Source organism: Flavobacterium salmonis (assembly GCF_903819435.1).
GTDB lineage: Bacteria > Bacteroidota > Bacteroidia > Flavobacteriales > Flavobacteriaceae > Flavobacterium > Flavobacterium chungangense.
Genome location: NZ_CAIJDP010000090.1, coordinates 115,185 through 171,361, shown reverse-complemented (window position 1 = coordinate 171,361; position 56,177 = coordinate 115,185). Strand labels below are relative to the sequence as shown.

58 protein-coding genes (2 of these 58 cut by a window edge) are annotated in these 56,177 nt (G+C 32.1%); 24 read left to right on the top strand and 34 right to left on the bottom strand.

The features are described 5' to 3' along the window. On the bottom strand, positions 1–1,579 hold the 5' portion of the coding sequence (locus FLACHUCJ7_RS24440) for a TonB-dependent receptor (RefSeq protein ID WP_180910873.1). It extends 1,157 nt beyond the left edge of the window; the window shows 1,579 of its 2,736 coding nt (coding positions 1–1,579); its start codon is at positions 1,577–1,579; its stop codon lies off the left edge, out of view. 295 nt (positions 1,580–1,874) lie between these two features. On the opposite strand from FLACHUCJ7_RS24440, the gene ychF reads away from it, so the two are divergent. The 4 genes from ychF to FLACHUCJ7_RS24420 all read left to right on the top strand — a co-directional run bounded on the left by ychF (position 1,875) and on the right by FLACHUCJ7_RS24420 (position 5,749). Further along, positions 1,875–2,969 carry a redox-regulated ATPase YchF gene (ychF, locus tag FLACHUCJ7_RS24435; protein WP_180910872.1) on the top strand — a complete coding sequence of 365 codons (1,095 nt, stop codon included), beginning with the start codon at positions 1,875–1,877 and terminating at the stop codon, positions 2,967–2,969. A gap of 403 nt (positions 2,970–3,372) precedes the next feature. Next, positions 3,373–4,050, top strand: a complete 678-nt coding sequence (locus FLACHUCJ7_RS24430; RefSeq protein ID WP_180910871.1) for a TIGR02117 family protein — start codon at positions 3,373–3,375, stop codon at positions 4,048–4,050. 8 nt (positions 4,051–4,058) lie between these two features. Next, entirely contained in the window at positions 4,059–4,733 is a 675-nt protein-coding gene (locus tag FLACHUCJ7_RS24425; RefSeq protein WP_180910870.1) for a hypothetical protein, read from the top strand. A 101-nt stretch (positions 4,734–4,834) separates the two neighbouring features. Continuing rightward, a complete protein-coding gene (locus FLACHUCJ7_RS24420; RefSeq protein ID WP_078229631.1) occupies positions 4,835–5,749 on the top strand; it encodes a YihY/virulence factor BrkB family protein in 915 nt (304 codons plus the stop codon). A 42-nt stretch (positions 5,750–5,791) separates the two neighbouring features. Here the strand turns inward: FLACHUCJ7_RS24420 and FLACHUCJ7_RS24415 are convergent, their stop codons facing one another. The 12 genes from FLACHUCJ7_RS24415 to murQ form a co-directional block, all read right to left on the bottom strand. After that, positions 5,792–7,603, bottom strand: a complete 1,812-nt coding sequence (locus FLACHUCJ7_RS24415; RefSeq protein WP_180910869.1) for a cytochrome-c peroxidase — start codon at positions 7,601–7,603, stop codon at positions 5,792–5,794. A gap of 74 nt (positions 7,604–7,677) precedes the next feature. Beyond that, positions 7,678–9,156, bottom strand: a complete 1,479-nt coding sequence (locus FLACHUCJ7_RS24410) for a PhoX family protein (RefSeq protein WP_180910868.1) — start codon at positions 9,154–9,156, stop codon at positions 7,678–7,680. A 162-nt stretch (positions 9,157–9,318) separates the two neighbouring features. Continuing rightward, complete coding sequence (locus FLACHUCJ7_RS24405; RefSeq protein WP_078229628.1) at positions 9,319–9,948, bottom strand: 3'-5' exonuclease; 630 nt, start codon at positions 9,946–9,948, stop codon at positions 9,319–9,321. A 2-nt stretch (positions 9,949–9,950) separates the two neighbouring features. Next, positions 9,951–11,864 carry a DUF294 nucleotidyltransferase-like domain-containing protein gene (locus FLACHUCJ7_RS24400; RefSeq protein WP_180910867.1) on the bottom strand — a complete coding sequence of 638 codons (1,914 nt, stop codon included), beginning with the start codon at positions 11,862–11,864 and terminating at the stop codon, positions 9,951–9,953. A 142-nt stretch (positions 11,865–12,006) separates the two neighbouring features. Further along, positions 12,007–12,780, bottom strand: coding sequence for a TerC family protein (locus FLACHUCJ7_RS24395; RefSeq protein ID WP_180910866.1), 774 nt, complete (start codon positions 12,778–12,780; stop codon positions 12,007–12,009). Positions 12,781–12,813: 33 nt separating this feature from the next. Further along, positions 12,814–13,185 carry a hypothetical protein gene (locus tag FLACHUCJ7_RS24390; RefSeq protein WP_031454869.1) on the bottom strand — a complete coding sequence of 124 codons (372 nt, stop codon included), beginning with the start codon at positions 13,183–13,185 and terminating at the stop codon, positions 12,814–12,816. Between the two features lie 142 nt (positions 13,186–13,327). Then, positions 13,328–13,903, bottom strand: a complete 576-nt coding sequence (locus tag FLACHUCJ7_RS24385; protein ID WP_180910865.1) for a DUF1572 family protein — start codon at positions 13,901–13,903, stop codon at positions 13,328–13,330. 2 nt (positions 13,904–13,905) lie between these two features. After that, a complete protein-coding gene (locus FLACHUCJ7_RS24380; protein ID WP_180910864.1) occupies positions 13,906–14,478 on the bottom strand; it encodes a pentapeptide repeat-containing protein in 573 nt (190 codons plus the stop codon). After that, a complete protein-coding gene (locus tag FLACHUCJ7_RS24375; RefSeq protein ID WP_180910863.1) occupies positions 14,466–14,780 on the bottom strand; it encodes a type II toxin-antitoxin system RelE/ParE family toxin in 315 nt (104 codons plus the stop codon). The genes FLACHUCJ7_RS24380 and FLACHUCJ7_RS24375 overlap by 13 nt, the downstream gene beginning before the upstream one ends. Further along, on the bottom strand, positions 14,765–14,995 hold the full coding sequence (locus FLACHUCJ7_RS24370; RefSeq protein ID WP_180910862.1) for a hypothetical protein: 231 nt from the start codon (positions 14,993–14,995) through the stop codon (positions 14,765–14,767). Before FLACHUCJ7_RS24370 ends, FLACHUCJ7_RS24375 begins: the two co-directional genes overlap by 16 nt. 27 nt (positions 14,996–15,022) lie before the next feature. Continuing rightward, a complete protein-coding gene (locus tag FLACHUCJ7_RS24365; RefSeq protein ID WP_110348270.1) occupies positions 15,023–15,244 on the bottom strand; it encodes a DUF6095 family protein in 222 nt (73 codons plus the stop codon). A 198-nt stretch (positions 15,245–15,442) separates the two neighbouring features. After that, the gene (gene murQ / locus FLACHUCJ7_RS24360; protein ID WP_180910861.1) at positions 15,443–16,255 is read right to left on the bottom strand and encodes an N-acetylmuramic acid 6-phosphate etherase; all 813 of its coding nucleotides are present in this window, start codon (positions 16,253–16,255) and stop codon (positions 15,443–15,445) included. Positions 16,256–16,433: 178 nt separating this feature from the next. On the opposite strand from murQ, the gene FLACHUCJ7_RS24355 reads away from it, so the two are divergent. After that, positions 16,434–17,582 (top strand): helix-turn-helix domain-containing protein, encoded by a 1,149-nt coding sequence (locus tag FLACHUCJ7_RS24355; RefSeq protein ID WP_180910860.1) that lies wholly within the window; start codon positions 16,434–16,436, stop codon positions 17,580–17,582. 156 nt (positions 17,583–17,738) lie between these two features. Next, the gene (locus tag FLACHUCJ7_RS24350; RefSeq protein WP_180910859.1) at positions 17,739–20,126 is read left to right on the top strand and encodes a TonB-dependent receptor domain-containing protein; all 2,388 of its coding nucleotides are present in this window, start codon (positions 17,739–17,741) and stop codon (positions 20,124–20,126) included. 71 nt (positions 20,127–20,197) lie between these two features. Here the strand turns inward: FLACHUCJ7_RS24350 and FLACHUCJ7_RS24345 are convergent, their stop codons facing one another. After that, positions 20,198–20,866: a ZIP family metal transporter gene (locus FLACHUCJ7_RS24345; protein WP_078229621.1), complete on the bottom strand. Its 669-nt coding sequence runs from the start codon at positions 20,864–20,866 to the stop codon at positions 20,198–20,200. A 90-nt stretch (positions 20,867–20,956) separates the two neighbouring features. Continuing rightward, the gene (locus FLACHUCJ7_RS24340; RefSeq protein WP_078229620.1) at positions 20,957–21,721 is read right to left on the bottom strand and encodes a class I SAM-dependent methyltransferase; all 765 of its coding nucleotides are present in this window, start codon (positions 21,719–21,721) and stop codon (positions 20,957–20,959) included. A 131-nt stretch (positions 21,722–21,852) separates the two neighbouring features. Between FLACHUCJ7_RS24340 and FLACHUCJ7_RS24335 the strand changes: the two genes are divergently transcribed. From FLACHUCJ7_RS24335 to FLACHUCJ7_RS24325, 3 genes are all read left to right on the top strand, one after another. Beyond that, on the top strand, positions 21,853–23,016 hold the full coding sequence (locus tag FLACHUCJ7_RS24335; RefSeq protein WP_180910858.1) for a THUMP domain-containing class I SAM-dependent RNA methyltransferase: 1,164 nt from the start codon (positions 21,853–21,855) through the stop codon (positions 23,014–23,016). A gap of 91 nt (positions 23,017–23,107) precedes the next feature. Then, positions 23,108–23,344: a hypothetical protein gene (locus FLACHUCJ7_RS24330; RefSeq protein WP_078229618.1), complete on the top strand. Its 237-nt coding sequence runs from the start codon at positions 23,108–23,110 to the stop codon at positions 23,342–23,344. 16 nt (positions 23,345–23,360) lie between these two features. Continuing rightward, entirely contained in the window at positions 23,361–24,053 is a 693-nt protein-coding gene (locus FLACHUCJ7_RS24325; protein ID WP_180910857.1) for an aspartate/glutamate racemase family protein, read from the top strand. 70 nt (positions 24,054–24,123) lie between these two features. Here the strand turns inward: FLACHUCJ7_RS24325 and FLACHUCJ7_RS24320 are convergent, their stop codons facing one another. The 3 genes from FLACHUCJ7_RS24320 to rlmD are packed head-to-tail and all read right to left on the bottom strand — an operon-like array spanning position 24,124 to position 26,871. Beyond that, the gene (locus tag FLACHUCJ7_RS24320) at positions 24,124–24,939 is read right to left on the bottom strand and encodes a DUF6048 family protein (protein ID WP_078229616.1); all 816 of its coding nucleotides are present in this window, start codon (positions 24,937–24,939) and stop codon (positions 24,124–24,126) included. Further along, a complete protein-coding gene (locus FLACHUCJ7_RS24315; protein WP_078229615.1) occupies positions 24,911–25,447 on the bottom strand; it encodes a DUF6452 family protein in 537 nt (178 codons plus the stop codon). The genes FLACHUCJ7_RS24320 and FLACHUCJ7_RS24315 overlap by 29 nt, the downstream gene beginning before the upstream one ends. 11 nt (positions 25,448–25,458) lie before the next feature. After that, complete coding sequence (gene rlmD / locus FLACHUCJ7_RS24310) at positions 25,459–26,871, bottom strand: 23S rRNA (uracil(1939)-C(5))-methyltransferase RlmD (RefSeq protein ID WP_078229614.1); 1,413 nt, start codon at positions 26,869–26,871, stop codon at positions 25,459–25,461. 157 nt (positions 26,872–27,028) lie between these two features. Between rlmD and FLACHUCJ7_RS24305 the strand changes: the two genes are divergently transcribed. Beyond that, complete coding sequence (locus FLACHUCJ7_RS24305) at positions 27,029–28,081, top strand: sensor histidine kinase (protein ID WP_180910856.1); 1,053 nt, start codon at positions 27,029–27,031, stop codon at positions 28,079–28,081. On the opposite strand, the gene FLACHUCJ7_RS24300 is transcribed toward FLACHUCJ7_RS24305, so the two are convergent. The 5 genes from FLACHUCJ7_RS24300 to epsC form a co-directional block, all read right to left on the bottom strand. Further along, the gene (locus FLACHUCJ7_RS24300; RefSeq protein WP_078229612.1) at positions 28,082–28,522 is read right to left on the bottom strand and encodes a hypothetical protein; all 441 of its coding nucleotides are present in this window, start codon (positions 28,520–28,522) and stop codon (positions 28,082–28,084) included. 326 nt (positions 28,523–28,848) lie between these two features. Further along, positions 28,849–29,016, bottom strand: coding sequence for a hypothetical protein (locus FLACHUCJ7_RS24295; RefSeq protein WP_180910855.1), 168 nt, complete (start codon positions 29,014–29,016; stop codon positions 28,849–28,851). Positions 29,017–29,158: 142 nt separating this feature from the next. Further along, on the bottom strand, positions 29,159–30,145 hold the full coding sequence (locus FLACHUCJ7_RS24290) for an aldo/keto reductase (RefSeq protein ID WP_180910854.1): 987 nt from the start codon (positions 30,143–30,145) through the stop codon (positions 29,159–29,161). A 112-nt stretch (positions 30,146–30,257) separates the two neighbouring features. Beyond that, the gene (cysM, locus tag FLACHUCJ7_RS24285) at positions 30,258–31,145 is read right to left on the bottom strand and encodes a cysteine synthase CysM (protein ID WP_180910853.1); all 888 of its coding nucleotides are present in this window, start codon (positions 31,143–31,145) and stop codon (positions 30,258–30,260) included. Between the two features lies 1 nt (position 31,146). Beyond that, positions 31,147–31,938 (bottom strand): serine O-acetyltransferase EpsC, encoded by a 792-nt coding sequence (gene epsC / locus FLACHUCJ7_RS24280; protein WP_031454849.1) that lies wholly within the window; start codon positions 31,936–31,938, stop codon positions 31,147–31,149. 190 nt (positions 31,939–32,128) lie between these two features. Here epsC and FLACHUCJ7_RS24275 point away from each other — a divergent pair, with 190 nt between their 5' ends. Further along, positions 32,129–32,830, top strand: coding sequence for a DUF1003 domain-containing protein (locus FLACHUCJ7_RS24275; protein WP_078229609.1), 702 nt, complete (start codon positions 32,129–32,131; stop codon positions 32,828–32,830). Positions 32,831–32,845: 15 nt separating this feature from the next. On the opposite strand, the gene FLACHUCJ7_RS24270 is transcribed toward FLACHUCJ7_RS24275, so the two are convergent. Then, a complete protein-coding gene (locus FLACHUCJ7_RS24270; protein ID WP_180910852.1) occupies positions 32,846–33,130 on the bottom strand; it encodes a DUF2752 domain-containing protein in 285 nt (94 codons plus the stop codon). 101 nt (positions 33,131–33,231) lie between these two features. Between FLACHUCJ7_RS24270 and FLACHUCJ7_RS24265 the strand changes: the two genes are divergently transcribed. Next, positions 33,232–33,414 (top strand): hypothetical protein, encoded by a 183-nt coding sequence (locus tag FLACHUCJ7_RS24265; protein WP_078229607.1) that lies wholly within the window; start codon positions 33,232–33,234, stop codon positions 33,412–33,414. Further along, positions 33,404–33,952 (top strand): Smr/MutS family protein, encoded by a 549-nt coding sequence (locus FLACHUCJ7_RS24260; RefSeq protein ID WP_031454845.1) that lies wholly within the window; start codon positions 33,404–33,406, stop codon positions 33,950–33,952. Before FLACHUCJ7_RS24265 ends, FLACHUCJ7_RS24260 begins: the two co-directional genes overlap by 11 nt. 125 nt (positions 33,953–34,077) lie before the next feature. Here the strand turns inward: FLACHUCJ7_RS24260 and FLACHUCJ7_RS24255 are convergent, their stop codons facing one another. After that, positions 34,078–35,043, bottom strand: coding sequence for a hypothetical protein (locus FLACHUCJ7_RS24255; RefSeq protein WP_180910851.1), 966 nt, complete (start codon positions 35,041–35,043; stop codon positions 34,078–34,080). Between the two features lie 80 nt (positions 35,044–35,123). Here FLACHUCJ7_RS24255 and FLACHUCJ7_RS24250 point away from each other — a divergent pair, with 80 nt between their 5' ends. Next, positions 35,124–36,248 (top strand): cysteine desulfurase family protein, encoded by a 1,125-nt coding sequence (locus FLACHUCJ7_RS24250; protein ID WP_180910850.1) that lies wholly within the window; start codon positions 35,124–35,126, stop codon positions 36,246–36,248. 36 nt (positions 36,249–36,284) lie between these two features. On the opposite strand, the gene FLACHUCJ7_RS24245 is transcribed toward FLACHUCJ7_RS24250, so the two are convergent. After that, the gene (locus tag FLACHUCJ7_RS24245) at positions 36,285–36,854 is read right to left on the bottom strand and encodes an L-threonylcarbamoyladenylate synthase (protein ID WP_031454842.1); all 570 of its coding nucleotides are present in this window, start codon (positions 36,852–36,854) and stop codon (positions 36,285–36,287) included. Between the two features lie 376 nt (positions 36,855–37,230). On the opposite strand from FLACHUCJ7_RS24245, the gene FLACHUCJ7_RS24240 reads away from it, so the two are divergent. Together FLACHUCJ7_RS24240 and FLACHUCJ7_RS24235 are read left to right on the top strand one after the other, a co-directional pair. Beyond that, positions 37,231–38,382 carry a glycosyltransferase family 4 protein gene (locus FLACHUCJ7_RS24240; protein ID WP_078229603.1) on the top strand — a complete coding sequence of 384 codons (1,152 nt, stop codon included), beginning with the start codon at positions 37,231–37,233 and terminating at the stop codon, positions 38,380–38,382. Next, positions 38,348–39,229 carry an ATP-grasp fold amidoligase family protein gene (locus FLACHUCJ7_RS24235; protein WP_180910849.1) on the top strand — a complete coding sequence of 294 codons (882 nt, stop codon included), beginning with the start codon at positions 38,348–38,350 and terminating at the stop codon, positions 39,227–39,229. Before FLACHUCJ7_RS24240 ends, FLACHUCJ7_RS24235 begins: the two co-directional genes overlap by 35 nt. Here FLACHUCJ7_RS24235 and FLACHUCJ7_RS24230 read toward each other — a convergent pair. Beyond that, positions 39,213–39,932, bottom strand: coding sequence for an adenine nucleotide alpha hydrolase family protein (locus FLACHUCJ7_RS24230; protein ID WP_180910848.1), 720 nt, complete (start codon positions 39,930–39,932; stop codon positions 39,213–39,215). The two genes, FLACHUCJ7_RS24235 and FLACHUCJ7_RS24230, sit on opposite strands and share 17 nt — an antisense overlap. A 341-nt stretch (positions 39,933–40,273) precedes the next feature. Here FLACHUCJ7_RS24230 and FLACHUCJ7_RS24225 point away from each other — a divergent pair, with 341 nt between their 5' ends. After that, positions 40,274–41,488, top strand: a complete 1,215-nt coding sequence (locus FLACHUCJ7_RS24225) for a glycosyltransferase (RefSeq protein ID WP_078229600.1) — start codon at positions 40,274–40,276, stop codon at positions 41,486–41,488. Here the strand turns inward: FLACHUCJ7_RS24225 and FLACHUCJ7_RS24220 are convergent, their stop codons facing one another. The 4 genes from FLACHUCJ7_RS24220 to FLACHUCJ7_RS24205 all read right to left on the bottom strand — a co-directional run bounded on the left by FLACHUCJ7_RS24220 (position 41,489) and on the right by FLACHUCJ7_RS24205 (position 45,520). Then, complete coding sequence (locus FLACHUCJ7_RS24220) at positions 41,489–42,439, bottom strand: CgeB family protein (protein WP_180910847.1); 951 nt, start codon at positions 42,437–42,439, stop codon at positions 41,489–41,491. A gap of 16 nt (positions 42,440–42,455) precedes the next feature. Continuing rightward, positions 42,456–43,421 (bottom strand): hypothetical protein, encoded by a 966-nt coding sequence (locus FLACHUCJ7_RS24215; protein ID WP_180910846.1) that lies wholly within the window; start codon positions 43,419–43,421, stop codon positions 42,456–42,458. 3 nt (positions 43,422–43,424) lie between these two features. Further along, the gene (locus FLACHUCJ7_RS24210; RefSeq protein WP_123922080.1) at positions 43,425–44,384 is read right to left on the bottom strand and encodes a hypothetical protein; all 960 of its coding nucleotides are present in this window, start codon (positions 44,382–44,384) and stop codon (positions 43,425–43,427) included. Between the two features lie 293 nt (positions 44,385–44,677). Next, on the bottom strand, positions 44,678–45,520 hold the full coding sequence (locus FLACHUCJ7_RS24205) for a glycosyltransferase (protein ID WP_180910845.1): 843 nt from the start codon (positions 45,518–45,520) through the stop codon (positions 44,678–44,680). A 108-nt stretch (positions 45,521–45,628) separates the two neighbouring features. Between FLACHUCJ7_RS24205 and FLACHUCJ7_RS24200 the strand changes: the two genes are divergently transcribed. The 3 genes from FLACHUCJ7_RS24200 to FLACHUCJ7_RS24190 all read left to right on the top strand — a co-directional run bounded on the left by FLACHUCJ7_RS24200 (position 45,629) and on the right by FLACHUCJ7_RS24190 (position 48,304). Beyond that, positions 45,629–46,390 carry a hypothetical protein gene (locus tag FLACHUCJ7_RS24200; RefSeq protein WP_031454833.1) on the top strand — a complete coding sequence of 254 codons (762 nt, stop codon included), beginning with the start codon at positions 45,629–45,631 and terminating at the stop codon, positions 46,388–46,390. Positions 46,391–46,539: 149 nt separating this feature from the next. Next, positions 46,540–47,349 (top strand): glycosyltransferase family 2 protein, encoded by an 810-nt coding sequence (locus FLACHUCJ7_RS24195; protein ID WP_031454832.1) that lies wholly within the window; start codon positions 46,540–46,542, stop codon positions 47,347–47,349. A 10-nt stretch (positions 47,350–47,359) separates the two neighbouring features. Then, on the top strand, positions 47,360–48,304 hold the full coding sequence (locus tag FLACHUCJ7_RS24190; RefSeq protein ID WP_180910844.1) for an NAD-dependent epimerase/dehydratase family protein: 945 nt from the start codon (positions 47,360–47,362) through the stop codon (positions 48,302–48,304). Here FLACHUCJ7_RS24190 and FLACHUCJ7_RS24185 read toward each other — a convergent pair. Both FLACHUCJ7_RS24185 and FLACHUCJ7_RS24180 read right to left on the bottom strand, forming a co-directional pair. Beyond that, complete coding sequence (locus tag FLACHUCJ7_RS24185) at positions 48,294–49,343, bottom strand: glycosyltransferase family 9 protein (protein WP_180910843.1); 1,050 nt, start codon at positions 49,341–49,343, stop codon at positions 48,294–48,296. The two genes, FLACHUCJ7_RS24190 and FLACHUCJ7_RS24185, sit on opposite strands and share 11 nt — an antisense overlap. A gap of 121 nt (positions 49,344–49,464) precedes the next feature. After that, on the bottom strand, positions 49,465–50,280 hold the full coding sequence (locus FLACHUCJ7_RS24180) for a 2,3,4,5-tetrahydropyridine-2,6-dicarboxylate N-succinyltransferase (protein ID WP_180910842.1): 816 nt from the start codon (positions 50,278–50,280) through the stop codon (positions 49,465–49,467). A gap of 264 nt (positions 50,281–50,544) precedes the next feature. On the opposite strand from FLACHUCJ7_RS24180, the gene FLACHUCJ7_RS24175 reads away from it, so the two are divergent. The 4 genes from FLACHUCJ7_RS24175 (at position 50,545) to FLACHUCJ7_RS24160 (ending at position 54,670) form a co-directional block, all read left to right on the top strand. Continuing rightward, positions 50,545–51,171 (top strand): PAS domain-containing protein, encoded by a 627-nt coding sequence (locus FLACHUCJ7_RS24175; protein WP_180910841.1) that lies wholly within the window; start codon positions 50,545–50,547, stop codon positions 51,169–51,171. Positions 51,172–51,324: 153 nt separating this feature from the next. Continuing rightward, positions 51,325–52,068 (top strand): class I SAM-dependent methyltransferase, encoded by a 744-nt coding sequence (locus FLACHUCJ7_RS24170; protein ID WP_078229590.1) that lies wholly within the window; start codon positions 51,325–51,327, stop codon positions 52,066–52,068. 566 nt (positions 52,069–52,634) lie between these two features. Then, positions 52,635–53,051 (top strand): Holliday junction resolvase RuvX, encoded by a 417-nt coding sequence (ruvX, locus tag FLACHUCJ7_RS24165; RefSeq protein WP_031454824.1) that lies wholly within the window; start codon positions 52,635–52,637, stop codon positions 53,049–53,051. 125 nt (positions 53,052–53,176) lie between these two features. Further along, positions 53,177–54,670 carry a malate:quinone oxidoreductase gene (locus FLACHUCJ7_RS24160; protein WP_180910840.1) on the top strand — a complete coding sequence of 498 codons (1,494 nt, stop codon included), beginning with the start codon at positions 53,177–53,179 and terminating at the stop codon, positions 54,668–54,670. A gap of 47 nt (positions 54,671–54,717) precedes the next feature. Here FLACHUCJ7_RS24160 and FLACHUCJ7_RS24155 read toward each other — a convergent pair whose 3' ends face one another. After that, positions 54,718–56,177 carry the 3' portion of an FUSC family protein gene (locus FLACHUCJ7_RS24155; protein ID WP_078229587.1) on the bottom strand. It continues 763 nt past the right edge of the window, so 1,460 of the gene's 2,223 nt are visible here — the last part of the coding sequence; its start codon lies off the right edge, out of view — the gene reads right to left on this strand; its stop codon occupies positions 54,718–54,720.

Below are 56,177 nucleotides of genomic sequence, written 5' to 3'. Positions count from 1 at the left end.
CATATTCTGGATTTGGAATAGTAGGAGCACTTTGATTCGCAGGGTCTGTAATAGGACTTCCGTCAGTATCATAAGTTGCATAAGAACCTTCCTCTCCAGCAAAAATATTGAATTTTTCTGTTCTGAATTCTGCTCCAAAAGCAAGATTTAATCCATCAAGAACACTTTCATAATTCTTTGAAATGTCAAAATTGGTGGTGTTTTGTGTTAAGCTGTGCCCACCGGCATCAAACTCAGTTGGAGAAGCTTCAAGTAAAGAAGCATTGATAGTTCCTTTAACGTAGTAATGAAATAAATTTTTTCCAAATGTATTGCTAAAGTCAATTTTCCATCCGCTGGCAGTTTGCGTCCTGATTCCTGCTGCAAATGAATTATCTATTATATTAGAGGTGATTCTTGGTGTGTAGCCACCAGGATATACTTCTTCTACAACTCGTTCTCCATCATTTCGGGTAAAGGCATAAGCATCTGTATCTCTGTGATTTTTTCCGCCAAAGGCATAAAATTCAGTTTTATCGGAGATTGGGAAAGCTAAATTTCCAAATAAGTTAAAACTCTGAATTGCAGCTTCTCCAAAACCTTTTCTAAAATCAAAGCCCGGACGCAAAGTTTTATTCTTATTCAAATACTCAGTAGAAAAATTTGCATAACCGCCTTTATCTCCTATAGAAACACCATAATTAGCAGTTACTTTTACCGATCCTCCATCAAATGCCTGATCTTTTCCGAAAGTATTTCCATTGCCGTTTTGATCTAATCGGTAACCATCAGTATTTGCAGTACCTTCAGGAAAATCTCCTTTTGCATTAGTATTGTAAACGCCATAAGTTACAGATCCTGTAAATTCATCAACAGTATCATTCAATACAATATTAATAACTCCTGCAATCGCATCAGAGCCATATTGTGCGGCAGCACCATCTCTTAAAATTTCAATTCTTTTAATTGAAGAAGCCGGAATTGCATTTAAATCGGTTCCTGTATTCCCACGTCCTCTTGTTCCGAATAAATTTATAAGAGACGACTGATGTCTTCTTTTTCCGTTAATCAAAACCAAAGTCTGGTCTGGTCCCAGACCTCTTAAAGAAGCCGGATCAACATGGTCAGCTCCATCTGATCCTGATTGTTTATTGGCATTAAATGAAGGAGCTACATATTGTAATAATTCATTGATTTCAAGTTTTCCGCTCTGTGTTGTAACATCTTTTACATTAATAACATCAATAGGAACAGCTGAATTCACAACAGTTCTTTTAGTATTTCTGGAGCCTACAACTACAACATCATTTAAAATCTGTCCACCGTTTTCATCCAGAACAATATTGAGATTATCACCCGAAACTGCTTTTTCTACTGTCAAGAAACCGACGTAACTAAAAATTAAAGTTGCGTCTTCTTTTACTTTAATACTATATTTTCCTTCGAAATCAGAAGAAACGCCGTTGGAAGTTCCTTTTTCAATAATATTCACTCCCGGCAAAGGATTGCCTGTTTTGTCTTTTACAATACCCGTGACTTCTTTTTGGGCAAAGAGAAAAGCTGTATTCAGAAATAATAAAAATAATGCAATCTTTTTCATGGTTGATGGTTTTTTTTGGTTTGTTTTTCATTGTTTGTTTTTATAAAAATACAATTATTTAACAAAACATTAATAAAAAGTTTAAAAATTTTCTGACACCACTTTAAAATTGTATTAAAGCACATTTTTACTTCACTCCCGAGGTATTAAATCTTATATTTGCAAAATTTTAAAGCCAAAAAATATCATTTTGGCAGAAACCAAAAGAATCAAGTAGTTCATAAAATATTAAATTACAAGGATTAATGTTGAACATAAACATTAAAAGGCCGAATAAATAAATAGAAACAAACAGATGAAAGCAGGAATTGTAGGATTACCAAATGTTGGAAAATCAACATTATTTAATTGTTTATCTAATGCAAAAGCGCAGAGTGCCAACTTTCCGTTTTGTACAATTGAACCTAATATTGGTGTTGTAAATGTTCCGGATCCAAGAATCAACAAATTAGAAGAATTGGTAAAACCAGAACGTGTACAAATGGCAACAGTTGATATCGTTGATATTGCAGGTTTGGTAAAAGGGGCAAGTAAAGGGGAAGGTCTTGGAAACCAGTTTTTAGGAAACATCAGAGAGTGTAATGCTATTATTCACGTTTTACGTTGTTTTGACAATGATAATATTGTACACGTTGACGGAAACGTAAACCCAATTCGTGACAAAGAAACAATCGATATCGAGTTGCAGTTAAAAGATTTAGAAACAATAGAAAAACGTTTAGAAAAAGTAAAACGTGCTGCAAAAACCGGAAACAAAGAAGCGCAGACTGAAGAAGCCTTATTGAACAGAATTAGAGAAGCTTTATTACAGGCAAAATCGGCGAGAACAATTATTCCTCAGTCAAATGATGAAGAAGTTCTAATGGAAGGTTTTCAGTTAATTACAGCAAAACCAGTTTTATATGTTTGTAACGTTGACGAAAGTTCTGCTGTAAACGGTAACAAATATGTAGATCAGGTACGTGAATTAGTAAAAGATGAGGATGCAGAAGTTATCATTCTTTCTGTTGGAGCTGAGGCTGATATTACTGAATTAGAAAGCTATGAAGAGCGTCAGGTTTTCCTTGAAGATATGGGATTAACAGAACCGGGAGCATCCGTTTTAATTCGTGCTGCTTACAAGTTATTAAAACAACAAACTTACTTTACAGCAGGTGTAAAAGAAGTTCGTGCCTGGACCATCAATATTGGAGCAACAGCACCACAGGCAGCAGGAGTTATCCACACTGATTTTGAAAAAGGTTTTATTCGTGCGGAAGTTATTTCTTATGACGATTACGTTCAGTACGGTTCTGAGGCAAAAGCTAAAGAAGCAGGAAAGTTCAAAGTAGAAGGAAAAGAATATGTAGTAAAAGATGGAGATGTAATGCATTTCCGTTTTAACGTTTAATCTTTTAGATAAAAGAATCAAGAAGAAGAAGATTTGACTGCTGGAGAAATTCAGCGGTTTTTTTATGTTTTAATTCGTGAAAAGAGAAATCAGTTTTAATCTGCAAAATCTGCGAGGAAATAAATAATAAGCACCTATTTCCAGCTTTCCATTTCAAGATTTTTTCCAAATTTATTTTTTTGCCAGGCAATAAAAAGAGCTTCTTCCAGTCGCTTTTTTATCACCGCAAAAAATATAAATTCAAAAAAAATGCTTTCCATTGCAATCTGGGGTAGTCAGCAAATAGAGGGCTTTTTATTTTAAAAGAAAGAAATGAAAACAAAATTTGAAAACTAAAAAAATTTTGGCTCAAAAATTGGTTACAGAAAAATCAACCAATAACTAAATCTAAAACCAATCAAAAATGCTAAAAAAAACTTTCAAATTTCTCGGCTGGACACTTTTCGGAATTTTCGCTTTCCTTGCGTTGTACATTTCATCAGTTCTTCTAATTTCAAAAATCACTGTGAATTCTGATATCGCTCAGGCAGAAGAACAAAATGCTGTTCCGATTTATATTCTTTCCAACGGTGTTCACACAGATATTGTGGTTCCCGTTAAAAACGAAATTAAAGACTGGCGAAACGAAATCCAGTTCGGTCAGACGAAATCAAAGGATTCTTTGATGAATTATATCGCTTTCGGCTGGGGTGACAAAGGTTTTTATCTTGATACGCCCGAATGGTCAGATTTAAAAGCAAGTACAGCATTAAAAGCCGCATTTGGTGTAAGTTCGTCTGCAATGCATACCACATTTTTTAAACAATTAAAAGAAGGCGATGACTGCAAACGAATCCTGATTTCAAAAGAAAATTATCAAAATCTGGTAACTTATATTTCAGATAGCTTCAGTGATTCTCTTCATCCTCAATGGATTCAAGGTCACAGCTACGGAAAGAAAGATGCTTTTTACGAAGCAAAAGGAAGCTATAGCCTTTTTTATACCTGCAATACCTGGGCAAATAACGCATTAAAATCCGCAAATCAAAAAGCAAGTCTGTGGACAGTTTATGATAAAGGGATTTTTTGCCATTATAAATAAAAGCAGTTATGAAAAAGTCAATTTTAATGCTGATTTTAGTAATTTCTTTTGGTGCTTGTAAAAAATTTAGGATGCGACCATGTCCTGATTGTTTTTTCTTTTATTTTGAGAATCCACAACCTTTTAATGATACTGAACTTGATCATTTTCCATATAAATTTAGAGGATTGTATATTGATAAGGATTCTTCTTTTTTAAGAATTGAAGAAGACAGAATTATAGCTAAATATTTTAGAAAATATAAGATGGATAAAATTGAATTCGATTCAATAAAGCAAGACTTTAAAATCGAAGGTAATTTGGTGATAGAAAAAAAATCTGACAAAAAAATGTATATTCACACTAAGGGAGATTCAATAGAATTTACAGAACCTTATATAGATACTATTTTTAGATTGTCATACTATCAAAAGCTTAAACGTATTGATGGTCAATTGGTGCTAAGTATAAAAGACTCTATTTTTTGGAAAACGCAATTTTTTAGCCTGAAAAATAAAACACTTAAAATAAAAGAAATCTATTTGCCGGATGACTTAAAAAAACTTGATTCTGTAACTGTCGTTAAAGCTGAAAAGGTAGACTCAATATCGTACTTAATAAAACCAACAAGAAGCGAATTCAAAAAGATTTTAAAAATTAAAAAGTTGGGTTTTGATCAGGAATATAAAAAGATTTCAAAATAAGGTTCACATGGTAAAAATGTAAAAATCGATTAAAAATCAGGAATTAAAAAATTTCTAATATTGCTTAAATTTGAGATAATATCAAAAAAAAATTAGCAAAAATGGAAAAGCAGAATATTTTCTCAAAATCATGGTATTTACTAAAAAAGACTTTTTTTGCTTTTTTGGATGATGATGCAATAAAATTAAGTGCTGCATTATCATATTACACCATCTTTGCATTACCACCATTATTAATCATTATTATAACCATTTGTGGTTTCTTTTTTGGAGAAGAAGCAGTAACAGGTCAGCTGTATGGTCAGATAAATGAGCTGGTAGGAAACGAAGCTGCCAAACAAATTCAGGAAGCCATAAAGAATGTACAGCTTTCAGACAGTAATGTTTTTGTGACGATTTTTGGTGTTATTATGCTGCTTATAGGAGCATCCGGAGTTTTTGCTGAAATTCAGAGTTCCATTAATTATATCTGGGGATTGCGTGTAAAACCCAATAAAGGTTTTAAAAAATTTGTACAAAACAGACTAATGTCTTTTTCGATGATAGTTTCAGTAGGTTTTTTGATGCTGGTTAGTTTAATACTCAATGCTACTTTAGATGTTTTGAATGCAAGATTAAAAATTTACTTCCCGGAAAGTACTGTATATCTGTTTTATGTGACTAACATCTTAATCGTTTTAGGAAGTATTGCGCTTCTTTTTGCTATTATTTTCAGAACACTGCCTGATGGAAATATAAAATGGAAAGATGCTTTTATTGGAGCCGGTTTTACATCAGTGCTGTTTATGATTGGTAAGTTCGCTATAGGTTTTTATTTGGGAAGCTCTACTATTGCTAATGTGTACGGCGCTGCAGGTTCTGTTATTATAATTTTGGTATGGGTTTATTATTCGGCTATCATTTTATATTTTGGAGCTGAGTTTACAAAAATCTATGCAAAAACTTTTGGAGGTAATATTTCTCCAAATGATTATTCTGTCGAAATTAAGAAGGAGATTTTTGAAATTCGTAAATAAAAAACTGGGTGCATTTTTAACACCCAGTATATTCATTGTAAGTTATTGGTATCTTTTGTCAGTCAGGGTTTTCATAAACGCTACCAAAGCAGATTCTTCTTTTTTGGTTAGTTTAAGCTGGTCAAAAGGTAAGGTTTGGTTCTCTACTGCGTAACCTAAACCTTTTCCGCCTCCCTTATTATAAAAATCTACAACTTCTTCTAATGTTGTAAATACACCATTATGCATATAAGGAGCTGTTTTGGCAACGTTTCGGATAGAAGGTGTCTTAAAGGCATTTTTAAGCTGATCCATTTTAAACTGATTGTACTTTCCTAAATCCGGACTTATTTCTTTTGCGGTTTTATCTTTTGGAGTTCCAATTACTTCCTGTTCAGTTTTACTGTAATTAGGAGGTACAGTTCCGTTAAATAAAGGAATAAAATGACAGGTAGCGCATTTTGCTTTTCCTGCAAAAAGATTAAATCCGAGTTTTTCTTCCTCACTAAAATCATTTGATTCACCTCGCATGTATAAATCAAATTTGGAATCAAAATCATTCAAAGAGCGAATGTAAGAGGCAATTGCATTTTGTAATTGCCATTCTTCGATTTTATCAGTTTCAGGATAAGCTTTTTTAACTAAGGCTTTGTATTTTTTGTCATTATTGATAAAAGGAATAATTTGGCTGAATGAACCATGCATTTCCTGTTCATTTTGTACAACATCAACGCTTTGTTTTTCTAAATCAATTTGTCTTAAATCCCAAAATAATGCATTTTGTAAACCCGCATAAGTAAGGGTAGGAGTATTTCTCGGCAAATCGAAACCATCTAAGGAAAGATTTGTTTTTCGTCCGTCTGTAAATGCTTTTTCAGGAACATGGCAAGTTGCACAGCTTCTTTTTTGATCTTTTGAGATTGATGTATCGAAAAATAATTGATTGCCTAAAGCAACTTTGTCTACAGAATAAGCATATTCTGTAGAGGGAATAAAAGCATTAACATTGAAAGCATTTTTTTCAAAAAGAGTAGCAGCATTTGGGTTGACTGCACTGTTTTTATTGATATTTGTAATGTGGTTTTGCTTTTGCAATTCAAAAATTGTTTTCGAAATTACATTCAGATAATCTTTAATGAATGTTGCTCTGTCAAAAGTATTAAAGACTTTGTTTTTGGAACAATATGAAATGCTGTTTGCAATTGTCTTTTTTAATTGTGACTTTAAATCTGAGGATTCCTTAGAGTTATTTTTGCAGGTTTTTAAAACGATTGTTTGAATTGAGACAAGAACAGGAGCAACTTCATTTATTGATTCCTGTGCTACAGGAGAATCAAAACCGGTGATTCCTAATGTTAAAATTCGGTAAACCTCAAATCGGGCGGCATCGATAACATGTTTTTCTCCAATACTTATAGCGTCTAAATGTTGTTTTACTTGTACAATATTTGCACGCATTATTGCTATTTCACGAATCAGATCTGTTTTATTAGTGATGTCGTATTTAGGAAAAATCAGTTCTTCGATAACCTGAAAGCCATTTGGAGGCAAAAATTTATTCTCTTCAACTTCAAGCTCATCTAAAGCAGGACCATTAATAAATCTTGCTGTTTCGGGCACAAAATATTCAACTGCCCATTCTGTTTTTTTATATAAAGTTCTGGTTTCTTTAAAACAATCCTGAATTTTTTTGGAATCTTTTTCGTTTTCAGCAAGCTTTTTGAAAAGCACTATTTTGTTTTCAAGTTTTTCCAGGTCAATCAAAAGATCCTGTTTAACAGAAGTTTCAGTTTTTTCTTTTGTACAGCTTGTAAAAAAAGTCAGAAAAGAGAAAAGAATAGGAAAAAATATGTTTTTGATAAAATCAATTTTCATTGTAGGATACTTTAATAAATAGCAAAAACAACCCAGTAGAAAACTAGATTGTTTTTGTTGTAATTGTGGTAAAATTATCTTTGTACGTTACGAATAATTACAGTTTGGCCTCCTTCTTTATTTGTGCTCACTCCTGAACCATCTGCATTTTTGAATGCATCATTTTGCCATGTATGAGGATGAATATTTAACGTGAAAGTATCCGGGATACCAATAACATCAGATATATCTTCCATTGCACCATATTCCCAGCTTCCAAATCTCATTTCACCAGATTGATTGTATGTGCTATTCCAGTAAGTATCATTTCTTTTGTGGTTCATGTTTAACCAAGGTTTATTGGTTTTTTTAGCAATATTATATTGCCAGATATAAGAATCATGTTTTGCATTACCATAATAACTGTCCCCATCTTCCTGAATATAAACGTAGTTTTCTGTTACACAAAGGTTATCAGGATTGATAACACCAATTCCAGGTGTAGAATCTCCTTCAACAACTAATTCAAGTTTTCCTTTTAATGGATCTTTTGCATCCAATACTAATTTATATACTCTTCCCCACATTGTGTAACCTTCTACAGGATCAGTGCCATTTGAAGATTGTCCCGTAGCGGTAAAATAAACTTCTCTGTTGTTTTTTGCTGATCCTTTTCTGTAATCAATGTCTTCAACTCTTGAGAAACGTATTGCTTTTAAATTATTTACCGTTGTATTAATTTCAGCTCCTGTAATGTTTTTGGCATTCGGAATTTCAACAAATGATACATCGAAAGAATTTCCGATAGTCATAGTAGTTTCTACCTGAATGTTATCATTTCTTTTTAAGGCGTATAATTTTCCGTTATTTAAATCTCCTACAGTAGAAACATACATAATTACCTGACCGGCACTTGCATGAGAAGTAGCGTAAGATTGATCTTCTCCCATTATAATGACAGTTTTACCTGGATATGCTTTTTTGGTTAGCGGAACAGCGTTTTCCATACTTGCTTTTCCTAAGGCAGCTAAAACCCTGTCTTTTCTGTTTTTATCTGTTGCTGGTGCAAGTGGGTTGATACCGTGAACCATACTTTCCTGTCCGCTTTCTCCTGCGGTTAAAAATATAGGGCCAAAACCATGAATTTCAGGTGTAGCCAAAGTTGCAGAACAAAGTCTCGTTTGTCCTCCAACAGCATCAACGATATAATCTCCTTTTACAGGTTTTAAAGTTTTGTCAAAATAAACTCTTGATACCGATTGTATGATTTCATGGTTAGTAATCATTATAAAACCATCACCGCTCGGATCTTTCATAAAACCGGCTCCATCGGGCTGCCCAGCATAAATAAATGAAGGACTCTCCGGTAATGCGTCTGTTGTTGAGATTAAAGTTGAAATTTCTAAATTTTCGAAGCCTGGCTGGGCAAATACAAAAGCGGGAATATTTGATTTAGTAGTAAAATCAATTTCTTCATTTATTTTATTGCTGTCATTATCATCATTCTGACAACTAATTACAGAAAACCCTGTAATTCCAAGTAATGCAATGGATCTTAAAAATTTAAATTTCATAACTGTTTTTTTGTTTTTTTGATTGAAGCAAAGCTATCTCCGAAAAACAAAATGTATGTTATGTTAAATTTTTCTTATTGCTAATAAATGATAAGAGATGTATTATGAAATAGTTAAAATGTACAAATAAATGTAAATTTAAGTTTCATAAAAATATCTTAATTATTTAAAAAGCTGATTTAGAGAAACCTCTTTTTTCTCTCTCAGTTTTTTTATAATTTTTAAAAAAGCGATGGCTGTAATATAAGCGTCGCCCAGTGCAGTATGACGGTCTTTTTTTGAAATATCAAATTTATCAGCCAAATCATCTAATGTGTAATGATCTTTTCGCTCAAATAAATGTGATTTTATTAAGGTTTTTTTATACAAAATCCCTGTATCAAGGGATTTGTTTTTTAATTCAGGAAGACCATTTCTTTCCAAAGCTTTATTGATCATAGTTATATCAAAATAAGCATGATGTGCAATAATAATTGCACTTCCTAAATAGTGTAGAAATTGTTCTAATGCTTCAGCCTCAGAAGGGCGTTTTACAATAAAATCTTTCAGGATACCATGAATCTGGGCAGTCGACTCATCATAATGATCCTGTTCTATATAAACTTCAAAACTGTCCTGAACTGAAATAGTGCCATTTTGCAATACGAGTGCTCCAATACATAAAATGCGGTCGTTTGTAAAATCAAAACCAGTTGTTTCAGTATCGAGAACGACAAAACGTGTTTCTTCAATAGTTACGTTTTCATCGAAAAAATTTTCTTCTTCCTTCTGCCAAAAATTAAATAGACTCATTTTTATACAATATTAGAAACATTAAAACGTACCGAAATTAATTCCTGAAGTTCTTTGATGGTTTTAAAAGTTCTTTTCAGTTTTATTTTCTCCATTTTCGAAAGGGATTCCAAAGCAATAAACTGCCCTGAATCATGATGTAAAAGCCCTTGTTTGGTTCTGAATTTCAATAAGGCTTTAAACGAATACGAACACGATAAATAAAGTTCACGATTTTGAGGTTCAAGTTCTGCCAGTTTTTCAAAACGTTCCGCTGTGTTGCTGATAGATTTTACCGAATGCGATAAAATTAAAACCCTTGCAGCATCTGTCAGAGGCATTAAGGCTCTTCTTTTAATATCGAACTGATCTTTATTGGCGCCATCCTGTTCAACTAAAAATTGCCTGAAAAATCCGGTTGGGGAAGGACTCTGCAAAGCGCCGCTCACCAAATGAACATAAAAAATAGGATTCGCCTTTACATTCTCAAATATCGAATCTGATAACTGGTCTACAATTTCACGGTTTCCGTATTTTACACTGTAATCAAAAAAGATAAAAGATAACAGAACTTCATTTTTACCCGGATTTTTAATCCAGTATGCTACCTGATCCTTCCATTCGTTCAGACTCATGCACCATTTTGGATTAGAGGCCATCATTTCGGCAGGGCAATATTCGTAACCAATAGTAAAAAGTCCTTTGTTGATGTAGGTTGCTAATTTTAGAAAATAGGCTTTGGTTTCATCCTTAAAAACTTCGGAAACGTTTTCATATACAATCGCATTATCCTGATCGGTATGCAGCATCTGCTCATCACGACCCTGACTGCCCAATGCTAGCCAGGTAAATTTTACAGGAGGCGGTGTATTCATTTTTTCCAGCGAAATATCAATAACACGGGTTACACAGGCATCATTTAATTCGGTTATGATTTTTGTAATCAGTGTCATCGGGATATTTTGGTCAAGATATCCCTGAAGCAATTGCATGATTCGGGCTCTTATAGGTTTAATCTCCTTAACTTTTGTCGTCCTTTTTAAAGCTTTGATCAAAACTGCCGGATTATTTCCCAGCGAGACCATAAGGTCGTGTTTAGACAAAATACCAACCGCTTTTGTATTAACAGTTCCGTCTTTGGTTAGGCACAAATAGCTTATATTACTTTTAATCATCGCCATTTGAGCCTCGGTAACCGTCATTTTTTTGGAATACGTAATGACAGGAGACGTCATAATTGTTTCGGCTGTTGTCGTAATAGGGTAGTCGCCTGAAACAATTTTGTTACGCAAATCTTTATCCGTAATAATTCCGATTGGGAGCATCTCATCTACAATTAATATCGCTCCGACTTTTTTCTTGGTCAGTATTTTAGCAATTTCTTTTGCCGTGGTTGATGGTCCGCAGGTAACAATCTTTTTTGAAAATTTTATCGGCTGTAAGTCAAATATTTCTTTGTCGGTATTCTGTTCATGCTGCGCAATCACTTCACCGTATAAATTGTTTTTATGGACTTCTGAATAAGGATTTTTAGTATTCGAAGCATAACTTTCGATCAGGAAATTTCCAATCGCCTTATTTTCTAAAGCATAGGGCTTAAAAACGGCAATAGGTATGGCATACAGAATACTTTCTTCATAAGTACTGGCTTCCATAACATAATTTTCCTGTGCCAAAAGCGGTCTTAATCCAAAAATATCACCTTCATCACACATGTCCAGGGTTTTTTGATTCTTTTTAAGGGCAACAGCTCCTTTGTGGACTACATAAAAGGAATCATGGGTCTTTTCGTTTTCAGAAAAAATCACTAAATCCTTTTCTTTATATATGATTGAAATCTGTTCAGATAATTTTTCAAGATCTTTTTGATTCAAAAGATTAAAAGGAGGGAAGCTCTTTAAAAAATCAGCAACTCTATGCGAAATGGTATTTTTCATGTTGGATTACGTTCTGAATTTAGAATTAGAAAACAGTATTGTAAAAGAAACAAATTTCAGTATCTATTCAAACTATATTTTTTGAAAAATCAGGTTTATTTGTGAAACAAAAAAGTTCCTCAAGGGAACTTTAAAATTTAAGCTATAATTTTTTCTTTCGTATTCGCATATTGATAAATTCGACAGCCAGAGAAAATGTAATGGCAAAATACAAATAGCCTTTCGGAATAGCTCCAATGTGTTCGCCAATCAGCTCGGCATTAGATAAATGCATGCTTTCAGTAATCAGCATAAACCCAATCAGGATTAGGAATGAAAGTCCCAATATTTGGATCGAAGGGTTTTTATTAACGAAATTTCCAACCGGAACGGCAAAAAGCATCATAACGACAACGGAAATAATAACTGCTGTAATCATGATAGTCAGTGCACCTTCAACACCATTCGTCATACCAACAGCGGTTAAAATAGAATCAACAGAGAAAATTAAATCGATTAACAGAATTTGTACAATAACATTCGAAAAAGATTTCTTTGCAGCAGATTGGATGTTCTGTTTTTCTTCTCCTTTATGGTCTACTTTTTCACTGATTTCTTTGGTACTTTTATATATCAGGAACAATCCTCCTAAAAATAAGATAATTGCCTGTCCGGTAAAATCAGCTTCAAACCAGCCCCAGTGAATACTGAATACTGTAGCTTTCATAGCAATCAAATACGAGATTCCCAATAGCAACACAATTCGCATAAACATAGCCAGAAACAAACCAATCCGGGTTGCTTTTTTCCGGTCCTGCTCAGGTAGTTTTCCTGTAACGATCGAAATAAAAATGATGTTGTCAATTCCCAGAACAATTTCCAGAAATGTCAGGGTTAGTAATGCAATTAAAGCATCAGGGTTTAAAAATACTTCCATGTAAATTTTAATTTACATTCAAATTACTATTTTTTATTCGATTTTAAAAACTTTTCCGTGCTGTTTTTCCTCAGAACCAACCATTCCAAATTCAAAAGTATACGAATCTTTCGAAGTCGTTAATATTTTCATGCTGATTGCTTTTTCTTCTGCCATGTTTTTCGGATGTTTTTTCTGCAAAACATATTCGCAGTCACTTACCCAGCGTATGGTTGAAGTGTCTGTTTTGCCCTCAAAAGTTTCAATTTCAATACTGTCTTTGCGTTCAAAAATCGTTGTTTTTTTTACGCCGTTTACTTCAAATTCAAATTTAAATTTACCGTTTTTGAAATCTTTGCAGTTGTGTTCTGCATTATAACACGATACCAAAGCAAGTATTGGGAATAAGAATATAATTTTTTTCATTTTAATAAGTTGTTTTTTTAGGAGCTGATTCCTGCTTTCCACTGCAATCTTTTTATTTTTAAAGAAAAACAAAAAGGATTTTCGTTGCAATCAGGGCTAGGGCAGTCGTTTTTATCAGGTAGAATTTTAAAAGAGAGAAGAATTATTTCAGTCTGTTTAATTCATCATCGGTAAAGTTCTTTATTTCTTTTTCTTTGGCAAACTTTTCGGCATTGTAATTCCCGGATTTGTTTTTCGGAATCGATAAGCTGTTCCAGGAGCTGTTTTTCAATTGTTTCGCATAAAAAACAATCTGCCCGATATGATACGGATAATGCGCCAATTGTCGATTAATAGCTTCAATAACCGTATGGCCTTCATTCCGAATATAAATGATATCAGAAAGCTGTTCGGGTTTCAAATTGTTTAAAGCGTCAAAAAAGGTATTCCAGCCTTTACTCCAGATTTCCAGCACTTCTTCTTTTGACTGCAAATCATTTTCGAACTCGGCATCCCGATTGCGCCATTCTTTTTCACCGTCAGAAGTTAAAAAGTCTGTCCATCGTGACAGCATATTTCCTGAAATATGTTTGATTATAGTTGCAATACTATTGGTGTCTTCGTTTAAAGTAATAAAAAGCTGTTGAGGTTCGAGCTGATCGATAGCTTTTTCGCCCAGCATTTTATAATACAAAAACTGCTTTTTAACGCTTTCCAGATAAGATTCGTTCGTTTCCATCATTATACAATTTTAATGTCGTATTTATCTAAAAGTCCCACGATTCCCTGAGTAGAAAACTGTGCTTTTTTCATCGGGTTAAATTCGGGATCGATTTTATAATTGTAAGCTGTTCTAAAATCAACTGCAGCCAGTTGGGTTTCATTAAAAATAGCACCATCCAGATCACAATTATCAAAAACCGAACTGTTTAAATTGGTTCCTATAAAAGTAACTTCCCTTACAGAACAATTGATAAACTTGGTTTTGGCCATTTTCTTATTCGAAAAAATAGCGTAATCTAAAGCAGTTTCTTCAAAATAAACCTGAAATAAAAAGTCGTCACATTCGTTAAAAGCAATTCCTAAGAGCTTACAGTTTTTAAAAGTCACATTCTTTAAACTCGTTCCTGCAAGGTTTGTCATCGACAAATTACAGTCGATAAACTCGCAGTCCAAAAAGGTATTGTAAGCAAAATTACTGTTGGAAAAATCACAGTTTTTAAAAACGCAATCCTCAAATTCACGGTTATTTATTCTTTTGTCAATGTAAATGACTTTTTCAAATGTTTTCTGAATGTGGATTAGGCTTTCCATGAATGTTTTTGTGGTTTTTGAGCGTTGTGTCGCACTCTAAGAATATAGATAATTTCTTCTGTTATTTGATATGAGATCCCATAATCATAAACAGAATAGACTCTGAAACTACCGTCATTATTTGCTTTTTGTTTGTCGGCTTTATAGATTGTCGGACTAGTTTTTAATATTTCGGTACTTCCAAAAATAGTGTTAATTGCGTTATCAGCAATTGTGAGTGATTTGCTTTCAAAGAAAATATAAAAATGAATGTCTTCTAATTGATTTAAAGCATTGATTGACCAAACTATTTTCTTCCCCATTTTTTTGCAATTTCATTTGCCTGGTCTTCAGTATAGAAATTACCTTTTTTAATGTTTTCTAAGGCATTTTCAATGTCTAAATTGTAAGCCGCATCTGAATCAACAGTAGTATTATTTACCGATTGTAAAAGATGTTTTAATTTTTCGACAAAAGAAGGGTCTTTAACTTTGTCAATTTCCTGATGAATCCAATTTATTTCTGCTTGTAAATCCATGATAAATAGTTTTAGTAAAGATACGAATTAGTCATTAAACAAACCTTTCATAATAATTTTCAATCCGTAAAAAATTAGAAACATAGCACTCAGACAGGCCACAATACCAATTCCTAAAACCAGATAGTGCCAGGCGGTATGCTGATTCATAAAAGCGTTATAAATCAATGAAGGCCCAATAAATAATAAAGGCAACGAACCTGATAAATATTTAATTCCTTTTCCTAATAATTGTTTATTTGTTGCCATTTGTTTTTTGTTTCAAGTTTTGAAAAGTTTAAGGTTTTTATCCCAATCTTGTCATTTCGACGTGAGGAGAAATCACACTTGTAAATCGATAAAGATTGGAGAGATACATTGCGGAGCTTCTTATTTAATTTCTCCTCACGTCGAAATGACAAACTTTATGTTTATAAAAAGTCATCTTACATCTCACAAAAATCCTTTTTACTTTGTATAATTGTCAACAGCATTTCTCACGCTGCCATATTTTTTCAATAAATTACTTGCTTCTTCATACGAAACCGGAATTTCTCCCATAATCATTTTTACACCACGGTCCACCAGTTTGATGTTGCTCAGCTGCATATCGACCATTTTGTTCCCTTTTACTTTTCCAAGCTGAATCATCGAAGCAGTCGAAATCATATTCAGGACCAGTTTCTGTGCAGTTCCTGCTTTCATTCTTGAACTTCCGGTTACAAATTCCGGTCCTACAACAACTTCAATAGGGAATTTTGCTGTTAAAGCTAAAGGGCTTCCCGCATTACAGGTAATACAGCCTGTAGCAATATTATTTTGATTACAGATTTCCAATCCGCCAATAACATACGGAGTTGTTCCCGAAGCCGCAATTCCAATCACGATATCGTTTTGATTGATATTATGTGCCTGCAGGTCAATCCAGGCTTGTGTTGAATTGTCTTCGGCATTTTCTACGGCACGACGAATAGCTGTGTCACCCCCCGCAATGATCCCGTTTACCAAATCAAAAGGAACTCCAAAAGTGGGCGGACACTCAGAGGCATCTACAACTCCCAAACGTCCGGATGTTCCGGCCCCGATGTAAAAAATACGTCCCCCCAATTTTAAATTTGCAACAGTCTGCGCAACTAAAGCTTCGATTTGGGGTAATGCTTTTTCGACAGCATAAGGTACGGTTTTGTCTTCGTTATTAATATTAGTCAGCAGTTCCTGAACTGACATTTTCTCTAAATGTTCGTATTTTGAAGATTGTTCGGTTGTTTTTGTAAACGTCATTTTTGTCGAAATAGTTATTCTCCAAAATTAAACTTTTTTAAGCAAATGAGCGAAAAGTACAAGTCAAACTTATAAAGATTTTAAATCTTTTTTTTATATTTTCTTTTTGACGAAAGCAATTTTAGACGACTCTCTAAAAGAACTAAAATCTTATATTTGTTATATAATTAAGACAAGAATGGATATAATAAGTTTTTTAACCGGCATGGCCAAAATCTCAGTTTTTGTTTCATTATTGCTGGCATTTTTTTTACTTACTGTAAAAACAAAAAATAAATTAGCAAACAGATTATTTGCTTTCTATTTAATATTTTTTGCCATTGATAACAGTGGTATTTTCATTGATGAAGAATTTATAAAAAGCCATTTTAATTTAGAATTTTTCAGATGGTCCGTTTGTACTTTGATACTGCCTGCTTTTTATTTGTACGTACTATCAGTTTGTTTTGCAGATTTTCGTTTAAAAGCGAAGCATTTACTACATTTAATTCCATTCATAATTACAAATATTGTATTTGTATTAAGACTCTACCTTTTAAATACAATAGAAAAGCAATTGTTTTATGATCAACGTGATCAATCGCCTGAGATGTACATTTTGTTTCTTCTTTTGGGAATACAAACGATAGCATATAGTATAGGAATATTTGTGGTGCTAAAAAAGTATAAGGAAATATATCAGGAAAATTATGCAAATCCCCGAACGTCTATTTTTAAATGGTTGTTTCAAATAACAAGCGCCCTCTTTGTTTTATATTATCTGTCTATAATTAAAAATATCGTGAGATATGCTGATTTAGATTTTCTATGGATTTGGTCCAATACCATTTTACAATTTCTGGTTTTAACAGTAACATGCTGGTTTGTATTAAAAGCCTTGAATTATCCGGAACTTTTTCGCGGGATCGATTCTAAATTGCAATTGGCAAGAGACATTCTTCCTGAGCAAAACGAAAATATTACAGAAATAAAATCCAATCAAAACGAGGGGATTGTAACTCAAATTGCTACATTAAAAGACTATATGAAAGAAAAAGAACCATTTCTGGATCCGTCGCTTACCATTCAGGAACTTTCGAACCAAATTAATATTCCGGTTCGGGATTTATCCGTTTTAATTAACCATCATATGAATCAGCACTTTTTTGATTTTGTAAACGAATATCGCATTCAAAAAGCAATGCATATTTTAAAAGATCCTTTAAAAAGAGATTTGACCGTTTTAGAAATTCTGTATGAAGTAGGTTTTAACTCAAAATCGTCATTTAATACTTCCTTTAAAAAATATACTAATCAAACGCCTACAGCTTACAGAAACGCTTTATAATTAGGCTTTTGTAAAAAGTCGTACTTGCGCATTAATAAAGTCGAACTGATTTCTTAGGCAGAAATTGGTTCGACTTTTTTTTGTCGGTCGAATCTGGAAAATTTCTAAGGCAACTTTGCTTCATATTAATTGAAACAAGTCGAAAAATTAGAAATCATGAAAAAAGCAAACCTCCTTATCTTTTTAGTATTGCCATTATTTTGTTTAGCACAATCAACAGTAAAATTAAGAGGTAAAATAACCAGTGAAACAACTTCGCTGGAATGGGCAGATATTTCAGTAACCACTTCAGAAGGAAAAATAATTGCCGGAACAACAAGTTTGCAAGACGGTACTTTTGAAATTGATCTTAAAAAAGGCTCTTATAAAATAGAAGTCAGTCTTTTAGGATTTACAGATTACAAAAATGAAATTATTATTGAAAAAGATACTGATCTGGGAATGATTATATTAATAGAAAATGCAACAAAATTGGGAGAAGTTATGATTCAGTCCAGAAAAAATACGATTGAACAAAAGATAGACCGCCTGGTTTACAATCCTGAGAATAATACAAACACAGTTGGAGGCGATGCCTTGAGCGCAATAAATACAGCACCGGGCGTTGTGGTACAAAATAATGCTATCAATATATTAGGAAAAGGAACTTCCCGGGTCATGATAGACGGAAGAATGATTGAATTAACTGGCGAGGAATTGAATAATTTACTGAAATCTATTTCTGCGAGTGATATTAAGAACATCGAAATTATTAGTAATCCTTCGTCTAAGTATGAAGCGGAAGGAAACGGCGGACTGATTAATATTGTGATGAAAAAAGGCGCTCGTAATTCTTGGAAAAATACAACTACAGCTTCCTATGATCAAAGTAAATACGGAATTTTTTCGCTGAGGGATAATTTCTTTTACAATAAAAATAAATTTAGATTTTCGGCTAGTGTCAATGGGAAAACGGGTTATAAATATATTAATGAAAACCTGGATATGTATTTTACAGAAGGAACTACAAAAATGGATGTAATGACAAAATTAAATGAAGATAACCTTTCCGGAAAAATAGCTTTTGACTATGATTTTTCAGAAAATACAACAATTGGCTTCCAACTTTTAAAGGATAAAAGCAATCCGGATTTTGACTCGGATATTAGGATTGATAAATATAATACTCAAAATGAATTAGAGAGTTATATAATCAATAAGAGCCCTTTAGACAGGAAATCCGGTAATAAGACTTATAATCTGCATTTAATTACAAAATTAGATTCTCTAAATCGAAAATTATCATTTGATGTAGATTATTTTAATTATAATTCAAAATTTGATAGGGATTTTACAGCGAATAATTATGCATCTGACGGAACCTTTGTTGATGTAAATCAGTCAGGACGAAATATTTCGAATCAAAATATTGATAATGTGAGTTTCAAAGCAGATATAGAACATCCGCTTCAATTGCTGAACTTATCGTATGGAGCGAAAGTGAGTTTTACCACCAGTAATAGTGATGTTGTTTTTTTTAATACAATTACAGGAACCCCGGAATTAGATACCAACCAATCCAATCAATTTAAATATACTGAAAATAATCAGGCAGTTTATATCAGCGGTGACAAAAAAATTAATAAAAAATGGAATTTTCAATTAGGTTTACGATTAGAGAATACACAGACAAATGGTTTTTCAAAAACGTTAAATCAGGAAATTGTAAACAATTATTTTAAACTGTTTCCAACTTTTTATGCTTCATATGCGAGGAATGAAGACAATAGTTTTAGTCTGAATTATGGAAGGAGGATCAGAAGACCGGGTTTTTCGCTTTTAAATCCGTTTCGTGTTTATATCAGCAGTAATAGTTATTCTGAGGGGAATCCATTTTTGAAGCCTTCTTTTAGTGATAATTTTGAATTTGCGCATTCGTATAAAAAAATATTGAAAACCAGTGTTTTTTTTAATTCTATTACAGATGGGTATGGCGTAATATTTACTGCAAATCCGGAAACATTGACGCAAGTTGTATCGAGAGAAAATTATTTTAAAGGCATTACTTATGGGGTTGGGGAAATCTATTCAGCCAGCTTTGCGGATTGGTGGCAGAGTGAAAATTCAGTGTATTTTTTAGGCTCAGATATTAAGTTTATAAAAGATATCAATGCAACACCGGTAAACAGCCTTCAGATTGATTTTTCAACAAATAATACCTTTTCATTAGGCAAAACGACTAAATTGCAATTAGATTTCAATTATATAACACCATACAAAAGCGGTTTATACGAAACAGGATATACAGCAAGTTTAAATATTGGTCTTAAGCAGTATTTATTAAACAGAGCACTGCAGGTTTCTTTTTTGATAAATGATATTTTCAATACGTCTTATTTAAAAGATGATGTTTCGAATGTAAATGGTGTAAGACAAGTTTATAGTCAAAATGAAAGCAACAGATATGTTCGTTTATCTGTAGTTTACAATTTTGGAAACAATAAGATAAATGTAAAGGAACGTAATTCTGGAAATGAAGAGGAGAAGAAAAGAACGGGGAATTAGAATTAGATAATCAGGCATTTGATAATTTTAATCGAAATGTGAAATTTAAAATTCCTTTGGTCACGTCCAGATTAGAGAAAGAATGCCAATAAAATTCCTAAAACAATCATCGAAACTTTGGCAATATTAAATTTGTGTCCTTCGCTGCTTTCGAAAATAATAGTTGATGAAATGTGGAATAATATTCCGATTACAATTGCGGTTATTTCGGTGTAATACTCGTTTAATATAGGTAAAAAATCAGAAGCTACAGTTCCAAGCGGAGTCATGGCTGCAAAAGTCAGCATGAAAGCGAAAATGGCTTTTTTGTTGAGGTCGGCATTTATGAAAAATGTCGTTAAAATTACGGCAATTGGCAAATGGTGAATCGCAATTCCGATAGCCAAACCATGATGATGGCTTACCGGAAAACCTTCTAAAAAGGCATGGATACAAAGGCTGATGAAAAGCAGCCACGGAATCTGAGACATTTTTGCATGCCCGTGCACGTGTCCGTGTTCTGCGCCTTTGGAGAAAAATTCGAGAATGATCTGGAATAAAATTCCGACCATGATAAATAAACCGATATTATGATTATGTGATTCATAAACCTCAGGTAAAAGATGCATTACGGTTAGAGACAATAAAAAAGAACCACTAAAAGCGAGCAATAATTTAAGATTGGTCTTGTTTTTTGGTTTTAAAAATAAAGCCACAATATAGCCCAGAAGTACAGAGAATAAGGGTAATAGATAATTCATTTTTTGTTTAATCGTTTTTTGTTTAATTGTTTAATCAGTTGTTGTTAAGCTGTTTAATGATAAAACAAATTAACGGTTAACCGGTTAAACCTATTTAAAAATCATGATTAATCGTTCGCTTTCGGTTTTGTGGAATTTTTTGAGCTTATAATCGCCAAAAATATCTAAGAGATAAATACCGGCTTCATCCATTAAATCCTGAAAATCTTTCAATGTTAGTGCCTTTACTTTTTCTGTAAAATGAAATTTTCTTCCCTGATCTTCAAAATCAATTTCCTTAAAAATATGTCCGTCTTCTACATATCTTTTGATATTGAAATCAATTCCGTCTACTGTTTTTACTTCTTCCGGAACCAAAGTTTCAATAACCTGATTTACGTTCATAAAATCAATTACGGCAAAACCATATTCGGATAAACTTTCTTTGATAGCTTTTAAAGTGGTTAAGTTATCATCATCACTTTCGAAATAACCAAAGCTGGTAAACAGATTGAAAATAGCATCGAATTTGTCTTCAAAGGGCTCACGCATATCGTGTACCTTAAAGTGCAGGGTTTCGTTACTGTTTTTGCTGGCTTCTGCAATACTGTTTTCAGATAAATCTGCTCCTAAGACAGTATAACCCAGCTGATTTAAATAGATAGAATGACGTCCTTTTCCACAGGCTAAATCCAATACTTTTGCTTTTTCAGGCAAGTTTAGGTAATGTGTAAGGTTGTCCATAAAAATCTGAGCTTCTCTGTAATTTCTATCTTTATACAAAATATGATAATACGGAGTATCAAACCATGATGTAAACCAATTTTCGGTGTTACGCTCCTGATTAGGTGTTGATGAGTTAGGTGCTTCAGACATTTATTCTATTTCAATTAATTCAAAGTCCGGCAAATTTAGTGTATTTTTACCGAAAAATAACTATTTCGTGACGATACCTGAATAATCAGATATGCGTATGCGATCGGAGTTTTTTTTAAACAAAAATAAAGATGGAAGAAAATTTTAGAATGATAGCCAAATGTTTTTTTGGTTTCGAAGAAATATTAGAAAAAGAATTGCGGGATCTTGGTGCCCAGGAAGTTGAAAAAGGGGTAAGAATGGTAAGTTTTAAGGGCGATAAAGGGTTTATGTACAAAGCCAATTTGTCACTTAGAACAGCCCTTAAAGTTTTAAAACCAATTTACTCGTTCAGGGCAAACAATGAGCAGGCATTGTACAAAGGAATTTCGGGTATAAACTGGTCGAAATTGCTGAATGCCAATCAGACTTTTGTAATTGATGCTACGGTTCATTCCACTTATTTTAACCATTCTGAGTTTGTTTCTCAAAAGTGTAAAGATGCCATTGTAGATCAGTTTAGGGAAAGAACAGGGCAACGCCCCAGTATTGATAAAGTTTTTCCGGATTTAAGAGTCAATGTTCATATTGACAAAGATCAGGTTTCAGTAGCTTTGGATACTTCAGGAAACTCCCTGCATCAGCGTGGATACAGAACCGCTACGAATATTGCTCCTATTAACGAAGTTTTGGCAGCAGGAATTCTTTTGTTGTCAGGCTGGGATGGGCAAAGTCACTTTTTGGATCCTATGTGCGGTTCGGGAACATTTTTGGCAGAGGCTGCTATGATTGCCTGTAACGTTCCGGCAAATATCAACCGAAAAGAGTTTGCTTTTGAAAAATGGAAAGACTGGGACAATGATTTGTTTGATAAAATCGTCGATAGTCTGATGAAAAAAACAAGAGAATTTCACTATACAATTAAAGGTTTTGATAAGGCGCCAAGCGCAGTGAGCAAAGCCAAAGACAACATCGGAAATGCAAATCTTGAAGATTATGTAACGATTTCTGAGGACAACTTTTTTGATACTGAAAAAGCCGTAGAAGGAAAACTTCATCTTGTATTCAATCCTCCTTACGATGAGCGTCTGGATATTCACATGGAAGAATTTTACAAAAATATAGGTGATACTTTAAAGAAAAGTTATCCGGGGACTAATGCCTGGTTTATTACCGCAAATCTGGAAGCTTTAAAGTTCGTAGGATTAAAACCTTCCCGAAAAATTAAACTTTTTAACGCAAGCCTTGAGGCGCGCTTGGTAAAATACGAAATGTACGAAGGAAGTAAGAGAACGAAGTTTCAGGTTAACGAATAGTAACAAAAGAGCTAAAAGTTTTAAAGATCGACAGACAAAAAACTTTGTAACTTTGAGTCTTTTGTGACTCTGAACCTTAAAAAAGAAAAAAATGACAAAACTACAAGTAAGGGCATTTCTATATCAATTAGGATGTTTCGCAATTTTATTTATTTTAGGAAGATTTATCATTGCAGAATACAGTGGATTAGCCGGAATCTGGATTCCACTGACAGCTTTTATTGTGGCAACTTTAATTGCTCCACAATTTAAAGCAGTGAACACTAAAGATGGTGAAAAACTTTTTGTAAAATGGATTTTTATAAAAGGAATTAAAGAGATTGGATAGTTGAAAAATCATTTTTATGAAGATAATTGGACTTATAGGTGGCATTAGCTGGGTTTCGACAGCAGATTATTACAAACTTATAAATGAAGGGATAAATAAAAAAATGGGAGGGCTTAACTTTTCAGAGTGTTTGATTTATTCGTTCAATTATGCCGAAATAAAAAAGAATAATGATGCTAATGATTGGGATTCTACTTTTGAAATGCTTTTAAAAGCCTGCGAATTTTTAAAATCAGGTGGAGCTGAAGCAATTCTTCTGTGTGCAAATACGATGCATTTTATTGCTGACCGACTCGAGGAAGCGATTGATTTACCAATTATTCATATTGCAACTGTAACTGCTGTTGAAATCCAGAAACAAGAAATTAAAAAAGTAGGTTTATTAGGGACTAAGTTTACAATGGAACTGGATTTTTTTAAAGATAAGCTTGACATGAAAGGAATTGAGGTAATAATCCCGAAAAGTCAGGAAGAAAGGGATTTTATTCACACTACAATTTTCGAAGATTTAGGAAGAGGAATTGTTACTTCGGAAACGAAAAAACGTTATCTGGAAATAGCAAATCAATTAATAAAAGAAGGAGCAGAAGGTATTATTTTGGGCTGTACGGAAATTCCGCTTGTGATTAAACCCGAGGATCTTTCTGTGTCGGTTTTTGATACAGCTTTGATACATTCAAATGCGGCAATAGATTTTCAATTGTCTTAAATATAATTTTTAAAAAGCCCCAAATTCATTATTTGATTAGTGAATTTGGGGCTTTTTTGTTTAAAAGACATTATTTTTTAGAAGCTTTTTTTTCTATTTCCGGAATTGTTACTTTCTTTTTATAAAGAGGAATAAAATAAGAAACCGTATAATTAAACCCTACTCCAAAATTTCCATCATAGGTTCTGTTAAAACCCGGAATATAAAGGTTCTCAAAATTACCAGGTTCTTTATTGGCTAAAAGCATTTTTAACTGAAAACCAAATCCTACGAATACATTATTAAAAACTTTAGCTTTCATTCCAAGGGCAACTTCCGCCCATGCGGCAGTTAAACCAGTATATTTTGTGCCATCAGTAATGGGTGGGATTTGTCCCCAATATTGATCTGAATTGTAAATTTTGTAACTGTTTAACTGCTGGCTAAAAGTACTAAAACCTCCACGCAAACCTATCGTTATAAGGTTTTCCATGTCCAGCCAGTTATTGTATAAATTGTAGTCGAAACCTCCTTTTAAGTAAGTTCCGGTTGCTGTTGAATTCAGTCTGTCATCATCAGTGGTTTTATCCTCTATACCAAGTTCAGCTGCTATGTAATATTTTTTGGTAAGGCGAAAATCACCCACAAATTCTACTCCCTTATAATCCTTATCATAAAAACCACGGGTTAGTTTGTATAAATCTACACCCACACGTAAACCATAACGATCTTTTTTTACAGGAATGCTGTCAGCTATAGATTTTGTAGCAACCTTAGGTGTTTTGGATTTTGGTTTTTCCTGATTGATTTCTTTTTTTATTGTATCCGCAGGTGTTTCCTGTGACTGAACAAAAAACACTGTAAACAATAAACAGATACTAAAAAAATACTTTGACATGTGTTTCATTTTCAAATTCAATGTTAGGATTAAATACTCGAACATCCTGCATCCAAATACCATCATTACCAGAATCAGTTCTTACAAACGGAGTTTGTGTGTCTAATCTGTAAATTGTTTTAAAGCCACAGGCTCTGGAAACATATACATTTTGTCTGGTATAATTAAACGTTATCTCATCAGTATTAGCCAGTCCGGGATTAGATTCGTCTGAATTTAAAATAAAGGAAAAAGTGGTGGCATCTTCATTTGTTTTTAACGGTATAGCAATTGAGTCACCGCTTGTGAGGTATTTCGTTATCTCAGTTCCACTTTCGTTAAAGATAATACCTTCATCTTCACCCTTGCCCATTACTTTTAAAAGTGTTACACTTTTCTTTACTGAAGGAGTTGTAATATCGTAAAAAGAAATGATTAGTCTGGGAGTTGTTGGTGTATTGGCATCACAAATATCATCTTTCTCGCAGCTTGATAATCCAAAAGTAAAGATTAATAAAAAATACAGAATTTTTTTCATTTATAATTGTATTATCTAAGTTCTAAAAGTACAACATTTTCAACATGATGCGTTTGTGGAAACATATCAACGGGGCGAACACGGGTAACTTTATATTTTTCATCCATTAAAGCCAAATCTCTTGCTTGTGTTGCTGAGTTACAGCTTACATAAACTACTTTTTCAGGAGCAATTTTCAAAATTTGATCAATAACGTCCTTATGCATTCCATCTCTTGGCGGATCGGTAATAATAACATCAGGCTTGCCGTGCTGTGCAATAAAGGCTTCGTTAAAAACAACTTTCATGTCCCCAACAAAAAACTCACAATTCGTAATATTATTGCGTTCAGCATTAGCTTTAGCGTCTAAAATTGCTTCCGGCACACTTTCTACACCAATTACTTTTTTAGCTTTTTTAGAAACGAATTGTGCAATAGTTCCGGTTCCGGTATATAAATCATAAACGGTTTCATTACCTGAAAGCCCTGCAAAATCACGTGTTATTTTGTATAATTCATATGCCTGATCAGAGTTGGTCTGGTAAAATGATTTGGCATTAATACTAAATTTTAAGCCTTCCATTTCTTCCAGAATATAATCTCTCCCTTTATATAGCTTAATGTTTTGATCGTAAATAGTATCATTTGCTTTTGAATTAACTACATACTGCAATGATGTAATTTGTGGAAATTTAGCGTAAAGATGATCTAGAAGCAATTCACGACTGGCTTTGTCATTTTCGAAAAACTGAATCAAAACCATAATTTCACCTGTTGAAGCTGTACGAATCATAAACGTTCTTAATAAACCCGAATGTTCTCTGGGATTAAAGAAAGCTAAATTATTTTCGTTTGCAAAAGCTCTAATTTCATTACGAATTGCATTTGAAGGATCTTCCTGTAAATGACATTTATTAATATCCAGTATTTTGTCCCACATTTTTGGAATATGAAAACCTAATGCATTTCTGTTTCCTAAATCTTCAGTGCTTTCAATTTCTTTTTCAGTTAACCAACGGCTGTTTGAAAATGAAAATTCCATTTTATTTCTGTAGAAAAATTGCTTTTCAGAACCCAGAATGTCTTCAAATTCAGGTAAGTCAATTTTACCAATTCTTTGCAGATGGTTTTTTACTTCATTTTGTTTGTAATAAAGTTGCTGGCTATATTTCATGTTTTGCCATTTACATCCGCCACAAACACCAAAATGTTCACAAATTGGATCTATACGGTGCTCTGATAATTCGTGAAATTTAACGGCCTTTCCTTCGTAATAAGCTTTACGTTTTTTAAAAGTCTGCACATCCACTACATCGCCCGGAACTACATTCGGAATAAAGATTACTTTTCCGTCAGGAGCTTTTGCAACTGATACACCTTTTGCGCCTGCATCAAGAACTTGTATTTGATGAAAGACGACTTTGTCTGTATTTTTTCTTCCCATAGCGCAAAAATAAGGGTTTGTAAACTTTTATAAATTTAATTTTTAAAATATTTTATCAAATTCTATATTTTACATCTTTTAATTAGCTTTAAAAGCTAACTTTGTTCTGTCAAATACTTCGATAGCCCCATTTATAATCTAAGTTATTGTTACTTTTATGAAGCTGTATCATAATCTTTCGAAAATTAATTTTTTTAAAAAAAGTTATGCATTCAAATTTCTGTTTGTTGCTTTTATAGGTATTCATATTCCTTTAATCGGGATTTTGTTTTTTGTTCTTTATTTTAACACTTCGATTTCACCCACATCTGTTTTAGTATTTTCCTTAATCATGACTTTGCTGGCAACAGCTATTACACTCTTGGTTTTAAATCAATTGATCAAACCAATTGCCATAGCTTCAAAAGCATTAGACGATTATAGAAACGAAAGAAAATTATCTGTTTTGCCAACAGAATATAATGATGAAGCTGGTTTGTTAATGAGTAATATTCAGGAATCTATTTTCGAATCTGAAACTTTTATTAATGAAAAGCAGGATTTAATTTATATGCTCTCGCACGATTTGAAAAATTTTGCAGGAAATCCTCAGGGTCTGGCAAAGCTTATTTTAGATGAAAAGCCATCTGATTCTATTAAGGATTTGGCTAATTTAATCTGCGAATCAACCGATTTGCAGTTTCGATATATTGAAAATTTTATTAAATTATTGAAAGAGCAGGATCAGGTTGTAAAAATAAATCAGGAAACCAGAATAATTATATTTCCAAATATATTGGCTTTTATCAACGAGCAAGTGGATCAGCGGCTTATTGATAAAAATATAAGCCTTAATGTAAGTATCGAAAAAGAAGAAGCAAAACTTAAAATAGATGAAGGATTGTTAATACAGGTTTTAGTTAACTTAATTAGTAACGCGGTTAAGTTCTCTTATTTTGACAGTGAAATTAAACTTAGGATTTTTACTGAAAATGATAGTCTGATTATAACAGTTTCTGATACAGGTATTGGTTTCAATGACCTTCAAATAGATGAATTGTTTAAAAAATTCACTAAAATGGGCCGATTAGGAACAGCTAATGAATCTTCAACCGGAATTGGTTTGTATTTGTGTAAAAAAATCATCGAAAGAAGTAAAGGCCAATTAACAGCTTCAAGTGAAGGAAAAAATAAAGGCGCAGAATTTAAAATTGTATTTGAAAGCTGTTAACTATTTTCTTTTGATTAATTCATAATTTATGATGGTGAAACAATAGAAACATAGGTCTGCAGAAATTTTTCCAAAAATAATCCCGAAAAAGTAATTCCCACAAAGTATTGGCATCCAATACATACAAAAGGGACGAATTATCAAAAAATCTAAAATTGCTGGGTAACCAAACTCTAAAATTAAGTTTTTTAGGAGATTAAGAATTTCCGAAAAAGAAGTTTTTTTGCCTAAAAGTGTGTTCTGCTTTGCTAGTTTTTTATATGAAGAAAACAGAATCACACTATAAAAAGCCAGGTATTCTGCAGCCGTAATCAAATAAGCTGTAGTTAACCCATTGTAAATTTTACTAAAAAGCGACGTAGTAAGAGCAGCACTTGTACTTGCTAATTCTGCATATTTATATCGATTGAACCATTCTTTAAAATTTGATTTTTGTAACATTTTTAGGAAGTTTCCGGAAAATAAGGTTGTAAGGTACTATGTTTTTTTAAATTTAAAAATCAAATTACATAATACCTTAGAATTTTGTAAAGTTTACTTATTTGGATTGAATAAACAAATTTAGGTTTCCCTTCTGCACATTCTATTCCCGAAGGCGGCAGCATGAGGTCGCAGGTCCCAATTATGTTCCATTTTTCATTATAGGCAGCCTGAGCTTTTAGGTACTCCTTTACTTTTGCAAGGAATTTAGTCTTATCTATTTTTTTAGAATATATTATGTGAGCATTTACCCCGCTACAAGCACTTGTGTTAATTCTTGTAAAATCTCACTCTTCAGGATTTGTGCAGGCTTGAGAAGTAGACAATGAAAGAGCAACAATCTCGTTGTGCATTACTTCTAATTTTTGAGAATCTTCATTTTGTGATTCTTCGTCATTGCTACAGGAGACAGTTATAAAGAAGATGATAAATGCAATAAAACTTAATTTTTTCATGGTTAATGAGTTTAGGTTAATTTTATTGATAAGATGGGTTGATTACTAAAGGGTTGCGCAATCATACAGAAGTTTCTAAGATTTTGCTTTCAAAATCTTAGAAACTTCTGTATCCCAATGTCACTGTGTCTTAAAAAATGAATTACCAGAGATGATGCACAGAAGGTTTTATATATTCTTCGTAAATTTTATTCATTGCTTCAATTTTTTCTGAGGATAATTTAGGTAAATTATAAACAGATAGATTAGATAATACATGACTTTCTTTTGAAGCACCCGGAATAATACAACTGATGTCTTTAAAACTTAAAATCCATTGCAAAGCATATGGAGCCAAATTTGTAGTTTCCGGAAATAATGCTTTTAATTCCTCAACGGCTTTAAGACCTAATTCATAATCAATTCCCGAGAAAGTTTCTCCTTTATCAAATGCATCTCCATTTCTGTTGAAGTTTCTGTGGTCTTGTGGATCAAAGGTTGTTTTTGCATCGAATTTACCTGTTAAAAGTCCGCTTGCCAAAGGAACTCTGGCAATGATACCGATATCTTTTTTTCTGGCTTCAGAAAAGAACAGTTGTGAAGGACGCTGACGAAACAAATTGAAAATAATCTGAACTGTCGTAACATTCGAATATTCTATTGCTTTTAAGGCTTCTTCGACTTTTTCAACGCTAACGCCAAGGTTTAAAATTTTGCCCTGTTCTTTCAGACGATCAAACAGTTCAAAAATCTCAGGTCTGTAAAAAACTTCAGTGGGAGGACAGTGCAGTTGAATTAAATCAAGTGCTTCAAGTCCCAATCTTTTTAAGCTATCTTCAACGTATTTTTGAAGTACTTTGGGCTGGTATCCTTCATTAACATGCGGATTAATATGGCGTCCACATTTTGTAGCTACATAAATTCGTTCAGATCTCGAACGAACAACTCTTCCAACAGCGGTTTCGCTTAAACCATTTTCATAAACATCTGCTGTGTCAATAAAGTTAACACCATTATCAATTGCTGTATTTAAAAGTTCGTCTGCAGTTTTGTTGTCAAAAGCAGATCCCCATTTTCCTCCAACCTGCCAGGTGCCAAGTGATATTTCGGATATATTAAAATTGGTTTTGCCTAATTTACGGTAGTTCATTTTTTTTCTTTTAAGGTTCTAAGTTGCTAAGGTTCTGAGGTGCTAAGATTTTTCAAGCTAAGTAAAAAAAACTTAGAATCTTAGGAACTCAGAACCTTAGGGTCTTTATTTTTTAATCAAATAAATCAGAAGATAAATAACGATCACCACGATCGCAGATAATGGCTACAATAACGCCAGTTTCTAACTGTTCTGCTATTTTCAGGGCTACTGCTACAGAGCCTCCACTGCTCATTCCGGCAAAAATACCTTCTTCAAGTGCTAATCTTTTCGTCATTTCTCTCGCTTCTTCTTCACTTACATCCACAACGGTATCTACTTTTGAAGCATCAAAAATTTTCGGTAAATATTCCTGCGGCCATTTACGGATTCCGGGAATCTGAGATCCGTCGCTAGGCTGAGCACCTATGATCTGAATATTTAAATTTTTTTCTTTAAGATAAGATGATGTGCCGATAATAGTTCCGGTTGTTCCCATGGCCGATACAAAATGGGTTACAGTTCCTTCGGTGTCTTCCCATATTTCAGGACCGGTGGTTTTATAATGTGCTTTCCAGTTGTCATCATTCGCAAACTGATTTAGCATTACGTAACCGCCTTCGGCTACTTTTTTGTCAGCGTAATCACGTGAACCTATAATTCCTTCACTTGCAGGTGTTAAAATTACTGTTGCGCCATAAGCACGCATCGTTTGTGTGCGCTCTTTTGTAGAATCTTCAGGTAAAACCAATTCTATTTCTACCTGAAACAATTGCGCAATCATTGCCAGTGCAATTCCTGTATTCCCACTTGTTGCTTCAATTAACTTGTCGCCTTTTTTGATATCTCCTCTTTCTAAAGCTGATGCAATCATGTTATAAGCGGCCCTGTCTTTTACACTTCCGCCCGGATTGTTGCCTTCGAGTTTTAATAAAAGTTTTACATTTTTATTTTTGACCAGATTAACAGTTTCCATTAGCGGAGTATTGCCAATCAGGTTGATTAATTTCTGTGGTTTCATTCTATTTTTTTTCTTTTATTTTAACTTCGGTTGTAGTGGTATTGAGGACAATGGAATCTGCCGGTATTGATTTGGTAACCCATGCATTTCCTCCTACAATACTATTTTTTCCAATAATAGTTTCACCCCCTAAAATAGTTGCATTAGCATAAATACAGACATTTTTCTCAACAGTTGGATGACGTTTGGCATTTTTCATGTCTTTACTCACGCTAAGGGCACCTAAAGTAACTCCCTGGTAAATTTTTACATGTTTTTCAATTACGGTCGTTTCTCCAATAACAATTCCGGTAGCGTGATCAATAAAAAATGGAGAAGCAATATCTGCACCTGCATGAATGTCTGTTCCTGTAATTCGGTGTGCATATTCGCTCATCAATCTTGAGAATAGTAACAAATCAAGTTTGTATAATTCATGGCTCAACCTGTAAATTGCAATAGCATAAAAGCCAGGATATCCTAAATAAACTTCGTCGATACTGTTTGAAGCCGGATCATTTTCTAAAATATATTCGGCATCCTGATTCAGTTTTTCTAATACATGTGGTAGTTTTTCCAGAAAAAGATCCCACATCGATCCGCATAATTTTTCCGGTTTTTTACAGGCTAAAACAGCAATCTCTTTAAAGCGAAACTCGAGTTCATCAATACTCTGATCTAAGGCTGCATTTGAATCAAAAAGGGTGTAAAAAAGCTTTTCGGTAAAATCTTCCGTTTTAGTTTTAATGCCGTAATTTATATTTGAATGGCTTTTTAAAGCTTTGATGTTTTCTATGATAAGATCTTTTGACACAATTTTAAAATTGAATGGATAATTTGAAAAGTTAAAAGTAAGGTGTTTTTTGTAAATAAAAGCACGAATTCTGTAAAGAAATTTTCTATTGAGAATTCTATTTGTGATAAATAAAAGAAATTTTGAGCACCATAATTTATTGAATTCTTAAGAAGTTAAATGCGTAAATTAGCGAGTAAATATATTAAATATGAAAAACAAGCCCACTTTTAAGAGTGCTATTTCTAACCTGTCTTTTCCTGTAAATGAAAAAGTATCAGGAAAATCAATTCACAATCCTATTTTAGGACTTATTGTCAAAGATCATCCTTCGTTTTGCGATAGTGATTTTATTTCCTTTGAAGAATTAAATGCCTATAGACAGCAATATATTTCTAGCTATTTATCTGCTGAAATAGGAGCTCTTTCTAATCTTGAAGAGAGTGTTATTTCGTCTTTAAAAGAGGATAAATCAATTGTGAGTATTGTTGAAGATGAAGATGAGACTAGAAACTTTGGTCAAAAAATAGCAGATAAAGTAGCTGATTTTGGCGGAAGCTGGACTTTCATAATTTCATTTTTACTCTTTATTGTCATCTGGATTGCCTCTAATGTTTATATTTTAGCTAACAAAGGTTTTGACCCGTATCCATTTATTTTACTGAACCTGATTTTGTCTTGTATTGCGGCTTTACAGGCTCCGGTAATTATGATGAGTCAGAATCGTCAGGAAGAAAAAGATCGTACCCGCGCTAAAAAAGATTATATGATTAACCTCAAATCTGAATTAGAAATTAGAATGATTCATGATAAGATTGATCATCTGATTATGCATCAGCAACAGGAACTGATTGAAATACAAAAAGTACAAATCGAAATGATGAATGATATTTTAGATCAAATTAAAAAGTAATTAACTTTCTGTAAATCATAAATAAAAATGTTTATAATAATAACCGCCAATCATGAAAATGCCATTCACGATTGCGGAACCCCAAAGTAATTTATTGTAATTTTTAGCTTTGTTGAAAAAATGAAGAGTTACAATCGCTAAAAAAACAAGTGTCGTATAAATTGCAGGATACATTTTAAAAGCAGCTAAAAACTCACCCTGACAAAGTAAGAACAGGGATCGTTGAAATCCGCAACCTAAACACTCCACTCCGAAAAGTGTTTTGCTAAAGCAAGGCAGCATATATTTTTCTAAATCCACAGTTTTATTTTTTTACAATTTTACAAAAATAGCATATATGACTGAATTGAATAGAGCTGCTATTTTAAAGTTTCTTACTTTTGAAGTCTTATATTGAAAATATGAAAACTTTTAAAATTTTAATAATGATTCTTGCAATTTCAATCGCATTGTACGAACAGGTTTCAGAAGAAAAAAATATTTACATAACAGTAATTGCAATTGTAGTTTTTATGTTTGGCATGATGCAGTTAAGCGCAAAAACACCAAGTAAAAATCAAGAAAAAGAAGAAGATGCTGACTAAAGGAGATAAGGTTTCTGTTTTGGACGAAGCCATTAACGGAACAGTAGTTTCGGTTAAAAATAACGAGGTTTTAATCGAAAGCGAAGATGGTTTTATGATGACATTTTTTGTCAATGAATTAATTAAAATTCAGGATTCAAGTAATTTAATGAATTCTATAAAAAGAATTGATGTTGATTCTGTTGCAAAACAAAAAGAAGAGCCAAAACCAAGGAGTTTTGTGAAAGAAAAGAAAGATAAGCGTGAAATTTCGGCTCCGGAATTTGATTTACATATCGAAAAATTAGTTCCTAATAAACGCGGAATGTCAAATTATGATATTTTAACCCTGCAGACTGAAACTGCAAAAAGACACATTGAATTTGCGATTAAAAACCGAATTCCTAAGATTGTTTTTATCCATGGAGTTGGCGAAGGAATCCTAAAAGCCGAACTTGATTTTTTATTAGGAAGATATGACGGCATTGATTTTCAGGATGCTAATTATCAAAAATACGGCTTAGGCGCAACCGAAGTTTATTTTAAGCAAAATAAATAAGTAAACATTTTAGAAGTCAATATCTTATTCAGATCTAAAAAAAATATCCTTTTTTAATGATACTTTTTAATAAGTAAGATTAAAAAAGGATATTAAATTTATAAGAAAATAAAACTTTTAGAATTTTAATTAGATTGTGTCTGTAACTCTCCCAGCAGAAAGCTTGTTCCTAATTGAAAGTTTACATTTCCATTATCTAAAATTACATTTTTTAGTACTATAACATGTTTAAAAACTGTTGGTCCAACTGTTGTAGTAGTCACTTCAATGCTACCGCTCAGCCCGGTCCAGGTTTGGGTAATAACAGGAGTCGCAGGTATTGGTGTTTGACAGAAATAATCTGTAGTAAGGAGTCCATTGCTGTAAACATTGTATATTACCCTATTTTGTGTAGCGCTGATTAATCCTGTTCTTGGACTGCCGGAAGGTGTAGCTTGATTTGGAATCAGTGCAGGATCAATATTATTTATTGCTATAGATGTTCCTTCACTAAAATTATATACTACCGTTCCATTTGTAGTAGAAGTACACAAGTGGGCTTTTTCATCACCAAATGTTAAATTTAAATTGTCTTCGTTTGTGACAATTTTTCCAAAAGCCAATTTAGATTGTGTTTGCAATATTCCGGAAGAATTAGGATATGTAACGCCTGTAAAAGAGATATTGTGTGTATAACCCGTTATTTTGGTACTTCCTTCTATTTCACCAGTAATATAATTTGGAAAAGTGTTTATGATAACTGTCCCCCCAGTTGCAAACCACTCATTAGTCACGTTTGGAGTAGCTGGTCTGATGGCATCACAAATGCTGGATTTGGTTACAGTTCCGTCATATCTTCTGTAAACTAATTTGTAATTACCTGTAGTGGAAAGGCTTAAAGTTTGTTCGCCTTTTGTATTTTTAAGTTGGTCTTCGGGTATTTGTAATAATAAACTCTCCTGGCTTTTTAATTTATAGAGTAGTTCATAATTATCTGAACAATGTTCGATATCTGTTATGTCATCAAAATCAAATTGTTCAACAGTTAAATCACCATCATCGCATCCGTTTAGTAAAAGGGCGAATAAAAGCAGGCTTGCATATTTTTTCATTGTATTTTTATTTGCTTCAAAAATAGTGAAAATTTTTGCAAATGATCTTTAGACAATTGATATTTCATAACTTTGTCACAATGAAAAAAGTATACTTAGATAACGCTTCTACAACAGCCATTAGACCTGAAGTTGTTCAGGAAATGATTAAAATTATGAGTGATGATTTAGGAAATCCGTCATCTACACATAGTTTTGGCAGAAATGCAAAAACCATTATTGAACTTTCCAGAAAAAATATTGCCAAATATTTGAATTGTTCTGCCCAGGAAATAATTTTTACTTCAGGTGGTACAGAAGCGAATAACTGGATTCTTCGTTCGGCTGTAGAAGACCTGAAAGTGAATCGGATTATTACTTCTAAAATTGAACATCATGCGGTTTTATATACTGTTTTAGCTTTACAGTCAGATTATAATGTTCAGGTTGATTATGTAAATATTAACCCAGACGGCACTATCGATTTAACCAATCTTTCAAATTTACTGGCTCAGGAAAAAAAGACAATTGTAAGTTTGATGCATGTAAATAATGAAACCGGAACTATTTTAGATTTGGAAAGGGTTGGTGTTATCTGTAAACAATATAATGCTCTGTTTCATTCGGACACCGTACAATCTGTTGGGAAAACCGAAATTGATCTGCAAAAAACTGCTGTTGATTTTATTGTAGCCAGCGCTCATAAATTTCATGGGCCAAAAGGAGCTGGTTTTGCTTATGTACGAAAAAATTCAGGTTTGCAGCCTTTGCTTTTTGGTGGAGAACAGGAAAAAGGATTGCGTGCCGGAACCGAAGCAGTACATCAAATTGCAGGAATGGCTAAAGCTTTGACAATTTCATATGAAAATCTGGATCAGGAAAGAAAATACATTTCTGATTTGAAAATGTATTTGATAAATCAGCTGGAAATTCATTTTCCAGATTTTAGGATAGTGGGCAATAAAGAAGATTTTTATAATATTATTAATATTGTTTTGCCTTTTTCGCCAGATAAAACGGCAATGTTGCTGTTTAGTTTAGATATGAAGGGAATAGCTGTTTCAAGAGGAAGTGCCTGTCAGTCCGGAAGTATAAAGCCTTCACATGTTTTAAAAGAAATGCTTTCGGAGACCGATTTAAAATTACCTAATCTCCGAATTTCATTTAGCCATTATAACACCATAGAAGATGTTGATCTATTGATATCCAGTTTGAAAACTGTTTAGCGGATTAAAACGACAAAGCTTTAAAGTCAATAAAAACTATTTACGGATCACTTTTACCTGTGAATCATTTGTTAATTTGATTATTGTTGAAGGTTTTCCGGCAACTCTGTCATGATATAAATTCACTACATAATCAACGCCTTTTATAATTTCAGGATTAATGTCTTTAAAAGCAATTGGTGTTGGCTGCCCTGAAATATTTGCAGATGTGGAAACTAATGGTTTTTTCATTCTCTCCAATAATTTGAAACAAAAAGGTTCCTTTACCAGCCTAATTCCTAGTGAATTGTCTTTGGCGATGATATTAGGAGCCACATTTCTGGGTTCATCTAAAATTAAAGTTGTTGGTTTTTCTGATAAATCAAGAATTTGCCAGGCTACCTCAGGAATATTTTTAAAAACATTATACATCATTTTTTCGCCATTCATCAACACAATCATGCTTTGTGTTTCAGCACGCTGTTTCAGTTTGTATATTTTGGCAACTGCTTCCGGGTTTGTAGCATCGCAACCAATTCCCCAAACTGTATCGGTAGGATAAAGAATAATACCGCCTTCTTTGATTATTTCGAAAGCTTTATGTATTTCTTCATTAAGATTTTCCATTTTATATATTTAGAATTGAACTTATGATTCGCATGCAAAGAAACGAATAAAAAAAATCAAATTTCAGATGATTTTACTATTGGCAAGGCATTAAAATGTTAAAATAACGTGTAATTAAAAAGAATTCTGAGGTCTTATTGTCTCATTTTTAGATCATTTATAATTACAGTAATACTTTTAGGTTTATTGTTCTATTGTATTATATTTGCAAAAAATAGGGCTTATTTTCTTGTTTAAAGACTGTTAAAATTTAACAAAATAAAGAAGTAGGTTTTTACTGCCAATAAGCAAAGGTCGAATTTTTATAATAAACAAATTGCATTATAATAACTATTGTGGGGAATAATAAATTTAATGATTTTAGTTTAAAGATAAAATGAGGTTAATACAGGTTACTGTTTCAAAAGGCTGGCGAGGGCACGAACAAAAAATCATATATTTATATGAAGCATTTAAAGAGTATGGGTATGTTAAGGAGCAATGGATTATTTGTCCTGAAGACTCTCAAACCTTTAAAGTTGCAACTCAAAAAGGAATGAATGTTATTCCATTAAACAGTAAGTCAGAATATGATTTAAAGTATGCAAAACAGTTTTCAAGAATTGCAAAAGAGTTAAATGCAGATTTAGTTTTTATACACAATAGTCAGGCACATACATTAATGGTGTTTTCATCATTAATCTTTGGATTAAAATTGCCTTTGGTTTTATGCAGAACTTTAATAAAACGTGTTGATACTAATTTTTTTAGAAAATGGAAATATAACTATAGTGGGATTAAAAAAATTATATGCGTTTCTTACCCGGTAGTTAATATTTTAAAATATGCAGTTAAGGATCATAGTAAATTATGTGTAGTTGGAAGTGTAACAGATCTGAAAAAATTTAAGAAAACTCAAAAAACAGGATTTCTACACAAACAATATGCTATTCCGTCAAATTATAAGATTATTGGTAATATTGCAGCTTTTTCAGGCTTTAAAGACCATGTGACATGGGTGAATACTGTTGCTGAATTGGTGAAAAGAGGTATTAAAGCAAAATATATTTTAGTCGGAGAAGGTCCGTTAGAAACACAAATAAAGAATCAAATTTCGGATTTAGGTTTAGAAAATGAAATTATTATGACAGGTTTCAGAAATGATATTCCTGAAATTTTGCCAGAGTTTGATTTGTTTTTATTTACCTCAAATAATGAGCCTACAGGAGGTGTTCTTTTAGAATCGTATGCTTGTAAAATACCTATTGTTGCCGCAAATGCAGGAGGAATTCCAGAAGTTGTTATTGATAATGAAACTGGTTTGCTGGCAGAAGTTGGAAATCCAATATCTTTTGCAGATAAAGTAGAACAAATGTTAAGTGATGAAAACTTACAGCAAAAATGTAGAGTAAATGGAAGGAATTATTTAATTGAAAACTTTACAAAAGAAGTTATTGCAAAAAAAATGATTAATGAACTCAATGAAGTTCTACAAAAAAATAAAAGGATTGAAATTGAAATTAAACGACTTTATACTCAGAAAATATAATCAGACGAGACATACTTTATTAAAGAGATATTCTGATGACGATGCAGAAATAACAAGAGCAAAATATTTTTGTAAAAATAAAAAAGTACTGAATTTAGAAACTCCTAAGGAGTTTATGGAAAAAATTCAATGGCTGAAATTGTATTATTATAAAGAAGAGTATAGTCAATATGTTGATAAATATGCGGTACGCTCTTTTGTTGAAGCAAAAATAGGAAAAGAATATCTAAATGAAATAATTGGAATATTCGAAGCAGTAGAAGAAATTGATTTTGAGAATTTACCGCAACAATATGCTATAAGAGGAACTCACGGTTCAGGATATAATGTCATCGTGAAAAATGCTTCCTCAATCAATAGCAGTGATGTAAAAATTAAAATCGGATCTTTTCTAAAAAGTAATTATTATACTAAATACAGAGAGACAATTTATAAAGGGATAAAACCCAGGATTTTAATTGAAAAATATATTTCAAATTGTGAGAATGAATTAATTGATTATAAATTTTACTGCTTTCATGGTCAGCCAAAATATATTCTGGTAAAAAAGACTGAAAATGGCAAGGAAAAGAAATGTTTTTATGATTTGAATTGGAAAAAGATCATTTCTAATGATGATGTTGATGGGCTAAAATCGGAAGTAGAGAAACCGGCTAATTTTAGCGAAATGCTAAAAATTGCCGGCATCTTATCTGATCAGTTTATTTTTGTTAGAGTAGATTTGTATTCTATAGATGATAAAATTCTGTTTGGTGAACTTACTTTTTTCCCAACAGGAGGTCATAAAAGGTTTACAATAGATTATTTAAATATCGAAATGGGAAATTTGATTAACTTGCCGGTTTAAACTCTCGCGAGAAAAATATTTTTATGTATCCTTTCATTCTGTTAATAGGGGGGATTCTAAAGCCCATTCGCTTTTTTATTACATTTATGCAGGGAGTACATTTACCGCAAGCCTTATTTTTTCTAGGTTTATGACAAAACCAGGTTAAGTACATTATGTTTTCCCATTTGTTTTTTTTTGCGATAACCAGCATGTCTCGTTTTGAAAGAGTGGAAACAGGAAAAGAAAAATATTTAAATATAGTACCTACCTTATTATATTTATCCTGGTCTTTTGTGTTTGTATCGGCTTTTATATAATTTGTCATTAAAAAATTAGTAAGTGAATCGTCCCTTAGGTTTTTATCATTACTTATTTCTACATTATTTAAATTGTGATTGTGACAAAATTGTGCCAGCCAACTGTATTGGCTTCCTAATTTTACAAATGAATTTATGTAATTAGAACTTTCTACTATTTCTTTATTGAGAGTAAGGTCTTCTTCAACATACCAAACAGGCAGTATTCGTTCAAAAGCTTCAGGATGTAATTCTTTTATCTTTTCCTGAATTTTTTTAATTCCTTCCAACTCAACCTTTAATGATCTTCGGGTTTTATCAATTATATATATGGGTTGTACATTTTCTTTTTCGATTAAAATTATTTGAAGAAGTCTAAAAGTAGAATCCCATCCACTGGTCCAGAGTAAATTATGTGTAGACATTTTTAATAGTAATGTTAATTGTATGAATAAAATTTTAAGTTGTAAATGTAATATTTACAATCTAAAATAAAAATTATTAAAAATAGTGATTTGAATGTTATTTGTTTCTTTAGATTAGAATCCCTCTTTAATCCTGCCAATTAATGAGGGATTCTAATCTAAAAATAAGTTTTGAAATATATTACTTTTTTAGGATGAGACACTAAAAAGAATTATTTTTACTACTTAATTTAGGTCATGATGTTTAAAAGAATTTGTTATTAAACGATGAGCTTAAACTATTAATTAACTGATGTTTTAATGAAAATCATATTTCATCAATCAAACGAATTTTTTATAAAATGTATAAAGCCATTAAATTATATTTCAGATTAAAAAAAATAGCTCGTAAATTAAAAAAGGAAGGAAAGAAAATTGATTTTTTGAATCAGTTAAAATATGATTCATACGTTTTAATTGTTGATGTTAAAATACCGGAGTTTAATAAAGATTCTGGTTCACGAAGGTTAACAGAAATTATTAAATTACTTTTAAACAATAATATTGGAGTTTTTTTATTGGCTGATTTTAAAGAATATCGTTATAAATCTGATTATATTGATATTTTTAAAGAAATGGGCGTTGTAGTTTATGAACCGGCTGTTGATCATAACGGAAAATTAATTACGAAAAATGATTTTTTAAAACTAATACTTCCAAAAGTAAGTTTTGCCTGGCTGCATCGACCTGAAATTTTTGAAAAATATTACCCTTTAGTTAAAAGTTACAAACCGGAAACGAAGGTGTTTTTTGATATGGTCGATTTTCATTATTTAAGATTTAAAAGAGAATCTGAATTAATGAACGAGCCTAAAATTATGGAGGTTGCGAATAAGTATTTAAATTTAGAATTGGACAACTGCACTAAAGCGGATAAGATTATTGTAATTTCTGATTTAGAAGGGAAGACCTTAAAAGAATATTATAATGAGGAATCTAAAATAATTACGATTGGAAATATTCATCAGTATATAAAAAATGAAAAATCACCTTCATTTGAAGACCGAAAAGACTTATTGTTTATTGGGGGCTTTGATCACAAACCAAATGTAGATGCAGTAGAATATCTTCATGAGGAAATTATGCCTTTATTGTGGAAATCCAAACCCGAAATTACCATTTCAATAATTGGAAGTAATCCACAGGATTCGATTTTAAAATTACATTCTGATAAATTTAAAATAATTGGTTATGTAAAAGATGTATCTCCTTATTTTTTGAATTCCAGAATTTTTGTAGCTCCGTTGCGTTATGGTGCCGGAATAAAAGGTAAAATAGGACAAAGCATAGAATTTGGTCTTCCGCTGGTTACTACAAATATTGGTGCAGAAGGTTTTGATTTTGGAGAAAACATCCAATATATTGTTGCAAATACAAACAAAGAAATTGTAGATAATATTCTTTTATTATATCAAAATAAGGAAATTTGGAACACTATAAGTTCCGGTTCTGAAAAAGTGATTGAACCTTTTTCATCTCAAACAATTGAACAACGGATATTAAGTTTAGTAAAATAATTATTTAAGCTTAAAAACAGTATCTACCCAGTTTTCAATAGTGTATTTATAGTAAATAGTATCACTTAAGGGTTCGTACAGACTAGTAAGAAAATCTGGATTTACATTTATTTCAGCATTTTCATCAAGTACTAAGATATTGTTGGGGTTATAAAAATCATACTCTTTTATTGATGTATTCGTCGTAATGATTTTTCGCTGCATAGCCAATGCTTCAAAAATCCTGAAACTTAATCCGTTATGGTCTTTGCGTATTAAATCAAGAAATATTTTTGAGTTTTCAAAGTCCTCAAGTAAATCTTCAGGAAGAAGTGTTCTTCTTGAATAGATAATATCTGTATTGCTGTTTTTAGGAAGTTTTTTACCAACAGCAATAAATTTAAAGGGGATGCCGTGATTAGAAAGATAATCAGCCAGTTTATTTAAAAATTCAAAACGCTCATCGATTGAAATTACAATAAAAATGTTATCATTTGTACGGATGATATCCTTTTTCTTCATGTAGATGTAATTAGAGATAAAAGTGAAATTATACTTTTGAACATCAACTAAATCAAATGAAAATATTTCATCAAATAGGCCGTCAAGTAAATGGCCGATAGGAAACCTTCTACAGCTGTCATAAATGTAGGTAAGATATTTATCTGTTTGCTTTTTTATCTCTAAATGAGTTTTTCTGCTTATTTTATCCGGTCTTATGAACAAAATGGCATCCTGATATCCTAATTTTTTGATTTGTTTTAGAATATAGTCTTCTTGTGCTTCGTGTTTTTTGTTTCTTTTGAAAAATAATTTAGTTAAAGTATTTCCAACTCTGTCAAAAACCGATTTGTATTTGTACTTAAACTTTGATACATCGATATGATTTGTTTCTATATTTCTTTTTTTTAATTCAATTACGATATTATGGTCGAAATAAGTAGAATCAAAACTAATCAAACATATTTTCATGGTAGTACGGCTTTAATTATGCTTTTTCAAAAAGCATTTTTGTGTTTTCAATCATACGTGCTTTTTCATTCATAACAAATAATCTGAAATCTGAAAACTCAGTAAAAACTTCTGCATAATTAGTCATTAGATGATTAATAAGTTTTACAACGTTTTCAGGCTGCATTTCATTTTCATGTAATTTGTATTTTTCCGGTATTCCTAAATCTTCTTTAAAAGCAGAAGTTCCATCGCGGCCTGTTAATAAACAAACGCCTGAAACAAGTGCTTCTCTCGGAATTTTGTCACGACCTGGAAAATAACCAAAATCAATATGAAGTTTTGCTTTTCTCAAAGTATCTCTCATTTCTTCTCTGGACATTCCAGATAGGGGCTGCCATTTATATTGAGGCAAAAGCATCATGTATTTTTCAATCTTTTCGAGTCCTTTTTTTGGATTATAAGTAATAATATTTTCTTTTTGAAAAGATTCTGGCAAGTTATCAAAGAAAAGCTCATTGACATAATCACATAAGTAAGCGATTTTGTTACCCAGTTTTTTAGTCAGTAAAAACTCTTTAGTTCTCTGAGACTGATACCAGTGTGTTACATTTTGGTTAGGTTCAAAGCGATATTCTGTATGTTTATAAGGAACAATCAATTTTCTGATCCAGTTTTTTTTCTTCTCCCTGCTGTTCATCAACATTTCATAGAAATCAAGGCTCAGCCACCATATTTTTTTTTGCGATAATGGGTATTTAGCAATAAGGTTTGTCATCGACTCAGGAATAATAATAACGTTATTAATGCTGTCTTTTACTTTCATTACATAAGGAACATTGTAATCTTTATAAAAAGGATGTACAGGATCTTTTTTATACTTTGAGTACAGCATTTTAGCATTATAGCCTAATGAATTTAAAATATAACCTAACTGGTGTAATGCTTCCGGTCCTCCTGTCGCTTTTTTGGGAGGGCAAATAATATATATGTTTTGTGTCATAAACTATCTAAGGGCGCTATAAACCACATTATTGATCCATCCATCCATAGTATATTTGTTAAAAATGGCATCGGGTATTTTTTCATATTCTTTTTCAAAAAATGAAACAGGAACATCAGGATTTTTTTCGTCAATTACTAAAATATTATTCGGATTATAAAAATCATAATTTTTAATATCTGAATTTGTAGTTATGAGCTTTTTGTTGAGACCTAAACTTTCAAAGACTCTAAAAGTTAATCCGTTTTGATTTTTCCGGTTAATATCCAGTAGAACCTGAGAGCGGTTTATATGTTTGTTTATTTCTGTTAAAGGTATCGGATTAGTAATGAATTCCATTGTTGAAATTCGTTTTTTTACTTTCTTGTTGTAAACAAATATTTTATGACTGATTTTTTTTGATTCAAGATCAGTAGCAATTTTAGAAAGAACCGAAAGTCTGTTGTCTTTTGAGATAATATTAAAAACCTTCTGTTCAATAGGACTTTCATTGTTTTCTGGTGCTGAGTTATAAATCCAGTTTGTAGCAAATTTTAGATGATATTTTTCACAATCTTCTTTTTCGAAAGAAAAGACTTCGTCAAAATAAGGAATAACACGTACTATTTTAGGGCATCGAATAGTATTGTCGTTAAAATAAGCAAATGTTTTCTTTGCATATTTTTTTAATTCCATAATGCTTTTAGGGTCAATAAAATCTCCCTTAATCACTAATATCACATCTTGTAGAGAATCATTTTCCCTTAATGTCTCAATGATTTTTTTGCCAAAATGTATTCGTTTTAGATTCTTTTTTAAAAATGTTTTTAAGAATAAATTATATCCTCTGTGAAAAAAATTAGGGTATTTATACGTGAAATCATTAAAGTTAATATGTTGCACATCATGCCCTTTCTCTTCCAGTGCCGTTACGAGGTGTTTGTTGAAACCCCAATTATCAAGGCTTATTATGGTAATACGCATAAATTGTTTTTTTTTGAATCCCTACTTACATAATAAACTGAAACACTTAAAATGACAATTTATTATAAAGATCCTTTTGTTTTGTAAGTTTTTATATGAAAAGAAGCTGTGTTAAGTAATTTTATGATTAACCAGCGCTTTATTTCATAGATGAGTAAAAATTACAATAGTTGCGTATCACGAGTATTAAATTATAGGTATTTATCTACTTAATTGAAGTATAAAAAAAAGCCATCTCTGAAATTTGATGGCTTTGTGTTGAAAATCAGGAATGTATATGTAACAGATGACTTTTATTTTATTTTATAAAGTCCAATTGCTTTTTTTATTTTTTTACTAAATAAAACCATTTTAACATACATCCTATTTTTTAAACTCAAAAAATACCAGTCTTTATAGGGGATGATTTTTTGGGTTATTAAATGATCTAACTCTTGAGACACAATAAACTCATTTTTTATATTCTGCCATTTTACATTATCATAACCATCAAATTCATTTACTTTATTTTTTTCATGAATGATAGACATCCACAGTCTTTTATCTGTTACCTGAATAATTCTGCTTTCTTTTTTCCACTGCGTATGATCGTTAAACCAAACCGTTTTTGGGTTTTCATTTTTTTCAATTAAACTAATAAAAGGATTGAAAATATGTTCTTTTTTTCCTAAAATATAAGTTGGCTTTATTTGAAGTGAATAGCCTTTAATAACATCGATAGCAAGAAAATCCTGAGAAGCAAATTTTTTCTGAACTTCATCAATAAAGATACTGCTAATAACATCGTCATTATCAATTCTGGAAGTGATCAGGTAAAGTTTGTTATTGGTAATAGCTTTTTGAATTTCGGGATAAAATTCATTCATACCATTAATAAAAAACAGTTTGATATTCTCTGTATCCGACGTTAAATCAATTATTTTGGTTTTATATTTTTCTGCTGTTGTAGTATCGAGATAGATCAGCCATGTAAAGTTTTTATTGGTCTGCGATTTTACAGATGGCAGGCAAAAATTTTCAAAAAGCCACATCCTGTCTTCCATCCAGTCGTCAGTAAGGAGCTCTTCGTTGTTTTTGGTTACATCCCAATTAGGATTTTTAAGATTAAATCGGGTAATGAGATAATGTTCGAACATCTGTGATTTTTTATTAAATACTAAATAACTTTTGTGTAAAAATAAATTAATTATTTGAAGAGTAAAATTCAAATCGCTACTTTTGTAAAAAACATAAAACTTGATTAAATGCATGAAGTTTATCATCATAATTTTCTAAGCAAAAAAGCAGAAATAAAAGATGCTGTAGAGAATTATGAAACAAAAGGGACGCTGTTTGTTGATGGAAAGAGAAATAAAATAAAAACGTTTGATTTAGGTGATGTAATACTAAACGTGAAATCTTTTAAAATTCCGAATCTTGTAAACAAAATAGTATATGCTTTTTTCAGACCTTCAAAAGCACGTCGTTCATATGAATTTGCAAATATACTTATCGAAAAAGAAATAGGTACTCCGTTGCCGATTGCGTATTTTGAAAATTTTAAGGGTGTCCTTTTAGATAGTTACTATGTTTGCGAACAAATTTATCCTGATTTGACTTTCAGGGAATTGACTAACGATTTTGATTACCCTGAACATGAAAAAATTTTAAGACAGTTTACAAAATTTACATTTAATCTGCATCAAAACGGTATTGAGTTTTTGGATCATACTCCGGGAAATACTTTGATTAAAAAAAATCCTTCGGGTTCTTATTCCTTTTATTTAGTGGATCTGAACAGAATGAAATTTCATAAAGAAATGAATTTGAATGAGCGAATTCTGAATTTTTCGAAATTAACTCCAAACAGGAAAATTGTTGAAGTAATGAGTGATGAGTATGCAAAACTTTATGGTGCTTCGTACAATGACGTTTTAAAAATAATGGTTGCAGGTACAGAATCTTTCAGAGATAAGTTTCATCGAAAAAGACGCATCAAAAAAACACTGAAATTTTGGAAAAAATAATTTTCAAAATTACCGATAAAGCAAACGAAAGAATTATTCTAAGAATCCGAATTTCTATAATACCTTTGCTGAAAAATAGTAATTAAAAAGAGAAAAGCTTGAATTAAGGTTTTTATTAATGGCTCTCCAAAGTATTTAAAAAATATAAAATGAAAATATCTGTAATAGTTAGTACATATAATGCAGAAGAATGGTTAGAAAAAGTTCTGATTGGTTACAGCGTTCAGACTACAAAAGATTTTGAATTAATTATTGCTGATGATGGCTCACGTCCCTCAACCACTGAATTAATTAATAAATACAAAAGCAATTACCCGGTTCCGATAATGCATCTTTGGCATGAAGATGAAGGCTACAGACGACAAGAAATCCTTAATGTAGCCATTGTTAAGGCAAATTATGATTTTATTTTAATGACCGATGGAGATTGTATCCCGAGAAAAGATTTTGTACAGGTTCATGCAGAATTAGCACAAAAAGGAACATTTCTTTCAGGCGGATACTGCAAACTATCAATGAAAGTTAGTAAGCTAATCACTAAAGAGGATATTGAAAACGGCAATTGTTTTGATGTAAAATGGCTAAAAAAACAAGATAAATTAGGGTTTTCTCAAACATTGAAGTTGTCTGCTGGAAAATTATTAGCATCAATTCTAGATTCAATTACGCCAACAACTCCATCATTTAATAACTGTAATTCATCTGGTTTTAAGGAGGATATGATTGCAATTAATGGTTATGATGAAAGAATGAAATATGGAGGTCCTGACAGAGAATTTGGAGAACGTCTTGAGAATTTTGGTGTAAAAGGAAAACAAATCCGACATAAAGCAATAGTTTTGCACCTGGATCATGCACGTGGTTATAAAACTCCTGAATCTTTAGCCGCAAATTTGGCCATTAGAAAAGAAGTAAGAGATAAAAAAATAGTTTGGACACCTTACGGAATTGTAAAATAATTTATTGTAAATGAAAATATTAGTTACCGGAGCAGCAGGTTTTATAGCTTCACATCTTTGTGAAAAATTAGTTTCAATGGGTCATTTGGTCTTTGGAATTGATAATTTTAATGATTATTATGATGTAAAATTAAAAGAAATCAATGCTTCTGATTTGGTAAACAAAGGCGTTACTATTTTTCGGGAAGATTTAAATTCTGATTTAAAATCGGTTTTCGAAAACCAATATGATTATATTTTTCATTTAGCAGCACAGCCCGGAATTTCTGCTGAAACACCATTGCAGGAATATGTAGATAATAATATTTATGCAACACAAAATTTATTAGATTCTGTTGTAAAGTATAATCCGGATTTAAAATTATTTGTAAATATTGCTACATCATCGGTTTATGGAAAAGAAGCCACAGTAAATGAAATAGCTATCCCAAAACCGGCTTCTTATTATGGGGTTACGAAACTTGCAGCAGAACAATTAGTATTGAGTTTAAAAATTGAAGGCAAGATAAAGGCTTGTTCAGTAAGACTTTATTCTGTTTATGGCCCACGTGAACGTCCTGAGAAATTATATACTAAACTGATTGAAAATTTATATTATGATAAACCTTTTCCACTTTTTGAAGGCAGTATTTACCATGAACGCAGCTTTACCTATGTAGGCGATATCGTTGAAGGACTGGCAGCTATCATTGGGAAAGAAGAGTTGGTAAACGGTGAAATTATAAACCTTGGAACAGACGAAGTAAATACTACACAAGAAGGAATTACAGCTGTTGAGGAAATTATGAATAAAAAATTAATTATTGATCACCACCCACCAAGAAAAGGCGATCAGTTAAAAACGGCTGCAATAATTGATAAAGCAAGGACTTTATTGAATTACAATCCAAAAGTGAGTTTGAAACAAGGTTTACAGGAGCAGGTAAATTGGTATTTTGAGAAATTTATAAACTAATTCGTTTCACAAATTCCTGTAAAGATCCTTTGTATAAATTACTATCAAATTTATTATAAAGTTCTAATGATTTACTCTTAAACTCTTTTGGATGCTTGTTTTCGTATATATCCGGAAAAAAGTCTTTCAGGTGTACTGCGATATGATTTTCTTTATCGCTCAACATGTTCCAGGACGATTTGTTTATCCATGGACTAAAAATAGTAAAGGTTTTGATATTGAGTGCTTTTGCCATGTTTACAGCGCCACCCTCATTTCCAATTAAGGCATCGCATTGTGATAAAACGGCAAGAAATGCGCGTAAACTTTTAGTGTAAAAATCAAATACAATTCTTTGTTGTGTTTGTGTTTTACATAAATCATAAATAATTTTTGCTTCTTCTTCCTGATCAGGCATAAAATTAAAAAGTAGCTGAACGTCTTGCTCTGCAATAATGTCAAGAGTTTCGGCCATTTTTTCAGGAGGCAGGCTTTTGCTTTTCCCACTTCCTAAAACACTTATCATAATGATTTTTAATGCAGGGTTCAATCGTTCCTTAATTGCGGTTTTTGCCTGATTTATTTCGGTATGGGTCAAATAAATTTTAGGAAATATTATTTCAGTTTTAACTTTTAATAAAGCTTCGACTAGTTGTAGTCGATGGTAAACAGCTGAACCTTCGACATTTTTTTTCTGAATTACAGTAATAGTAAACAACAGCGAAGTATACCATTTTTTAAACCCAATTCTAATTTTTGCGCCAGAGAAATATGCCGGTAAGATACTTTCCCATTTTCCGTAAGCATCAATTACTGCGTCATATTTTTCTGGAGCTAAACTGGATCCAAAAGAAATTAGCTTAAATAAACCTTTGTGTTTTTGAGGTTCAAAAAAAACGATTTTATCAATAAATGGATTGTTTTCTACAACCGCTAAAGTATTGGGTTGAATCATGTAATGAATTTTCCAGTCTGGCTGGTGTTTTTTGATAGTTTCACAAATGACAGTACTTGTTAACACGTCACCAATCATTTTATTTTGAATTACAAGCACCTTCATATATTGAATTCTTTTTAGTTAAGTACAAATTGCTGCAAAAATAGAAATAGTTTTTAAAATAAAAATTCCAAACTCCAATCAGCAGTTTGGAATTTGGAATTTAAAATATTTTAGTCTTAAATTATACGGCTACGTCATATTCGCGTAACGCATTATTTAATGAAGTTTTCAAATCTGTAGATGGTTTACGGGTACCAATAATTAAAGCACATGGAACCTGAAAATCACCTGCAGCGAATTTTTTAGTATAACTTCCAGGAATTACAACAGAACGTGCTGGTACAAAACCTTTCATTTCTAGAGGAGTTTCTCCCGTAACATCAATAATTTTAGTAGAAGCAGTCAAACATACATTTGCACCCAAAACAGCTTCTTTTCCTACGTGAACACCTTCTACAACAATACAGCGTGAGCCTACAAAAACACCATCTTCAATGATAACAGGAGCTGCTTGTAATGGCTCTAAAACGCCTCCAATACCAACACCGCCGCTTAAGTGTACATCTTTACCAATTTGTGCACAGCTGCCAACAGTAGCCCATGTGTCAACCATAGTTCCGGCATCAACATAAGCACCAATGTTTACATAACTAGGCATCATAATTACACCGCTTGAAATAAATGAACCGTAACGTGCAGAAGCTCCGGGAACTACACGAACACCTTTTTCAGCGTAATCTCTTTTTAACAACATTTTGTCGTTGTATTCGAAGATTCCAGCTTCTAAGGTTTCCATTTTTTGGATAGGGAAATACATTACAACAGCTTTTTTTACCCATTCGTTAACCTGCCATCCGTCACCTTTTGGTTCAGCAACACGAAGTTTTCCTGAATCTAATAATTCGATAACTTCTCTGATCGCATTAGTAGTTGTTTCTTCTTGTAATAAAGCTCTGTTTTCCCAAGCTTGTTCAATTATAGTTTGTAAAGAATTCATAAATTTAAATTTTTGGCAAAGATAGAGTATTTGTATAAAATCAAAAAGGTAAATCAATTTGAAAGTGTTATAAATATAACTTTTTGTTTTTAATTTGATAAATTCTGTTTTGTCTGAATGAGATCTGAAAATGATAATTATTTAATGTTTATTATATGATAAAAATCAGATTTGGTGATTTTTGTTCTTATTAGTTTTGCAGCACAATTCCTGATAAAAGAAAAGGAATTGAAATAATTTAAACAATCATTATAGTAAGTCAATATGAATCAGGAAAATCAGCTTCAAAACCGAATTGCAGTTATTGATAAAGAAGTCACGTGGGACAAAACACAAGTAATTATGAGTAAAACAAATGCTTTTGGTATTATAGAATATGCCAATGAAGTTTTTGTAGATGTTTCTGGTTATGAAGATTATGAACTAATGGGACAACCGCATAATATTATACGTCATCCCGATATGCCAAGAGTAATTTTCAAAGTGCTTTGGGAAAATCTGAAGCAAGGAAAAAACTTTCATGCAATTGTGAAAAACTTAGCTAAATCAGGAAGATATTACTGGGTAATTACAGATTTTGAAATTGCAAGAGATGAAAATGGAGTGATTGTGAATTATTTTGGAAGAAGACAATCCGTTCCTCAGGAGGTTATTTCTTTGCATATTGAGCCGCTTTATAAAAAGTTACTTCAAATTGAAGCAGCGAGCGGCGTTGAATTTAGTGAAAAATACCTGATTGGCTTTCTTGAAGAAAAAAAGAGAAGTTATGTTGAATATATTAAGGAGTTGATTTATGAACATGAAAAAGCGCAGTCAAAATTTGCCAATTACGAAATGAAATCAGAAGATGAAGAAGAGAAAGGTTTTTTTTCCAGATTATTCGGTAGATAATGCTACTTTATAATAAATTTTTAGTTGTTTTAAATTTGGTTAAAATCCGTTTTGAATTTTTCAGAACGGATTTTTTGCAGTTTAGGCGGTTTTATAAAAAGAGGGCTAAAATAAAAGTTATACCTTTAGGATATTGATTTAAAATTCATATTTATGAAAGATAATTTTTCAAAACAGGCAGTGGATTATTCTAAATTTCGTCCTCAATATCCTGAGGAAATGATTCAATATATAATTTCGTTTGTTGATAATAAATCGACTGCTTTGGATCTGGCTACAGGAAACGGGCAGGTTGCCCATAAACTTTCGGCTTATTTTGATAAAGTATTTGCAACAGATATAAGCCAGAAGCAACTAGACAATGCTACTCTGGCTGATAATATAATGTATAGTAAAGGATCTGCTGAGAAAACTTCTTTCGGAAATCAGCAATTTGATTTGATTGTTGTGGCACAAGCTGTACACTGGTTTGATTTTGATCCATTTTATAAAGAAATTTACAGAATATTAAAACCGGAAGGCGTTTTTGCTGTCATGGGTTACGGATTATTTTCTACCAATCCGGATTCAGATAAAATCCTGAGACATTTTTATTATGATATTGTGGGATCTTATTGGGATGCTGAAAGAAGGTATCTGGATGAAAATTATGAAACGATTCCATTTCCGTTTGAAGAAATTCCGGCACAGAAATTTCAAAATGAATTTACATGGAGTTTAGAAATGCTTATCGGATATCTTCAAACATGGTCTTCTGTACAGCATTATATTTCAAAAAAGAATCAAAATCCAATAGATCTGATTTATGATGAATTGAAACTTTCCTGGAGAAATAATGATAAGAAAGTGAAATTTCCTTTATTGCTAAGAATTGGGAGGCTGAATAAAGAGAAATAAAGTTTGAAAAGTTTTATATTTGTAATTTAAAATAATGTTGAGGAGATAAAATTGCTAAGTATTACTGCTTATAACACGTTTCAAGCTTAATAATATTTTATCTGAAAAACAATTTCTAAATAAATGAGTTTAGGGGAAATTTATTTTTATACTTTAACAGGCTTTGTTTCTGTATTTAGTCTTTTTATTTATTTAGCATTTGAAGATATTAAGTTGTTTTCGATTTTTAAAAAGCTATTTTTAATTGGTCTTATAATTTTAATTATTGGTTTTTTTATAACATTATTTAATTTAAGCTATCTGTCAAAGTCTAAAACAATCTTTACATATGCTTTGCCATTATTTGTATTATTGACAAACAGAATATTATTTTGGATTAACAATGAAATTTTTGGAGAACCATTTATTTATTCTAAAAATGGATTTTTAAATGGTTTTTGGTATCATAATAGGGTAGAAGAAGAAAAGTTGACCTTAATTAAAAAGTTTTATTATACATATTTTACATTTCTGCATTTGTCTCAGATATTTCTTTATTCAACGTTGTTTTATAAAATTAATTAAAAATGCCCAGAATCCTTTCCATAGACTACGGACAAAAACGAACCGGAATCGCTGTTACTGATGAAATGCAGATTATAGCTTCGGGTTTAACCACGATTCCAACGAATACTTTAATAGATTTCCTAAAAGATTATTTTGCAAAAGAGAAGGTAGAAGCGGTTATAATTGGTGAGCCGAAACAAATGAATGGCCAGCCATCTGAAAGTGCATCCATCATAAAAGGTTTCGTAACTCATTTTTCTAATATTTTTCCGGAGATGAAAGTCGTTCGGGTAGATGAGCGTTTTACTTCAAAAATGGCTTTTCAGACAATGATCGATAGTGGACTAAGTAAAAAGCAGCGTCAGAACAAAGGACTGATTGATGAAATTTCCGCAACGATTATGCTTCAGGACTATCTTTCTTCTAATCGTTTTTAACTTTTGAGGCAATAAATTTCACTTTATTTAGAAAAAAATATGATTTTCTAACTTTTATCATGTCGAAAAACCTTTTTTTTTGAGATTATAAAAGGTAACTTTGCATTTTTAAATAAAATAGTGTTATGCCTGACAATACAATACGTTCCAATAGTGAAGTAGTGCTTATTGGAGCTGGAATTATGAGTGCTACTCTTGGGGTAATTTTAAAAGAATTACAACCTGATATAAAGATTGAAATTTACGAAAGATTAGACATCGCAGCAGCTGAAAGCTCTGATGCATGGAATAATGCCGGAACAGGGCATTCTGCTTTTTGTGAATTAAATTATACACCTGAAAAAGCTGATGGTTCTGTAGATCCTAAAAAAGCCATTAGCATTGCTGAAGCTTTTGAGGTTTCACGACAGTTTTGGTCTTATTTAGTAGAGCAAAATAAGGTACCATCACCTGAAAATTTTATCAAAAGTGTACCTCATATGAGTTTCGTTTGGGGTGATAAAAATGTTCAGTACTTAAAAACTCGTTATGAAGCTTTGCAGGCTAATCCATTATTTGCCGAAATGTTGTTTAGTACCGATTTTGAACAGCTAAAACAATGGATGCCTCTTGTAATGGAAGGAAGACAACCTGACGAAAAACTGGCAGCCACTACAATGGCCATTGGTACCGATGTAAATTTTGGTGCGTTGACCAGAAGTATGTTTAATTATTTAGAAAAATTAGACGGTGTGTCTTTGTACTTTAATCATGAGGTTCAAAAATTAAAACAACGTGATGATAAATCATGGAGAATTAAAATAACTGATTTAGGGTCTGGTCAAAAAAGAAAAGCATATACTAAATTTGTATTTATTGGTGCGGGTGGTGGCTCGTTGCCATTACTTGAAAAAGCAAATGTACCTGAAGGAGATGGTTATGGAGGTTTCCCGGTAAGTGGGCAATGGTTAAAATGTACAAATCCGGAAGTTATAGCCAAACATCAGGCAAAAGTATACGGAAAAGCAAGTGTTGGCGCTCCGCCAATGTCGGTTCCTCACATTGATACCCGTGTAATTGATGGTGAAAAAGCATTACTTTTTGGACCTTTCGCAGGATTTTCAACCCGTTTCTTAAAAAATGGATCTTATTTAGATTTACCATTATCTATAAAAGCAAACAACTTAATTCCGATGCTATCAGCGGGATTTAATAATATTCCGCTAACAAAATATTTAATTGAGCAGGTTCGTCAGTCTCCAAAAGACAGAATTAAGGCTTTACGTGAATATTTACCGTCTGCAAGATCTAAAGACTGGGTTCTTGAAAAAGCAGGTCAGCGTGTTCAGGTGATCAAAAAAGGTGAAAACGGAGGTGGGGTTTTAGAGTTTGGAACAGAAGTTATTAATACGCATGACGGAACATTGGCCGTTTTATTAGGAGCGTCTCCAGGAGCTTCTACGGCGGTTTCAATTATGGTTGATTTAATTGGAAGATGTTTTTCAGATCAAATTAAAACTCCGGAATGGGAAGCAAAATTAAAAAACATGATTCCTTCCTACGGGCAAACTTTAAACGATAAGCCAGAGCTTTTAACAGAAATCAGAAAACAAACTTCAGAAGTTTTAAAGTTAAAATAATCAGGTAAATTTTCTGTTTACTAAATATATTAACAAATCCAGATGAATTAATCTGGATTTGTTGCTTTAATCTCTTTTGTGATTTTTAATATTTTTTCGGATAAATTGCTCATCCAGATTAATTGCTCAATAACCAATTGAGCCTCCTGCATTTTTGCCTGCCTTGTTTCTTTGTCCAGTTCTTCATCTGTTGCTAAACGAGTGAAGTTTTTACGTTTCATTTCTTCAAATTGTAGTGTAACATCTTCTTTGTCAAAAAAAGTATCTGTTATAATAGTTTCGTTCCTTAAAATTGAAACGGCATTATCTAAATTTGAAAGAATAGTTTTTATGATATAGTTGAATGATTCTGATGCTGAAGTGGTTTGATGTAATTGAATATAGGTGGATAAAGAAGTTAACGAAGATAATAATGAATGGTTTAAAACGACCAGTTTGTTAACTTTAGGCAGTAATTTTTGTTTTGATTTTGGCTCTTGCATCATTCTCTGAAAAGAAGTCATTAAGTTTCCGATTTCAATAAAAGTGTGTTTTCTCGCTAGTCTGTATGAAGTGGGTACTTCGCCTTTTTTATTATAAAAATCTGCAATTTCCTTAAGATATACACGGTTGGCCCTAATCGAATTTTCAACATGTATCGGAGTATTAATAAATTCCCATGCCGGCCATAAAAATTGATTCGCTAAAAATGCCAAAATTGCTCCGGCCAGGGAATCCAGAATTCGAAACTGAATTACTTCAACTATATTTGGAACGAGAATACCATAAATGAAAACGACATACATCGTAACAAAAGTAGCACTGATCTTATAATTTTTTTGCGCGTACGATAACCCAAGAAGCATACAAACAATAGACAAAAGACTCAAAGCGAAATGATTCTGTATAAGTGAAACGATTCCAAACGCAAGTAATCCCCCTAAGATAGTTCCAAAAATACGATTATAAGAACGCTCTTTTGTAAGGCCATAACCCGGTCTCATAATTACAACGATTGTAAGCAAAATCCAATATACATTTTGAAACGGAAGAAATTTTCCAATAATAAAACCAATCAAAATGGTAATAGTCAGTCGCAGAGAATGTCTGAAAATGGATGAAGAAAAACTTAAATTTTCTGTCAGGGTGCGCAGGGGATAATATTGAGGTGTCAGGAATTTTTCTAATTCTTTATCCTTTTCTTTTAATTTATAAGACTGCATGGCAAGCGAAAATGCACGCTGTATGATTTTAATTTTTCCTACCTGATTTTTTGCATATTTCAGCATGTTGGTCAGCATTAGAACACCTTCTGCAGCATCTTCTTTTCCTAAGGTTTTTTCGTAATCAAAAATGGCAAATTCAAGAGCGTCAAGTTCATTTTTCAAATCATTTTTATCAATATATTTCGTGATGTGATGTACGTTTTTGGAAAGTTTTTTTAAAGTAGAAGCCAGCTTATAGGCCACATTTTGATAAGTTCGTAGAACATTTGGATGCTTGTCAAATTTTTCATGGAGTTTACTAT

What these genes read in the sequence shown, in the direction of transcription:
- ychF (WP_180910872.1), top strand. Translation starts at nt 1,875, where the DNA reads ATGAAAGCAGGAATTGTAGGATTACCAAATGTTGGAAAATCAACATTA.
- FLACHUCJ7_RS24430 (WP_180910871.1), top strand. Translation starts at nt 3,373, where the DNA reads ATGCTAAAAAAAACTTTCAAATTTCTCGGCTGGACACTTTTCGGAATT.
- FLACHUCJ7_RS24425 (WP_180910870.1), top strand. Translation starts at nt 4,059, where the DNA reads ATGAAAAAGTCAATTTTAATGCTGATTTTAGTAATTTCTTTTGGTGCT.
- FLACHUCJ7_RS24420 (WP_078229631.1), top strand. Translation starts at nt 4,835, where the DNA reads ATGGAAAAGCAGAATATTTTCTCAAAATCATGGTATTTACTAAAAAAG.
- FLACHUCJ7_RS24415 (WP_180910869.1), bottom strand. Translation starts at nt 7,603, where the DNA reads ATGAAAATTGATTTTATCAAAAACATATTTTTTCCTATTCTTTTCTCT.
- FLACHUCJ7_RS24410 (WP_180910868.1), bottom strand. Translation starts at nt 9,156, where the DNA reads ATGAAATTTAAATTTTTAAGATCCATTGCATTACTTGGAATTACAGGG.
- FLACHUCJ7_RS24405 (WP_078229628.1), bottom strand. Translation starts at nt 9,948, where the DNA reads ATGAGTCTATTTAATTTTTGGCAGAAGGAAGAAGAAAATTTTTTCGAT.
- FLACHUCJ7_RS24400 (WP_180910867.1), bottom strand. Translation starts at nt 11,864, where the DNA reads ATGAAAAATACCATTTCGCATAGAGTTGCTGATTTTTTAAAGAGCTTC.
- FLACHUCJ7_RS24395 (WP_180910866.1), bottom strand. Translation starts at nt 12,780, where the DNA reads ATGGAAGTATTTTTAAACCCTGATGCTTTAATTGCATTACTAACCCTG.
- FLACHUCJ7_RS24390 (WP_031454869.1), bottom strand. Translation starts at nt 13,185, where the DNA reads ATGAAAAAAATTATATTCTTATTCCCAATACTTGCTTTGGTATCGTGT.
- FLACHUCJ7_RS24385 (WP_180910865.1), bottom strand. Translation starts at nt 13,903, where the DNA reads ATGGAAACGAACGAATCTTATCTGGAAAGCGTTAAAAAGCAGTTTTTG.
- FLACHUCJ7_RS24380 (WP_180910864.1), bottom strand. Translation starts at nt 14,478, where the DNA reads ATGGAAAGCCTAATCCACATTCAGAAAACATTTGAAAAAGTCATTTAC.
- FLACHUCJ7_RS24375 (WP_180910863.1), bottom strand. Translation starts at nt 14,780, where the DNA reads ATGGGGAAGAAAATAGTTTGGTCAATCAATGCTTTAAATCAATTAGAA.
- FLACHUCJ7_RS24370 (WP_180910862.1), bottom strand. Translation starts at nt 14,995, where the DNA reads ATGGATTTACAAGCAGAAATAAATTGGATTCATCAGGAAATTGACAAA.
- FLACHUCJ7_RS24365 (WP_110348270.1), bottom strand. Translation starts at nt 15,244, where the DNA reads ATGGCAACAAATAAACAATTATTAGGAAAAGGAATTAAATATTTATCA.
- murQ (WP_180910861.1), bottom strand. Translation starts at nt 16,255, where the DNA reads ATGACGTTTACAAAAACAACCGAACAATCTTCAAAATACGAACATTTA.
- FLACHUCJ7_RS24355 (WP_180910860.1), top strand. Translation starts at nt 16,434, where the DNA reads ATGGATATAATAAGTTTTTTAACCGGCATGGCCAAAATCTCAGTTTTT.
- FLACHUCJ7_RS24350 (WP_180910859.1), top strand. Translation starts at nt 17,739, where the DNA reads ATGAAAAAAGCAAACCTCCTTATCTTTTTAGTATTGCCATTATTTTGT.
- FLACHUCJ7_RS24345 (WP_078229621.1), bottom strand. Translation starts at nt 20,866, where the DNA reads ATGAATTATCTATTACCCTTATTCTCTGTACTTCTGGGCTATATTGTG.
- FLACHUCJ7_RS24340 (WP_078229620.1), bottom strand. Translation starts at nt 21,721, where the DNA reads ATGTCTGAAGCACCTAACTCATCAACACCTAATCAGGAGCGTAACACC.
- FLACHUCJ7_RS24335 (WP_180910858.1), top strand. Translation starts at nt 21,853, where the DNA reads ATGGAAGAAAATTTTAGAATGATAGCCAAATGTTTTTTTGGTTTCGAA.
- FLACHUCJ7_RS24330 (WP_078229618.1), top strand. Translation starts at nt 23,108, where the DNA reads ATGACAAAACTACAAGTAAGGGCATTTCTATATCAATTAGGATGTTTC.
- FLACHUCJ7_RS24325 (WP_180910857.1), top strand. Translation starts at nt 23,361, where the DNA reads ATGAAGATAATTGGACTTATAGGTGGCATTAGCTGGGTTTCGACAGCA.
- FLACHUCJ7_RS24320 (WP_078229616.1), bottom strand. Translation starts at nt 24,939, where the DNA reads ATGAAACACATGTCAAAGTATTTTTTTAGTATCTGTTTATTGTTTACA.
- FLACHUCJ7_RS24315 (WP_078229615.1), bottom strand. Translation starts at nt 25,447, where the DNA reads ATGAAAAAAATTCTGTATTTTTTATTAATCTTTACTTTTGGATTATCA.
- rlmD (WP_078229614.1), bottom strand. Translation starts at nt 26,871, where the DNA reads ATGGGAAGAAAAAATACAGACAAAGTCGTCTTTCATCAAATACAAGTT.
- FLACHUCJ7_RS24305 (WP_180910856.1), top strand. Translation starts at nt 27,029, where the DNA reads ATGAAGCTGTATCATAATCTTTCGAAAATTAATTTTTTTAAAAAAAGT.
- FLACHUCJ7_RS24300 (WP_078229612.1), bottom strand. Translation starts at nt 28,522, where the DNA reads ATGTTACAAAAATCAAATTTTAAAGAATGGTTCAATCGATATAAATAT.
- FLACHUCJ7_RS24295 (WP_180910855.1), bottom strand. Translation starts at nt 29,016, where the DNA reads ATGAAAAAATTAAGTTTTATTGCATTTATCATCTTCTTTATAACTGTC.
- FLACHUCJ7_RS24290 (WP_180910854.1), bottom strand. Translation starts at nt 30,145, where the DNA reads ATGAACTACCGTAAATTAGGCAAAACCAATTTTAATATATCCGAAATA.
- cysM (WP_180910853.1), bottom strand. Translation starts at nt 31,145, where the DNA reads ATGAAACCACAGAAATTAATCAACCTGATTGGCAATACTCCGCTAATG.
- FLACHUCJ7_RS24275 (WP_078229609.1), top strand. Translation starts at nt 32,129, where the DNA reads ATGAAAAACAAGCCCACTTTTAAGAGTGCTATTTCTAACCTGTCTTTT.
- FLACHUCJ7_RS24265 (WP_078229607.1), top strand. Translation starts at nt 33,232, where the DNA reads ATGAAAACTTTTAAAATTTTAATAATGATTCTTGCAATTTCAATCGCA.
- FLACHUCJ7_RS24260 (WP_031454845.1), top strand. Translation starts at nt 33,404, where the DNA reads ATGCTGACTAAAGGAGATAAGGTTTCTGTTTTGGACGAAGCCATTAAC.
- FLACHUCJ7_RS24255 (WP_180910851.1), bottom strand. Translation starts at nt 35,043, where the DNA reads ATGAAAAAATATGCAAGCCTGCTTTTATTCGCCCTTTTACTAAACGGA.
- FLACHUCJ7_RS24250 (WP_180910850.1), top strand. Translation starts at nt 35,124, where the DNA reads ATGAAAAAAGTATACTTAGATAACGCTTCTACAACAGCCATTAGACCT.
- FLACHUCJ7_RS24245 (WP_031454842.1), bottom strand. Translation starts at nt 36,854, where the DNA reads ATGGAAAATCTTAATGAAGAAATACATAAAGCTTTCGAAATAATCAAA.
- FLACHUCJ7_RS24240 (WP_078229603.1), top strand. Translation starts at nt 37,231, where the DNA reads ATGAGGTTAATACAGGTTACTGTTTCAAAAGGCTGGCGAGGGCACGAA.
- FLACHUCJ7_RS24230 (WP_180910848.1), bottom strand. Translation starts at nt 39,932, where the DNA reads ATGTCTACACATAATTTACTCTGGACCAGTGGATGGGATTCTACTTTT.
- FLACHUCJ7_RS24225 (WP_078229600.1), top strand. Translation starts at nt 40,274, where the DNA reads ATGTATAAAGCCATTAAATTATATTTCAGATTAAAAAAAATAGCTCGT.
- FLACHUCJ7_RS24220 (WP_180910847.1), bottom strand. Translation starts at nt 42,439, where the DNA reads ATGAAAATATGTTTGATTAGTTTTGATTCTACTTATTTCGACCATAAT.
- FLACHUCJ7_RS24215 (WP_180910846.1), bottom strand. Translation starts at nt 43,421, where the DNA reads ATGACACAAAACATATATATTATTTGCCCTCCCAAAAAAGCGACAGGA.
- FLACHUCJ7_RS24210 (WP_123922080.1), bottom strand. Translation starts at nt 44,384, where the DNA reads ATGCGTATTACCATAATAAGCCTTGATAATTGGGGTTTCAACAAACAC.
- FLACHUCJ7_RS24205 (WP_180910845.1), bottom strand. Translation starts at nt 45,520, where the DNA reads ATGTTCGAACATTATCTCATTACCCGATTTAATCTTAAAAATCCTAAT.
- FLACHUCJ7_RS24200 (WP_031454833.1), top strand. Translation starts at nt 45,629, where the DNA reads ATGCATGAAGTTTATCATCATAATTTTCTAAGCAAAAAAGCAGAAATA.
- FLACHUCJ7_RS24195 (WP_031454832.1), top strand. Translation starts at nt 46,540, where the DNA reads ATGAAAATATCTGTAATAGTTAGTACATATAATGCAGAAGAATGGTTA.
- FLACHUCJ7_RS24190 (WP_180910844.1), top strand. Translation starts at nt 47,360, where the DNA reads ATGAAAATATTAGTTACCGGAGCAGCAGGTTTTATAGCTTCACATCTT.
- FLACHUCJ7_RS24185 (WP_180910843.1), bottom strand. Translation starts at nt 49,343, where the DNA reads ATGAAGGTGCTTGTAATTCAAAATAAAATGATTGGTGACGTGTTAACA.
- FLACHUCJ7_RS24180 (WP_180910842.1), bottom strand. Translation starts at nt 50,280, where the DNA reads ATGAATTCTTTACAAACTATAATTGAACAAGCTTGGGAAAACAGAGCT.
- FLACHUCJ7_RS24175 (WP_180910841.1), top strand. Translation starts at nt 50,545, where the DNA reads ATGAATCAGGAAAATCAGCTTCAAAACCGAATTGCAGTTATTGATAAA.
- FLACHUCJ7_RS24170 (WP_078229590.1), top strand. Translation starts at nt 51,325, where the DNA reads ATGAAAGATAATTTTTCAAAACAGGCAGTGGATTATTCTAAATTTCGT.
- ruvX (WP_031454824.1), top strand. Translation starts at nt 52,635, where the DNA reads ATGCCCAGAATCCTTTCCATAGACTACGGACAAAAACGAACCGGAATC.
- FLACHUCJ7_RS24160 (WP_180910840.1), top strand. Translation starts at nt 53,177, where the DNA reads ATGCCTGACAATACAATACGTTCCAATAGTGAAGTAGTGCTTATTGGA.